The sequence below is a fragment of the Sphaerisporangium aureirubrum genome, assembly GCF_042658925.1.
Taxonomy (GTDB): Bacteria; Actinomycetota; Actinomycetes; order Streptosporangiales; family Streptosporangiaceae; genus Sphaerisporangium; species Sphaerisporangium aureirubrum.
Genome location: NZ_JBHSRF010000032.1, coordinates 1 through 57671, shown reverse-complemented (window position 1 = coordinate 57671; position 57671 = coordinate 1). Strand labels below are relative to the sequence as shown.

At 68.0% G+C, this 57671-nt stretch carries 46 protein-coding genes and 1 tRNA gene (1 of these 47 running past the window's edge); 34 read left to right on the top strand and 13 right to left on the bottom strand.

Translation table 11 applies throughout. The annotated features are described in order from the left end of the window. The 8 genes from drmD to ACFP1K_RS21395 all read left to right on the top strand — a co-directional run. Nucleotides 1-925 carry the 3' portion of a DISARM system SNF2-like helicase DrmD gene (gene drmD, locus ACFP1K_RS21430; protein ID WP_380756045.1) on the top strand. It extends 2216 nt beyond the left edge of the window, so 925 of the gene's 3141 nt are visible here — the last part of the coding sequence; the start codon falls outside the window, past its left edge; the stop codon is at nt 923-925. Next, nucleotides 922-5055, top strand: a complete 4134-nt coding sequence (locus ACFP1K_RS21425) for an Eco57I restriction-modification methylase domain-containing protein (RefSeq protein WP_380756043.1) — start codon at nt 922-924, stop codon at nt 5053-5055. The genes drmD and ACFP1K_RS21425 overlap by 4 nt, the downstream gene beginning before the upstream one ends. 94 nt (nt 5056-5149) lie before the next feature. Then, complete coding sequence (gene drmA, locus ACFP1K_RS21420; protein WP_380756041.1) at nt 5150-9265, top strand: DISARM system helicase DrmA; 4116 nt, start codon at nt 5150-5152, stop codon at nt 9263-9265. Then, a complete protein-coding gene (gene drmB, locus ACFP1K_RS21415) occupies nt 9265-11166 on the top strand; it encodes a DrmB family protein (protein WP_380756039.1) in 1902 nt (633 codons plus the stop codon). The genes drmA and drmB overlap by 1 nt, the downstream gene beginning before the upstream one ends. Nucleotides 11167-11194: 28 nt before the next feature. Further along, the gene (gene drmC, locus ACFP1K_RS21410) at nt 11195-11953 is read left to right on the top strand and encodes a DISARM system phospholipase D-like protein DrmC (protein ID WP_380756036.1); all 759 of its coding nucleotides are present in this window, start codon (nt 11195-11197) and stop codon (nt 11951-11953) included. A gap of 317 nt (nt 11954-12270) precedes the next feature. After that, complete coding sequence (locus ACFP1K_RS21405; protein ID WP_380756034.1) at nt 12271-13761, top strand: serine/threonine-protein kinase; 1491 nt, start codon at nt 12271-12273, stop codon at nt 13759-13761. 90 nt (nt 13762-13851) lie between these two features. Next, entirely contained in the window at nt 13852-15945 is a 2094-nt protein-coding gene (locus ACFP1K_RS21400) for a UvrD-helicase domain-containing protein (protein ID WP_380756032.1), read from the top strand. A gap of 71 nt (nt 15946-16016) precedes the next feature. After that, nucleotides 16017-18284: a GmrSD restriction endonuclease domain-containing protein gene (locus tag ACFP1K_RS21395; RefSeq protein ID WP_380756030.1), complete on the top strand. Its 2268-nt coding sequence runs from the start codon at nt 16017-16019 to the stop codon at nt 18282-18284. 41 nt (nt 18285-18325) lie between these two features. Here ACFP1K_RS21395 and ACFP1K_RS21390 read toward each other — a convergent pair whose 3' ends face one another. Continuing rightward, nucleotides 18326-20086 (bottom strand): serine/threonine-protein kinase, encoded by a 1761-nt coding sequence (locus tag ACFP1K_RS21390; protein ID WP_380756028.1) that lies wholly within the window; start codon nt 20084-20086, stop codon nt 18326-18328. 91 nt (nt 20087-20177) lie between these two features. Between ACFP1K_RS21390 and ACFP1K_RS21385 the strand changes: the two genes are divergently transcribed. Then, the gene (locus ACFP1K_RS21385; RefSeq protein ID WP_380756026.1) at nt 20178-20483 is read left to right on the top strand and encodes an NAD-binding protein; all 306 of its coding nucleotides are present in this window, start codon (nt 20178-20180) and stop codon (nt 20481-20483) included. Between the two features lie 40 nt (nt 20484-20523). Here the strand turns inward: ACFP1K_RS21385 and ACFP1K_RS21380 are convergent, their stop codons facing one another. Then, a complete protein-coding gene (locus tag ACFP1K_RS21380; protein WP_380756024.1) occupies nt 20524-21741 on the bottom strand; it encodes an exonuclease domain-containing protein in 1218 nt (405 codons plus the stop codon). Nucleotides 21742-21942: 201 nt separating this feature from the next. Then, complete coding sequence (locus ACFP1K_RS21375) at nt 21943-22563, bottom strand: TetR family transcriptional regulator (protein WP_380756022.1); 621 nt, start codon at nt 22561-22563, stop codon at nt 21943-21945. 204 nt (nt 22564-22767) lie between these two features. On the opposite strand from ACFP1K_RS21375, the gene ACFP1K_RS21370 reads away from it, so the two are divergent. The 5 genes from ACFP1K_RS21370 to ACFP1K_RS21350 are packed head-to-tail and all read left to right on the top strand — an operon-like array spanning nt 22768 to nt 28249. Then, complete coding sequence (locus tag ACFP1K_RS21370) at nt 22768-24105, top strand: MFS transporter (protein ID WP_380756020.1); 1338 nt, start codon at nt 22768-22770, stop codon at nt 24103-24105. Nucleotides 24106-24141: 36 nt separating this feature from the next. Beyond that, entirely contained in the window at nt 24142-25005 is an 864-nt protein-coding gene (locus ACFP1K_RS21365) for an SGNH/GDSL hydrolase family protein (RefSeq protein ID WP_380756018.1), read from the top strand. Next, on the top strand, nt 24977-26212 hold the full coding sequence (locus ACFP1K_RS21360) for a serine hydrolase domain-containing protein (protein ID WP_380756016.1): 1236 nt from the start codon (nt 24977-24979) through the stop codon (nt 26210-26212). The genes ACFP1K_RS21365 and ACFP1K_RS21360 overlap by 29 nt, the downstream gene beginning before the upstream one ends. A gap of 56 nt (nt 26213-26268) precedes the next feature. Continuing rightward, nucleotides 26269-27507 (top strand): aminoglycoside phosphotransferase family protein, encoded by a 1239-nt coding sequence (locus ACFP1K_RS21355; protein WP_380756014.1) that lies wholly within the window; start codon nt 26269-26271, stop codon nt 27505-27507. Between the two features lie 31 nt (nt 27508-27538). Next, on the top strand, nt 27539-28249 hold the full coding sequence (locus ACFP1K_RS21350) for an N-acyl homoserine lactonase family protein (RefSeq protein WP_380756011.1): 711 nt from the start codon (nt 27539-27541) through the stop codon (nt 28247-28249). Between the two features lie 83 nt (nt 28250-28332). On the opposite strand, the gene ACFP1K_RS21345 is transcribed toward ACFP1K_RS21350, so the two are convergent. Next, entirely contained in the window at nt 28333-30174 is a 1842-nt protein-coding gene (locus tag ACFP1K_RS21345) for a flavin-containing monooxygenase (protein WP_380756009.1), read from the bottom strand. A 638-nt stretch (nt 30175-30812) separates the two neighbouring features. Here ACFP1K_RS21345 and ACFP1K_RS21340 point away from each other — a divergent pair. Next, nucleotides 30813-32504: a cellulose binding domain-containing protein gene (locus ACFP1K_RS21340; protein WP_380756006.1), complete on the top strand. Its 1692-nt coding sequence runs from the start codon at nt 30813-30815 to the stop codon at nt 32502-32504. 52 nt (nt 32505-32556) lie between these two features. On the opposite strand, the gene ACFP1K_RS21335 is transcribed toward ACFP1K_RS21340, so the two are convergent. Continuing rightward, nucleotides 32557-33606 carry a family 1 glycosylhydrolase gene (locus tag ACFP1K_RS21335; protein WP_380756004.1) on the bottom strand — a complete coding sequence of 350 codons (1050 nt, stop codon included), beginning with the start codon at nt 33604-33606 and terminating at the stop codon, nt 32557-32559. Between ACFP1K_RS21335 and ACFP1K_RS21330 the strand changes: the two genes are divergently transcribed. Continuing rightward, a complete protein-coding gene (locus tag ACFP1K_RS21330) occupies nt 33566-33694 on the top strand; it encodes a response regulator transcription factor (protein WP_380756090.1) in 129 nt (42 codons plus the stop codon). The two genes, ACFP1K_RS21335 and ACFP1K_RS21330, sit on opposite strands and share 41 nt — an antisense overlap. Before the next feature lie 63 nt (nt 33695-33757). Here the strand turns inward: ACFP1K_RS21330 and ACFP1K_RS21325 are convergent, their stop codons facing one another. After that, a complete protein-coding gene (locus ACFP1K_RS21325; protein WP_380756002.1) occupies nt 33758-34657 on the bottom strand; it encodes a hypothetical protein in 900 nt (299 codons plus the stop codon). A gap of 377 nt (nt 34658-35034) precedes the next feature. Further along, a complete protein-coding gene (locus tag ACFP1K_RS21320; protein ID WP_380756000.1) occupies nt 35035-36102 on the bottom strand; it encodes a hypothetical protein in 1068 nt (355 codons plus the stop codon). A gap of 500 nt (nt 36103-36602) precedes the next feature. Between ACFP1K_RS21320 and ACFP1K_RS21315 the strand changes: the two genes are divergently transcribed. After that, nucleotides 36603-37508 carry a DUF4142 domain-containing protein gene (locus tag ACFP1K_RS21315; protein WP_380755998.1) on the top strand — a complete coding sequence of 302 codons (906 nt, stop codon included), beginning with the start codon at nt 36603-36605 and terminating at the stop codon, nt 37506-37508. 539 nt (nt 37509-38047) lie between these two features. Here the strand turns inward: ACFP1K_RS21315 and ACFP1K_RS21310 are convergent. From ACFP1K_RS21310 to ACFP1K_RS21290, 5 genes are all read right to left on the bottom strand, one after another. After that, nucleotides 38048-38443 (bottom strand): hypothetical protein, encoded by a 396-nt coding sequence (locus ACFP1K_RS21310; RefSeq protein WP_380755996.1) that lies wholly within the window; start codon nt 38441-38443, stop codon nt 38048-38050. A gap of 1167 nt (nt 38444-39610) precedes the next feature. Beyond that, the gene (locus tag ACFP1K_RS21305; protein WP_380755993.1) at nt 39611-40081 is read right to left on the bottom strand and encodes a PPC domain-containing DNA-binding protein; all 471 of its coding nucleotides are present in this window, start codon (nt 40079-40081) and stop codon (nt 39611-39613) included. A gap of 40 nt (nt 40082-40121) precedes the next feature. Next, on the bottom strand, nt 40122-41138 hold the full coding sequence (locus ACFP1K_RS21300; protein ID WP_380755991.1) for an asparaginase: 1017 nt from the start codon (nt 41136-41138) through the stop codon (nt 40122-40124). Nucleotides 41139-41180: 42 nt separating this feature from the next. After that, nucleotides 41181-42848 carry a hypothetical protein gene (locus ACFP1K_RS21295; protein ID WP_380755989.1) on the bottom strand — a complete coding sequence of 556 codons (1668 nt, stop codon included), beginning with the start codon at nt 42846-42848 and terminating at the stop codon, nt 41181-41183. A 187-nt stretch (nt 42849-43035) separates the two neighbouring features. Beyond that, nucleotides 43036-43359 (bottom strand): GntR family transcriptional regulator, encoded by a 324-nt coding sequence (locus ACFP1K_RS21290; RefSeq protein ID WP_380756088.1) that lies wholly within the window; start codon nt 43357-43359, stop codon nt 43036-43038. 216 nt (nt 43360-43575) lie between these two features. On the opposite strand from ACFP1K_RS21290, the gene ACFP1K_RS21285 reads away from it, so the two are divergent. From ACFP1K_RS21285 to ACFP1K_RS21205, 17 genes are all read left to right on the top strand, one after another. Further along, entirely contained in the window at nt 43576-43743 is a 168-nt protein-coding gene (locus ACFP1K_RS21285) for a hypothetical protein (protein WP_380755987.1), read from the top strand. Between the two features lie 98 nt (nt 43744-43841). Then, nucleotides 43842-44381 carry a WhiB family transcriptional regulator gene (locus ACFP1K_RS21280; RefSeq protein WP_380755985.1) on the top strand — a complete coding sequence of 180 codons (540 nt, stop codon included), beginning with the start codon at nt 43842-43844 and terminating at the stop codon, nt 44379-44381. Next, nucleotides 44381-45268 (top strand): DUF4097 family beta strand repeat-containing protein, encoded by an 888-nt coding sequence (locus ACFP1K_RS21275; protein WP_380755983.1) that lies wholly within the window; start codon nt 44381-44383, stop codon nt 45266-45268. The genes ACFP1K_RS21280 and ACFP1K_RS21275 overlap by 1 nt, the downstream gene beginning before the upstream one ends. Further along, the gene (locus ACFP1K_RS21270) at nt 45171-45566 is read left to right on the top strand and encodes a RapZ C-terminal domain-containing protein (RefSeq protein WP_380755981.1); all 396 of its coding nucleotides are present in this window, start codon (nt 45171-45173) and stop codon (nt 45564-45566) included. The genes ACFP1K_RS21275 and ACFP1K_RS21270 overlap by 98 nt, the downstream gene beginning before the upstream one ends. Further along, entirely contained in the window at nt 45563-45943 is a 381-nt protein-coding gene (locus ACFP1K_RS21265) for an RRQRL motif-containing zinc-binding protein (protein ID WP_380755979.1), read from the top strand. The genes ACFP1K_RS21270 and ACFP1K_RS21265 overlap by 4 nt, the downstream gene beginning before the upstream one ends. Further along, complete coding sequence (locus tag ACFP1K_RS21260) at nt 45940-47019, top strand: DUF2637 domain-containing protein (protein WP_380755977.1); 1080 nt, start codon at nt 45940-45942, stop codon at nt 47017-47019. The genes ACFP1K_RS21265 and ACFP1K_RS21260 overlap by 4 nt, the downstream gene beginning before the upstream one ends. A gap of 149 nt (nt 47020-47168) precedes the next feature. Beyond that, nucleotides 47169-49454, top strand: coding sequence for a cell division protein FtsK (locus ACFP1K_RS21255; protein WP_380755975.1), 2286 nt, complete (start codon nt 47169-47171; stop codon nt 49452-49454). A gap of 139 nt (nt 49455-49593) precedes the next feature. Then, entirely contained in the window at nt 49594-49821 is a 228-nt protein-coding gene (locus tag ACFP1K_RS21250; protein ID WP_380755973.1) for a hypothetical protein, read from the top strand. Nucleotides 49822-49847: 26 nt separating this feature from the next. Beyond that, a complete protein-coding gene (locus ACFP1K_RS21245; protein ID WP_380755971.1) occupies nt 49848-50147 on the top strand; it encodes a hypothetical protein in 300 nt (99 codons plus the stop codon). Nucleotides 50148-50179: 32 nt separating this feature from the next. Then, nucleotides 50180-50416 (top strand): hypothetical protein, encoded by a 237-nt coding sequence (locus ACFP1K_RS21240; protein ID WP_380755969.1) that lies wholly within the window; start codon nt 50180-50182, stop codon nt 50414-50416. Nucleotides 50417-50442: 26 nt separating this feature from the next. Further along, nucleotides 50443-50943, top strand: coding sequence for a single-stranded DNA-binding protein (locus tag ACFP1K_RS21235; RefSeq protein WP_380755967.1), 501 nt, complete (start codon nt 50443-50445; stop codon nt 50941-50943). Between the two features lie 87 nt (nt 50944-51030). Further along, nucleotides 51031-51297 (top strand): hypothetical protein, encoded by a 267-nt coding sequence (locus tag ACFP1K_RS21230; RefSeq protein WP_380755965.1) that lies wholly within the window; start codon nt 51031-51033, stop codon nt 51295-51297. Beyond that, entirely contained in the window at nt 51294-53186 is a 1893-nt protein-coding gene (locus ACFP1K_RS21225; protein WP_380755963.1) for a DNA polymerase, read from the top strand. Before ACFP1K_RS21230 ends, ACFP1K_RS21225 begins: the two co-directional genes overlap by 4 nt. Nucleotides 53187-53300: 114 nt before the next feature. Continuing rightward, nucleotides 53301-54272 (top strand): bifunctional DNA primase/polymerase, encoded by a 972-nt coding sequence (locus ACFP1K_RS21220; RefSeq protein WP_380755961.1) that lies wholly within the window; start codon nt 53301-53303, stop codon nt 54270-54272. Continuing rightward, entirely contained in the window at nt 54269-55750 is a 1482-nt protein-coding gene (locus ACFP1K_RS21215) for a YfjI family protein (protein ID WP_380755959.1), read from the top strand. Before ACFP1K_RS21220 ends, ACFP1K_RS21215 begins: the two co-directional genes overlap by 4 nt. A gap of 29 nt (nt 55751-55779) precedes the next feature. Further along, a complete protein-coding gene (locus tag ACFP1K_RS21210) occupies nt 55780-55974 on the top strand; it encodes a helix-turn-helix transcriptional regulator (protein ID WP_380755957.1) in 195 nt (64 codons plus the stop codon). Further along, complete coding sequence (locus tag ACFP1K_RS21205) at nt 55974-57389, top strand: tyrosine-type recombinase/integrase (RefSeq protein WP_380755955.1); 1416 nt, start codon at nt 55974-55976, stop codon at nt 57387-57389. Before ACFP1K_RS21210 ends, ACFP1K_RS21205 begins: the two co-directional genes overlap by 1 nt. Nucleotides 57390-57529: 140 nt before the next feature. Here the strand turns inward: ACFP1K_RS21205 and ACFP1K_RS21200 are convergent. Then, nucleotides 57530-57606: transfer RNA gene (locus tag ACFP1K_RS21200), tRNA-Ile, on the bottom strand. Nucleotides 57607-57671 lie beyond the last annotated feature (65 nt).

The following is a 57671-nucleotide window of genomic DNA, read 5'->3' as shown; positions in this document are numbered from 1 at the left end:
GCCGCACCTGGACGAGAAGCACCTCACCGAAGGGCTCTTGGACGTCCCGCCGCTGACCGGCTCGTGGGCACGTGCCAGCGCTGGCTTACTGGCCAAGGCCACGAAGAAGGACGAAACGCCCCGCCAGCGGCCGATCACTTTCGACTCGGCCGCGACCTTCGATCCCGAAGGCCGGGTCCGGGACGACGTGGTGCTCGCTCACCTGGGCCATCCCCTCGTGGCCATGTCCACCCGGCTGCTGCGTGCCGCCGTCTCCAGCAGCGAGATCGGGCTGCACCGGGTCACCGCCGTCGTCAGCGACGACCCCGCGCTGGAGACCACGCTGGTCGGTGCGTACTCCCGCTTCCTTCTGGTCGGCGCGGACGGCGTCCGGCTGCACGAGGAGGTGCTGCACGCGGGCGGCTGGGTTCCCGAGACCGGACGCTACCGCCGCCTGGAGAACCTGAGCACGCTCGGCGGCATACTCGGCCGCGCGCTCTCCGAAGGCACGCCGGCGTCCGCTCCGGTACGCGGCCGGCTCGCGGAGGCGTGGGAGCGGATCCGCGGCCCCCTGCTCCAGTCCATCGACTGGCGGGCCGAGCAGCTGCGTGACCAGCTCGACCGCAAGCTCGCCCAGCGCATGGAGTCCGAGCAGACCCGTCTCGTCGACAACCTCGACCGGTTCGCGGCCACGCTGCGCGCCAAGCTCGCCGAGGGCGACCACGAGGAGGACGCCCTGTTCAGCCGGAGCGAGATCGCCAAGAGCAAAGAAGAGCTGGAGCAGTACCGCAAGGACCGCAAATCCTGGGAGGAACGTGTGTCCCACCTCGCCGAGGAGCGTGACCGTGAGCTCGCGGTCATCGCGGCCCGTTACCGAGACCCCCAACCGCACCGGTTCCCGGTCGCCGTGGTCTTCGTCGTGCCGAGGCGGGAGGCGACCCGATGAGATACCACGTCCGCGAGTTCAGCCACACGGACTGGCTCAGCCTGGTCGAGGTGTCCGGCCCGTTCCTCAGCCTTCCCGTGCTGCGCACCGCCTGGCCGACGCTCGACGCGATCGGCAAGAAGGAACTCGAAGGGCTCCGGCTCGCGCACGCCGCCTGGCAGAAGGGCGGCAGCCGACGCGACTGGGTCGAGTACGTGCTGCGCGACTTGCTCCGCTGGGGGGACGCCGTCCACATGGGAGGGCTCAACCACGGTCTCGGCCACCTGGCGATGGACGTGCTCGAGCACGACACGACCGTCACCCCTTCCTTCGCCCTCGCCGTTCCCGGCGAGGAGGCGAAACCGGACAGCGTCCGGGTACTCGGCATGATCACATCTGGCCACCCGGCCGCCCGCATGAAGTCGTCCGCCTGGGCCGCGACCCCGGTCGACCGTGTCGCGCAGCTCTGCCGCCATCACGGCGTCGAGCTCGGCCTGGTCACCGACGGCCGCTGGTGGGCACTGGTCTGGGCGCCGCGCGGAGGGGTCACCACCACGGCGGTGTTCGACGCGATCCCATGGCCGGAGTCCGCCGAACGTGAGGTGCTGCGAGCCTTCGTCTCCCTGCTCACCATCGGCCGGTTCTTCGAGGTCCCGGACCGCGAGCGGTTACCCGCGCTGCTCAACGCCAGCCTGGACAGCCAGGAAGACATCACCGAGGCCCTAGGCGTACAGGTGCGGCAGGCCGTCGAACTGCTCGTCGCCGCCATCGGCCGGGCCGGCGTCTCGAACGACATCAGCGCGCACGAGGTCTACCGCGGCGCCGTCACCGTCATGATGCGGATCGTCTTCCTGCTCTTCGCCGAGGAGCGCCGGCTGCTCCCCTCGGACAACGAGATCTACGCCGCCGCGTACTCGGCCGGAAGGCTCTGCTCCGAGCTGGAGCAGAGAGCGACGGAGGGCAGCGAGGACGAACTGGAGAACACCCAGGCGTCCTGGCACCGGCTGCTCGCCCTGTTCCGCGCCGTGCACAGCGGCGTGGACCACCCCCGGCTCACCATGCACCCCCACGACGGCTCCATGTTCGACCCCGACGCGGACGCCTGGATGCCGCTGACCATCGACGACCGCACGGTGCTGCACATGCTGCGCGCCGTGCAGTACGTCGAGGTGGGCAGCGGCAAGAACCGCGAGCGCCGCAAGCTGACCTTCCGCTCCCTGGACGTCGAACAGATCGGCTACGTCTACGAGGGCCTGCTCTCCTACGAGGGCTTCCGCGCCGCCGACACGGTCGTTGGCCTGGTCGGCAAGGCCGGCAAGGAGGACGAGGTCGAGCTCACCGACCTGGAGAAGCTCGCGAGGGGGGTCGCGGCCGAGGTCTCCCAGCGGATCTACACGGCACCGATGCCGGGCCACGACCCGATCGTGGAGACACTGGCCGAGGAGCTTGCGGAGCGGTACAAGGACTCCGGCATCGGCTCGTCTGCCGCGCTACGGAAGCGACTGGCCTCGCTGGACGACGCGGCTACTCTGGAGGCCACGCGCAAGCTGCTCGCGGTGACCGGCGGCGATGCCGAGCTGGCCCGGCGGTTGCTTCCCTTCTTCAGCATCATCCGGGAGGATCTGCGCGGCCTGCCGGTGGTCATCCTGTCCGGCGCGTTATACGTCACCGAGTCGGCGCTGCGCAAGAACACCGGGACGCACTACACGCCACGCTTTCTCGCGGAGCAGGTGGTCGAGGGCGCCCTGGAGCCGCTGGTCTTCTCTCCCGGCCCGCTCCAGACGGCCGACAAGACAGAGTGGAAGCTGCGTAGCGCCGAAGACATCCTCAAGCTGAAGATCGCCGACATCGCGATGGGCTCGGCCGCCTTCCTCGTCGCCGCCGCTCGTTACCTAGGGGACAAGCTCGTCGAAGCCTGGTCCGAGCAAGGCGAAGAGAAGGCACTGGTGTACCTCGATGCAGCAGGAGAGCGTACGGCTGACGCCGACGCCGACCCCCTGGTCATCGAGGCCCGCCGCCAGATCATCGAGCACTGCCTGTACGGCGTCGACATCAATCCCATGGCCGTCGAAATGGCCAAGCTTTCCCTCTGGCTCGTCTCCATGGATACCGCCCGCCCCTTCACCTTCGTAGACGACAGACTAATTGCTGGCGATGCGCTTCTGGGGATTACTTCTCTGGAACAACTTGAGGTTATGCACATGGACCCGTGCAAGGGCCAGGAAATCCATGAGAAGCGAGCGCTACGGAATTTCGCCTTAGGTGCTCGTGATATAGCCCATCGGGTCGCGGCCGAAAGGCGGATGTTGACTAATATTCCGCTGGGCGATCAACCACTTAAAGCGCTAGCTCATAAGCGCAGCCTGCTGGCTGAGGCGGAGCTCATGACGTCTCAGAGCCGCCTGTTTGCGGACCTCGCGATCGGTGCGGCGCTAGCCCTCGGGGGCCGGGGTGATGCTGGTCTGCGGGATGGTTCGATCAGGGCGGCTGACTTCGTCCGCCGCATTACTGAAGGTTCCGCCACGGCTGAGGTGGAAGCTAGGGAACAGCGAAAAATTTGGTTGGAAACCGATCAGGCAAATGGTAGTTTCGGTCGTCAGCCAATTCATTGGCCATTATTATTTCCTGAGGTCTTCGATGATGATGAGAGCCTGCGACCGTACGGTCCAGGATTTGACGCTGTCATAGGCAATCCCCCCTTCTTGGGTGGGCCTAAGATTGCGCCGATCCATGGCAACTCTTACCGCAAGTATCTAACGAATGTCATAGCTGACCGAGGCAATGGTCGCGCAGACCTTGTTGCCTACTTCGTGCTCAGAGCGCACGCTATTCTAAATAGAAATGGCCAGGGGGGGTTAATTGCTACTGACACCTTGGCGCAAGGCGATGTCATGGAGACGGGACTTCGTCAATTGGTGTCTCGTGGAGTCGAACTTCGAGGCGCGATCAAGAGTGAGAAATGGCCCACGCGGAGCGCAGCACTCCGCTACTGTGCCATCTGGACCACGCTCGCTAAAATTCACGATTCTGTGCTGCGAATGCTAGACGGTGTGGCTGTTGCAAGGATCTCCCCATCTCTCGAGAGCGCATCTAGCGTGCAAGATGCGCGGAACAAGCTGTACAGCAGCATGGGCCTAGCATTTGTTGGTCATGACATTAAGGGTTCCGGGTTTATTTTGACCCGTGAAGAGGTTGTGAATCTATTGGCGGCAGACGGCCGCAACGAGCAGGTTATCTTCCCATACATACGAGGTAACGAGCTTAACCAGTCATCGCCAGTTGCTGCCAGCAGCTACATCATCAACTTCAGGGACTGGGGTTTGGAGCAAGCTCGGACTTATACCCTGTGCTTTGAGCGCATAATTGAAAAGGTAAGGCCTGAGAGGGAGTTGAAGAACAGGGAGGCCCACCGCAAGTATTGGTGGCGTTACGCCGACTACCGTAGGGGCCTGGAAAAAGCGATCCAAGGTCTTGAGCGAGTGATCGCCATGACACTCCATAGTAAGCATCTAATGCCTACATTCGCTCCTGCCGGAGTCGTCTACTCGCATGGGTGTGCTGTGTTTGCCTCGCAAGACCCTGCGATGCTTGCCATCCTCAGCGGAAGCCATCACCATGTGTGGGCTACTACCGGCGGCGCATCTTCTCTGTCAACGACTCCGAGATATGCACCTTCAGACAAGTTCGAGACATTTCCGTTTCCTAGATTCACCGAAGAGATGCGAGGGTGTGGAGATCTCCTCGATACCTGTAGACGTGAAATAATGTCGCACGAGAGCGGAGGGAGAGGGATTGGATTGACTGACACCTATAATCTTTTCCATGATCCCGCTTGCGGGGATGACGGCATCGCTAAGCTTCGCGCTATTCACCGGGCAATCGATGAGGCGGTCTGCCGGGCTTACGGCTGGGACGACCTGATCGCCCAGCTCGACCATGGGCATCACGATCTCGGGCGGGAGACGCGCTATACCGTCGGCGCCTACGCCCGTCATGAGCTGGTGGATCGGCTGCTGGAGTTGAACCATGAGCGATACGCGGAAGAGATCGCCCAGGGGCTGCACGGTAAGGGGGCCAAGAAGAGGGCGCCTAAGGCCGCGAAGAAGCAGCCGATGGCGGATGGCTCCATACAGGAGACGTTGCTGGAGTGAGCGGGTAGGTACGCAAGGCACGCAGGTGGTTCACGGCCGTGGTCGGGGGGCTCGGCGGTTCTCCACGATTGGTGAGATCAGAGAGGAAACCCCCGTGTACGACCGGCAGGAACCGCTCTTCGCGGCACAAGCCGAGCAGGCCGACCTTTTCGTCGGCCACACCGACGGCGACGGCGCGAAAACCGGCGCCAAGCCCGAGGGCACGAACCCCACTGCCGGTGATCCCTCGCCCTTAGGCTCCTCGGCCGCTGAGCTCGCGGACCCGGGCCCCGTGACCGGTGAGTCCATAATTCTAGGCCCCGGTGCCGTTGAATCCGCGTCCCCGGATCCCACCGCTCCGGAGCCTGGCTTACCCGGCGTCGACCCGCCGCTGCGGCGCGGGCTGGACGTGCCGCAGGTGTTTGAGCCGGTCACGTCGTTCGAGGTGCGGAACGCCTTCCAGGAGCTGGCCTGCCGTGACCTGCTCGGGCCGTGGGACGGCGACGAGGAGCGGCTTCCGGCGAGATCCCCGGGCCCGCGTGAGCGCTACCTGGTCGGCATGCTCGGCCCGAAGCCGTCCGCACGGTCGATCGAGGACGCCGCCGACGAGGTGCCGGACATCGAGATCGGCGCCGAGGGCGGCGGGGAGGACGGCGAACTGCCCGACAAGCTGACCCCGCAGAACCTCGGCCGCATCTGGGCGTCGTCGATGGGCATGATGTTCGCGGTGCCCGGTGACGTGGACGCCCTGAAGGTCACCGCGTCCTGGGGCCGGTACACCAAGTCCGAGGTCCAGGCGGAGGACGGGAAGGGCGGGACGAGGCCGGCGCAGGCGTGGTGCCGCGAGCCGGTGAGCCATCCCAGGGAGATCAGGCTGGACGGAGCGGAGTCGCAGCGTGTCCCGCTTACGATGGAACGTGCCGAGGACCCCGGGGTGCTGCTGGCAGTCGGTGTGCGTGTCCAGAAGGACGGTCGCCGCGTCGTCGAGATGACCTTGATCAACCAGCAGATCGCGCCGGTGAGCGCTCCCGACAGCGCCTGGCTGTTCCAGAGCGAGCTGAAGGTCGCCGCACCCCCCTCCCACAGGGAAGCCGCGCCCTGCGTATTCCTGCCCATCGACGACCCGCTTGACGGCGACGCGGCCCTGGAAGAGGACCTGGAGGACACGCATCTGCGTCTGCTTTACCGCGACGAGCGCCGGTACGCGGCCGGCCGCAATGTCGCCGTCCACCCCAATGTGCCCGATGGGCAGCGCCGCGCCTCCGAGTTGTGCACCACCTGGCTGCCGGTTCACGACGTCCCCGCAACGGTCGCTCCCGTGGGCGAAGGCACCCCGCTCGCGGGAGTGGAGTTGTCGATGGACGCCCTGGCCACCGACCCGCCCGACGAACTGGCGGCCGGGCTGATGCCGCTGGCGACGGGGTACGCCGCCTGGCTGGACGTTCAGGAGAGGCGTATCCCCGGCTTGCCGGAGCCGCTGCGCGAGGCCGCCACGCTGGCGGTCTTCAAGGCCCGCCAGGCCGCCCGTCGCATCGAGACCGGAATCGCGTTGCTCAGCGGCCGGCCGGGCTTCACCACTGGGCTGCATCAGCAGGCGCTCGCCGCGTTCCGGTTCTCCAACGAGGCCATGGCGTCGCAGCGCCGCCGCACAGCCGTGGCGAAGCTGCGTGACGAGCTGGGGCTGACCTACGAGGAAGCCATGGCGGAGATCGGCGAGCAGGGGGCCAAGGCGGCGTCGTGGCGGCCGTTCCAGCTCGCGTTCGTGCTGCTGAACCTGCCCTCGCTGACCGACCCGGCTCACCCGGAGCGCGCGGCCGACCATACGGCGACCGTCGACCTGCTCTTCTTCCCGACCGGCGGCGGCAAGACCGAGGCGTACCTCGGCCTCACCGCCTATACCTTCGCGATCCGGCGGCTGCAACGGCTCGCCGGCACCGGCGCGGACGCGCGCGACGGCATGTCAGGCGTCGCCGTGCTCATGCGTTACACGCTCCGGCTGCTGACCGCCCAGCAGTTCCAGCGGGCCGCCGCTCTGGTGTGCGCGGCCGAGGTGTTGCGCCGCCGGAACCCCGCCACCTGGGGCGAGGAGCCGTTCCGCATCGGGCTGTGGGTGGGCAACGCGGTCTCGCCCAACTGGTTCGACGAGGCCGAGAAGCAGATCCACGAGGCCAGGGATGCGCCGGACGGCCGCCGGGCCAACGTGCTGCAGACGCTCACCTGCCCCTGGTGCGGTGAGAAGCTCGTCGCCGGCCGGAACCTCGCGATCGACCAGGAGCGCCGCCGCGTGCTGCTCTACTGCGGGCGCGGCCGTGAGGGGGACGGCGACCTGTGCCCGTTCTCCAGGCTCGGCGAGGACCGGATGCTGACGTCCCGGCTCGACGACCCAGGAGAGATCGAGAGCCGCAGGGAAGGGCTGCCGATCCTGACCGTGGACGAGGAGATCTACCGGCTGGTGCCGAGCCTCGTCATCGCCACCGTGGACAAGCTGGCGCAACTGCCATGGCGCGGCTTCGCCGGGCACCTGTTCGGGCGGGTGAGCCAGCGCTGTCCCCGGCATGGCTACCGGCACGACGACCTGGACGACCGCGTCGGCTGCGGCGAGAGACATCACGCCAAGGGAAAGCTGCCCAAGGCGGCGAGTCGCCCGGTCGTACGATTACGTCCGCCGGACCTGATCATCCAGGACGAGCTGCATCTGATCTCCGGGGCGCTCGGCACCACGGTCGGCCTGTTCGAGGCCGCCATCGACGAGCTGTGCACCTGGCAGGTTGGCGGGCGGCCCACCGGACCCAAGATCGTCGCGTCCACCGCGACCACCAAGCGGGCCGAGCGCCAGGTGCTCGGCGTCTTCGGCCGAGGGCTCGCGGTGTTCCCACCGCAGGTCATAGACGTGTCCGACACCTTCTTCTCCCGGCAGGTTCCGGTGACGCCCACGACCCCCGGGCGGCGCTACCTCGGTGTCTGCGCGCACGGCGTGCGCCTGAAGTCCGCGGAGATCCGGCTCGCCGAGATCCTGTTCATCGCCGGGCAGACGATGTTCGACCGGCACGGCGAGACCGCCGATCCGTACATGACCGTGGTCGGCTACTTCAACGCCACGCGCGAGCTGGCCGGCATGCGCCGCTACCTCGACGACGACGTGACGACCCGCATCAGGACGCACGGAAGGCGCAAAGGACTGTCCGACCGGCTGCTCAGCAGGGTCGACCTGCTCAACATCGTCGAGCTGACCTCGCGCATCTCGTCCGGCGACATCAGCGACGTGCTCAAGCGGCTGGAGATCGGCTTCGACTCCGAACTCGACACCACCCGGCGGCGGACGGAGATCCGCGAGGAGGTAGCCGCCGTCATGAAGGACGAGAAGGGGAAGCGCAGGCAGGCGCACGCGCTCGCCGACCGCCACCGGGCCCGCCGCAGCGACCGCACGGCCGACCGGCAGCCCGTGGACGTGGTGCTGGCGACATCGATGTTGCAGGTCGGCGTGGACGTCTCCCGGTTCGGCCTCATGGTGGTGACCGGCCAGCCGAAGAACACCGCGGAGTACATCCAGGCCTCCTCGCGCGTCGGCCGGGACGCCGAGCGGCCCGGCCTGGTCATCACGCTGTACAACTGGTCGCGCCCCCGTGATCTGGCGCATTTCGAGGATTTCGAGCACTACCACGCCACCTTCTACCGCCAGGTGGAGGCCCTGTCCGTCACGCCGTACACCAGGCGGGCACTGGACCGGGGCACGACCGCGATGCTCGTGGCGGCGGTCCGGCACATCGACGAGTCGTACTCGCGCAACCGGGACGCCGAGGACGTGCCGTTGGACGGCGAGCGCGTAAGGCATGTCATCACCCGGATGCTGCACCGGGCGGAGGCGGTCGGCGGACCACGTGGCCGCGAGTACCTGGACGCCCGGATCAAGTCGGTCACCGACCTGTGGGCGCAGCGTAAGGAGGGGCCGGCGCGGCTCGGCTACGAGCGCAGGACCACCAAGCAGGAGACCGTCGCGCGGCTGATCGAGCGGTCGGGCAACGGACCCTGGGGCCTGATGACGGTCGGCAACTCCATGCGGGAGACCGAGAACGACATCAATCTGCTGCTGCCGTCCGGTGGCGCGATCTTCGAATCGCCGGTCGGCGCGACGGCGTGGGTGTTCGCCACCCCGAAGGCGGAGGACGACAGCGCCGACATACCGGTCGGCGATGAGCTGGGCGAGTCCACGATCGGGAGGCAGGGCAAGTGATGGCCGACTTCTCGCGGTACCGGCGACGGGTCGGATCGGTCCGTCCCAGCCACCTGATGTTCACCTCCGGCGTGGGCTCGCTGGTCGACCTGCCGAACTTCTCCGTCCTGGTCAAAGGGCTGGAGGACTGGAAATACGAATCCCTCAAGGACACCCCCGCCGTGATCGTCGAGCCCCGGCTGCTCGCGGCCGTGCAGGCGGTGCTCAGCAGGACCGTGAAAGAGCTCAAGGCAGCCCCGTGGCTCCCCGGTACGGACCAGGACCCCAATGGCGAGGCGGCGCGCACCGGCACTCCGGTGATGCCGTTCCCGAGCTGGATGCGGTGCACCGCGTGCAACCTGCTCGCCCGCATCGACTCACAGGTGTTCGGCTTCGAGAACGACAAGCCGAACAAGCCGCACGAGGCGCGGTTCTTCCACGAGTGCGGCAAGGGCCGCAAGAAGAACCTCGTGGTCGGCGCACGGTTCGTCGTCGCGTGCACGGCGGGACACCTGGACGACTTCCCCTACCTGGAGTTCGTGCACGAGGGCGGAAAGTGTCCGGCGGTGGAGAAGCCGAACCTGCTGATGGAGGACTACGGTGGCAATCTCGGCGCCAACGTGCGCATCGCCTGCCAGCGGTGCCCGGCCAACCGCAATATCCGTGAGGTGATGGGCAGGCGCGGCCAGGAGCACCTCCCACGCTGCCGTGGCCGCCACCCTCACCTCGGTGTTTTTGGCGGCTGCGCCAGGCAACTGCATGTGCTGGTCGTCGGCGCGTCCAATCAGTGGTTCGCGCAGACCCTGTCCGCGCTGGCGGTCCCCCAGGCCGGGGCGGGTGAGCTCGACGCCAAGGTAGAGCGGTTCTGGGAGAACCTGCAACACATCGCCGGGCAGCAGATGATGCCGTTCATGCGGTCGGTGGCCCCGCTGAAGCAGGAATTCGAGCAGTGGGACGACGACGAGCTCTGGGACGCGATCGAACGCCACCGCGCGGCGCCAGAGCCGGCCGCCGGGAAGGAGCCCGAGGGCTACCCCGACCTGCGCACCCCCGAATGGCGGGTGTTCTCCGGCATCGCGCTGCCCGAGCCGGGCGATGAGTTCGCCGCCTACCGCCACCCCGACGGCGTGCCGAACCTTCTCAAAGGGTTCTATTCGGACGTGGTCCAGGTGGAGCGGGTGCGCGAGGTACGCGCGATGATCGGCTTCACCCGCCTGGACGCCCCCGACCCCGACGACCCGAACCTCGTCACCAGGGCGCCTCTCTCCCGTTCGAAGCCCACGTGGGTGCCTGCCAGCGAGGTGCGGGGAGAGGGCATCTTTCTGCGGCTGCCCGAGGAACTCCTGGTGGACTGGGAGGAGCGGGTCGCTGGCTCGCGTGCCATCCGGCTGCACTACGAGGCGTACGGCCGCTTCAGGGAGTACCGGTACTCGGCGCGCACCGGACAGCCGTTCAACGAGGAGACCCGGTACCAGGGGTGGCCCGGTGCGCGCTTCTACGTCCTGCACACGCTGTCGCACCTGATGATCCGCACGATCGCGCTGGAGTGCGGGTACAACTCCGCCAGCCTCGCCGAACGCGTCTACGCCGGCGACGAGGACGACCCCCGCGGCGGCATCCTTATCTACACGGCGGTGCCCGACGCCGAGGGCACACTCGGCGGACTGGTCTCGCTGGCCGAACCTGACGAGCTGGTACGGCTGACCCGCCGCGCCCTCGCCGAGGCCCGGCACTGCTCCTCCGACCCGCTGTGCGCCGAGCGGCTGCCGTGCGATCCCGAGGACTTCCTGCACGGTGCCGCCTGCCACGCCTGCCTCTTCGTGTCGGAGACCACGTGCGAGCGCGGCAACCGCTTCCTCGACCGGCGCTTTGTCGTCCCGATCGACACGCCCGGCCTGGCGATGTTCGCGGACCTGCCGTGACGGCACGCCCGCCGTGGGGGCCGGTTCGGTGAGCGGGGACTTCGCGGCGGCCGTGGACGAGGCCCTGGTGCGGCTCGGGGCGCTCTACACGGGAACGCTCGGCCTGGCGGTGGGCCAGGCGCTTCCCCCTGAGGCCGTAGTACACGCCGTCCCGCTTCCGGAGTGGCCGGAGATCACGCGGCGGGTGCTGGACGCCATGGACGCGGCGGCGCTCACCGCCGCCGAGGCGGGTGCGTACATCAGAGGCGCCGCGGCGGGATGGGCGTCACGTGAGGCGGGTTTTCAGGTCGAGTCCGTGTGGAGCGGACCCGGCACCCACGAGGTGCCGGTCCGCGCCACAGGACGGGTGCTGGTCGAACTCGTCGCCGAAGCAACCCGTGAGCTGCTGCTCATGACGTACTCGGCCAAGCCCTACGAGCCGCTGCTGAAGGCGCTCACCGCCGCGGTAGCCCGCGGGGTGTCGGTCATGGTGGTGGTCGAGACCCTGCAAGGGGCGGGGAGCGCCCTCGCTGGGTCGGAACCGGCCCTGGCGTTCGCGTCGGTCCCCGGAGCAGAGGTCTGGCACTGGCCACCGGGCAAGCGGCCCGAGCAGGGAGCCAAGATGCACGCCAAGCTGGCGGTGGCCGACCGGCGGGTCCTGCTGGTGTCCAGCGCCAACCTGACACAGTCCGGGGTCGGAAAGAACATCGAGGCCGGCCTGCTCGTCCGGGGCGGGACGGCTCCCGCGCGTGCCGCCGAGCACGTGGCGGAGCTTCGCGCCAAAGGGGTACTGGAACGGCTGCAATGATGAAACCAGTACGAACCTACGCGCAAAAAGTGCATTGGCCTCAAATGATGCTAAAAGTAAGCCCGCGCCAGATTTATGCTCTGGAACGCGCCCGCCAATGTGATCGCGACGAGGGGGTGGGACCGTGGCGGGGGAAACAGCGGAATGATACGTACGCGTTACCGGTGGGCGCGTGGCGGACGACGCCTGCGACCTCTGGCATTGATCGTGTAGTTTCTTGCGTTATGGCCTTACAAGAAAGGCGGGCCGGTATGGATCGCCGGACGATTATCGGTGATCGATACGAGCTGGATCCGCTGTCCCGTCGGTCCGGAGGGATGGGGGAGGTCTGGTTCGGCTATGACAAACGCCTCGACCGGCCGGTGGCGGTCAAGTTCATCCGGATCGACAGGCTGCCCGACGGCAAGCCGGACAAGGAGCTCACGCAGCGGTTCGTCCGGGAGTCGCGGATCACCGCGCGGCTGGAGCACCCCGGCGTCCCCGCGGTCTACGATTGCGGATCTCGCGGCGAGAACCTCTACCTGGTCATGCAGCACATCGACGGCTGCTCTCTGTCGGACCTGCTCGACGAGATACGCGAAGCCGGTGAGATCCCCGTCGAATGGGCGGCCGCCGTCGCCGCGCAGGTGTGCTCCGTCCTGTCCGCCGCCCATGCCCGGTCGCTGGTGCACCGGGACCTCAAACCGGGCAACATCATGCTCTGCCCCGACGGCACCGTCAAAGTGCTCGATTTCGGCGTGGCCGCGGCACTGTCGTCCAGCGAGACCAAGCTGACCCGGACCGGCGTGGTCCTCGGTACTCCTGATTACATGGCCCCAGAACAGGCTGCCGCAGACATCGTCGGGCCGAAGACCGACCTGTACTCGCTCGGCGTGGTGCTGGACGAGATGCTCGCCAAGAACAACCAGTTCAAGGGCGACACACCGCTCGCTTCGATGCGCAACCACACCGACCGGTCGCCGCAGTCCTTGCGCGCCCGCAGGGACGGTGTTCCAGAGGAGCTGGAACAGCTCGTCCTCCGGCTGCTCGCCAAGAACCCCGATGACCGGCCCGCCTCCGCCGACGAGGTATACGCGGAGTTGCTCACCTTCTGCGAGGAACTGCCGCCGTTCCCGGGATACGTCGATCTCACCACGCCCTACCCATTGCGCATGTACGCCACTGTGGTCGGACGCGTCGGCCCACCTTCGCGGGCACAGGCGAAGCAACGGAACGAGCCGGTACGGCCTCTGACGCCGGCCGTGCCGATTGACGTCCATGAGATCGCGATGACCCGGAAGCGGGCGGAGGCGCTCAAAGCCGAGTCCCGGTTCGGCCAGGCGGCCGAGGTGCTGGCCGGGCTCATGGAGACCGTCGTCGGCGCGCTCGGTTCGCGACACCCAGACGTGATCGAGATACGCATCGAGCTCGCCGACGTGCTGTTCCTTGGCGGCGACTACCGCCGTGCCGCCCCCGCCTTCGCCGAACTCGCCTCGGACCTCGCCGAGAGCGGAGGTCCGGCGGACGACCTCGTGCTCCGTTGCCGGCTGATGGAGGCGAACTGTCACGCCGTCGTGGGCGAGACCAGCCTGGCGCTGGCACAACTCGGGCAGCTGCTCGACGACGAGAAGAGCTACGGCGTGGACGAGGACCGCGTCCTGGAACTGCGCCGGCAGATCGGCCTGCTCGAACTGGGCTCCGGCAACCGCTTCCAGGCGCGACGCACTCTCGGTGATCTGCTGCCCGACCTCGAACGCCGGTACGGCCCGCGCCATCCCAATCTGCGCAAGGTCCGGGATGTGCTGCACGGCATCGGTGACGAGAGCTGACAACGATTCCCGGGCGAATGCTAACGCCCATGGGCGGGTAGCCGATGGACCCTTTAGCGTGTATGGCAAGGATTTTCACCAAGGAGTGGCGTGGCGAAGCTCGGGATCTACAAGGAGTTCCTCCGGGATTTCAGCAAGCTGGAACGGTCCGTTCAGGACCGTGTCGAGGACGTCTTCGCGAAGTTCGAGCAGGCCACACACGCCGGACTGCACCTGGAGAAGTTGCGCAACGCCCTTGACGAACGCTTTCGCACCATTCGCATCGACCTCTTCTGGCGCGGCGTCATCCTCGCTCCGGAAAGCGGGGACACCTTTACGTTACTGAAGGTACTCCCGCATGACGAGGCCATCGCCTGGGCCGAGCGTCGGCGAGCCTCGGTCAACGCGGCGACCGGACGCATCGAGATACGCGACGTGGCGGCGATCGACGCCACGCTGCCCGACCTCGTCCGTCACTCCGCCACGACATCGGAACTACTGTTCAAGCACGTCGCCGATGTCGATCTGGCGCGGCTCGGCGTCGACGAACAGACGTTGGCCTTCGCGCGGGCGCTCACCCATGTCAGCCAGTTGGAGGCCTCGGAGGCGTTCCTTCCGCAGAACCAGTGGCATGTTCTGTACGGCCTTGCGGCCGGTCTCAGTCCCGAGCAGGTGTGGGCCGAACTAGGCGCCGCGCCGACGCCGAAGCCCTACGACACCGAAGACCTCGCCGCGGCTGTGAAGCGCACCCCCGAGCGGGTGGTGCTGGTCGACGGGCCGCGGGAACTCATGGAGGTGTTCCGTCACCCCTTCGCGCTGTGGCGCGTCTACCTGCACCCCGCGCAGTACGAGATCGCAAACGGTACTTTTGGTGGTCCGGCGCGCGTCACTGGAGGGCCGGGTACCGGCAAGACGGTCGTGGCTCTGCACCGAGCTCACCACCTGGCACGGCTCGGCTCGGGTCCCGTCCTGGTGACCACGTTCACCTCGACGTTGTCGGCGTCCCTGGAGGCCGGGATGCGGCTGCTGGCCGACTCCGCGGCGGTCCGTGACCGCGTCGAGGTGCGTCACGTCGACCAGCTCTCCTACCAGATCTTCGCCGAGCGGCATGGGCGGCCTGCGATCCTGCGGGACAAGGAGGAGAGGGAGATCTGGCGCCGGATCGTCAAGAGGCTCGACGTGTCCTTCACCGAGACGTTCCTGGCCGAGGAATGGCGACATGTGGTGCTTGCCCAGCGGGTTACGAACGCCGCCGAGTACCTGGCCGCCAAACGTGAAGGTCGGGGGCGTCGGCTCGGCACCCGGCAAAGGGCCGAGCTCTGGCAGGCGATCTGGGAGTTCGAAGAGGAACTGAAGCGTCGGCGCGTCTGGACACACGAGACGATCTGCATCGAGGCCACCAGGCTGCTCGACGAGCGTGCCGACAAGCCGTACCGGCACATCGTCGTCGACGAAGCGCAGGACCTGCACCCGGTGCAGTGGCGGTTCCTGCGCGCAGCGGCAAACGAAGGGCCGGACGATCTGTTCCTCGCCGGAGACACACACCAGCGCATCTACAGCAATCGCGTCTCGCTGCGGGACGTCGGCATCAGGGTTACGGGACGATCGTCACGCCTCACCGTCAACTACCGGACAACGGCCGAGATCCTCGGCTGGAGCCTTGGCATGCTCCGCGGCGAGGCCGTCGACGACATGGACGGCGGCCTCGATTCGGTGGCCGGTTACCGGTCGCAGGTGCATGGCTATCCGCCTGAGCTGCGCGGATTCCGCACGCAGAAGGAAGAACTGGACGCGCTCCAGCGGAAGGTCCGTGAATGGCGTGATATGGGGGTCGAGCCAGAGGAGATCGGCATCGCGGCGAGATCCAACATGTTGGCGGATTCCGCCGTCGCCGTCCTCGTCGAGGCGGGTATGCCCGCCCATTCTCTCGCCAAGGCGCCGGGCGCCGACGGGATGGTGCGCGCCGGGTCCATGCACCGGATGAAAGGGCTGGAGTTCCGGTGCGTCGCGGTCGTCGGGGTGGGGGAGCACGCGATGCCCTCGTCGAGCGCTGTCACCCCTCTTGAGGAGGACGCGGTGACCTATGTTCAGGATCTGCAGCGTGAACGTTGCCTTCTGTTCGTCGCGTGCACCAGGGCCCGGGAACGGCTTTATGTCTCTTGGCATGGCAACCCCAGTCCCTTTCTGGACGGTTTCACCTCGTGACTTCTGGTCATCGTTCGTTTGTAAGCGTGTGGCAACCCCTAATCGACACACCGTCAACCTGAAGGCAGGTCATGGCCAAGCTCTCGGTACTTCTCCACCAGATCGACAATGGCACTGTGCTGCTTCCGGAGTTTCAGCGCGGCTACGTATGGAACCGTGACCAGGTGCGTGGGCTGATGCGCTCGCTCTACCGTGGATACCCCGTAGGCGGCTTACTGTTGTGGGAGACCGAGCCGGACCAGACCGCCGTGCGGGGCGGAGCGACGGACGGCGGAGTGCGCTCGCTGCTGCTCGACGGCCAGCAGCGCATCACCTCCCTCTATGGCGTCATCCGAGGCCACGCGCCGGCGTTCTTCGAGGGTGATGCCGCCGCGTTCACCGGTCTGCGGTTCAACGTGGAGGACGAGAGCTTCGAGTTCTACGCGCCGGCGAAGATGCGCGACGATCCCCGGTGGGTGGATGTCACCCGCCTGTTCACCCATGGGCTGGACCCGTTCATCAAGGACTTCGGTGCCATGCCGGAGAAGTTCGCGATCTACCTCGGGCGACTCAACCAGTTGCGGCAGCTCCTGGAGCGGGAATTCCATGAGGAGAGGATCACTGGACCGGACAAGGACGTCGAGGTCGTCGTCGACATCTTCAACCGGGTCAACTCCGGTGGTACCGCCCTGTCCAAGGGTGATCTGGCGCTCGCGAAGATCTGTGCCCATTGGCCGGCGGCTCGGCAGGTCATGCGTGACCACCTTGAGGGCTGGCAGGACAAGGGCTTCGACTTCTCGCTGGACTGGCTGCTGCGCAACACCACCGCTGTGGCGACAGGGCGTGCAGTCTTCACCGCCCTCGACACCATCCCCGCCGACGAATTCGAAGTGGCCCTCGCCAAGTCGGTGGGATACGTCGGGAACTTCCTGGAAGCGGCGTCCGGCCGCCTCGGGCTCGACCACGACCAGGTGCTGATGGGCCGCTACGCGATACCCGTCATCTCCCGTCTGCTGCACCTCAGCCCCGGTGGCCGCTTCGCCGATGCCGCCCACCGGGACAAGGTGCTGTTCTGGTACGTCCACTCCGCCCTGTGGGGCCGTTTCGCCGGGTCGACCGAGACGGTGCTCGCCAAGGACTACGAGGCGGTCAAGGATTCGGGCGTCGATGGGCTCATCGCGTCTCTGGAACGCTGGCGCGGTGGCAACCTTGAGATTCAGGCTCATGACTTCGAGGGGTCCACGAAGGGGTCGCGCTTCTACCCGCTTCTCTACCTGCTCACCAGGGCCAAGGGAGCGCGGGACTTCGGCAGCGGCCTGCCGCTGCGGGCGGAGATGCTGGGCAGACTGAACTCGCTTCAGGTTCATCACATCTTCCCCAAGGCCGTGCTGCATAAGGCCGGGTACGACCGGAGCGAGGTCAACGCCATCGCTAACTTCTGCTTCCTCACCCAGGACACCAACCTCGTCATCGGCAAGCGCACTCCCGAGGAGTACTTCGTCGAGGTCGAGGGGAAGCACCCTGACGTGTTGGCCTCACAGTGGATTCCAGACGATCCCGACCTGTGGCGAGTCGAAAGGTACCCTGATTTCCTCTCTGCCCGGCGGGAGCTACTGGCCCAGGCCGTGCAGTCTTTCCTCACCGAACTGCGCAACGGTGCCATGGCCCAGGCCGAGGAGCTCGCCCCGGTCAGCGTCGTCGCCGATGAGCGCGACGACGTGCGCGTGGCGCAGGTCAAGGCCATGGCCGAAGAGTTGGTACGGCTGGGATACGCCGAACCGGCCCTCGACAGCGAGATCGCCGATCCCGCGACCGGTCGCGCCCTGGCCGTCGCCGAGGCTTTCTGGCCCGATGGGCTGCAACCGGGGCAGGGCAGGCCGGTGATCCTTGAACTCGACCCGGAGGCCGCCGACCTGCCGCGGCTGGAGGAGCTGGGGTACGAGGTGTTCACCTCGGTCGACGCGCTGCTCGGCTACGCCACTCGCCGCAACGAGTCGGCCGCGGGCGTCGAAGCGGTGGTCGAGCAGGCAGAGGTGGCTCCCGACGTGCGCCGGTCGGCGGGAGGGGCCGACGCCGAGTTCGACAAGGCCATGCGCTCGATCTACGACCGCGCACGCCGCGAGGCGAACCACCATGCCGGGTACTTCCTGAGCATGCTGGCCGAACATGGCAGCCTGGCGACGGCCCGTAAGCTCCTGCACGCTCCCGCCGTGAGCGACGGGTTCGCCGCGCTGTGGGAACGAGGCCGCCTCGACCTCACTGTGGAAGCACTGGTCATCCAGACGCGTTTCGCCGATCTGTTCACTCCAGCGGAGATCGACATCGCCCAGCACCGTCTCGCCCAGTTCGGCCACCAGTGACCGTGACCTCTTCAGGGCGAGATTCGTGATGGATGAGCCACCTACTGTGTGATCGCGAGCATGAGTTGGGCGGCTGTCGGACGGGTGCGCGAGTCCTTGCTGAAGGAGGCTGCCACCGCATGCCGAAGTGGCTGGGGCAGGACGGATACGTCGGGATGTCGGCTCAGGATCTGGTGGGAGACGGCGTATATGGTGGGGCCGTCGAATGCCGGACGCCCGGTCGCAGCGAAATATATCGTGGACGCCCAGCTGAAGATGTCGGAGGGATGGCCGACCGGGTGCCCGGAGACCTGCTCTGGGGACATGTACGCGGGGGTGCCCTTGACGCCTCCGATCGTTGTAGTGACGTTGTCGAGTGCTTTGGCGATGCCGAAGTCGATCACGCGAGGGCCGTCAGGCGCGAGAAGGACGTTGGCCGGCTTGAAATCCCGGTGGACGATGTTCGTGCTGTGGATTCCTCTGAGAGCGGCAGCGGTGGAAATGGCCAGGCGAGTGATGCCATCTCCGTCCATCCTCCGCCCGGAGCGGATGTAGGTCTCCAGCGAAGGTCCGTCGATGTATTCACTCACTATGTACGCCACATCACCTACGATCCCCTTATCGATGATCGGCACGGTGGCGAAAGGTGGGACCCGCTGTGCTGCGGTGACCTCTCGCAGGAACCCTTCGCGTTCGGCGGTTCCAGTTCCCATCCGGGTGTGCAGCACCTTGACCGCGACGCGTCTGCCGGACGGCGTGAGGCCGAGATAGACGACTCCCTGCCCGCCGCCACCAATCCGGTCGATCAATTTGTACGGCCCGAGGACACGGATCGGCTGGGTCGGCGTGGGCGCGTTGCTCATTTCAGGGTTCGCGCGCCCGGAGCGAATGGGAAAGCGCCGCCGGAAGACCGCCTGCCTCAGGACGAAGGCATGGAATGTGCCACCCCACCACGGCCCCAGCGACCAGGTCCAAAAATAAACCTGTGCCCGCCAGTCCGTATTTGGTAGTCGGTCGAGCGGTGCATTGACGACGACGAAGACCGCGAGCAGGATCAGGTAGCCGACGGCGGCCAACCCTAGGTTCCGGCTTCGGAGTCTTATCGCGGCGGAACCTATCACCACGCACGTGGCGAACCCGAGCGTGAGCAGAGGTACCAGCGCCCAGATGTAGCTCAGGGGGACAGCGAGCCCGGTGGGCCCAGCCACGTTCGGACGCTGCTCGCCAGGCGAGTGGACAGGTTCCGAACCACCCCACGGATCCCATGACCAACTCCCGGACGCCGATGCAGGGCGGGAGTTTTGGGAAAGGAGGATGAACTTCGGCGGGAAGACATGTTTCCTCACGATGAGTGCATGCAGGGTGCCTCCCAACATGGGCCCGAGAATCCAGGCCCATAGGGCTGCCTGATTCTGCCAGTCGTCCGGCCCGAAGTCGCGTATTCCGGCGGTCGACACGAACGCGGCAAGCACGGCCAGGTAGCAGCCGGCGGCTATGGCCATCACCCGGCTTCTGGTCCGGTAGGCAGCAAAACCGAAGACGACCGAATTCAGCAAGCCGAATGATATGAGAGGAACGACTGCCCAGACGAAACTGAGCGCGTCTATGAGCGGGTGGCGGGCATGCGTCGGCCCTGCGGAGTTGCGCAGCTGATCGCCTTCAGTGGCCACAACGAGAATCCTAGGGAATGTGGGTTGGTAGCCGCACGTATGTATGAAAGTCCTCTTCGAGCCACCCCACCGCCACCAGGGAGAGGAGTTGGCGTTGACGACGGCGTCGACCTGCTGCTCGGTGATGTCTCCTTGGACCAGCGTGACTCTCATGTGTCCTGTCACCTCCCGACCCTAGGACGTGGAACCCTTGCCGAGGAGATGCCGGTTGGCTCTACGCTGCGGCTGACGGCGAACAGTCCCGGTGAGCGACGAGCAGGATCGGCCGGATCGCATCCTCTCGGAGACCTTGGACTCGGGATTCGCCCTGCGCCTGATGCTCAAGAACATGTGCATCGCGGTCGAACTCGCCGAAGCCACCGGCGCCCCTCCAAGACTGGGCCGCGCGGCCACCGACCTGTGCTCCGACGCCGCCGCCCACCTCCTCCCACCGCCGACCAACGCGATCGTGAAGCGACTACGTCAGCTGCCGGAGGAGCGTCAGCCCTTTAGTCGTACCAGGAGAACGACGACGGTGCTGCCGTCCCCACCAGCCCGCCCAGGAGGCTGATGCCCTTGGCGACCACCGAGCGGCGGCGCAAGTCGAGTGCTCAGCCGAGAATCCGGGCGAAGCCCTCAGGGGTGACGATGGGAATGCCGTACGCGCGCGCCTTGCGGGCCTTTCCCGACAAGGTGTCGGGGTCGGCCGCGACCACCAGGCGGACCTTCTTGGTCACACCGCCGTGCGGCAGACAGCCCGCGTCGCGGGCGCGCAGCTCCCAGGCATCCCTTCCGCCCTCCATCTCCCCGGTGAAGACGACGAGATCACCCGGCCGCAACGTGAACCGATCGAGAGCGGCCGGAGCACACGTGGCGGCCTCGTTCAGCGCGTCCCGCACCGCCGCTGCGGGCAGCCGCAACAGTCCGGCGACGAGCCCCAGCTCGTCACGCTCGGCATCCGTGACCACGCCATCGGCCAGCGCCGCCCGCGCCAGCGCGGCGAGATACCGCCCGTGCAGCCGATCCAGATCCGTCCGGCACAGCCCCAGCGCGGTCGCCAGCTCGACCAGAGCATCGGCCTCCGCAGCCGAGATGTGATGATCCAGGAGTACTTGGTCGAGCAGGGCGAGATAGCGATCGGCCTGAACGGGCTCCGCCGTCTGCGGCATCCGGTCGAGAACCCGTGCGAGGAAATGATCCTGCCGTTCGGCCGCCACCCCTCTGCGCACCCCCGCGGCATCGGCCACTTCGGCCGCAGGCCAGTCGGCGGCGACTGCGGCACGCAGCGCGACCGGCCAAGGGGACGTCGGCCGTGTCACTTCGAGATAGCGACATAACAGCCCCGCCGCGGCCCGCGCGTCGATGAGCGCGTCGTGGTGGCCGTCGAGAGGAACGTCCGCCACGGCGCAACAGCCTGCGAGATTGCGCGGCGCGTCCGGCAGGAACCGCCGCGCCTCCGCCATCGTGCACACCCCGATGCCCGCCAGAGACGGAACCGCCACACCGGTACGGTCGAACTCGGCCTGCAGGAACCCTGCGTCGAACCCGAGATTGTGCGCCGCCGGCACCCGCCCCCGTAGCAGGGCGAGCACCGTCCCGGCGATGTCCTTGAACTTGGGCGCGTGCCGTACGTCGGAAGCGCTGATCCCGTGGATGTGCTGCGGCCCGAGGTCACGCTCTGGATTGACCAGAGTGCCCCATTCCCCGGTCACCCGCCCCTCCAGATCGACGTGGACGACCCCGATCTCGACGACCCGATCACGCCACGAGGGCCGCAACCCTGTCGTCTCGACGTCGATCACCGCGTACCCGGCCGGGCTGTCCACCATCCGTCTGTCCTCCTAAGCGCATGACCCCCTCGGAAAAATGTCACGCGAGACCAGAACACACGGACGAAAGCCCCGAAGTGTGATGCTCCCGTAACAGAGCGTCCGCTTCGCGTCCGAGCCTGGTCTGGTGACCGTCAAAGGAGGCATCCCACCCTGCGGCGGGGCGGGGGCCACGCGCTCAAGATCCTGGACGGCCTGGGGTCACGCGGCGAGGCCGCCCATGATGAGGTCCACGATCCGGCGGGCGAGGTCGTGGACCTCGGCGGCGGGCTGGCCCTCGATTCTGCGGTACCAGATGTCGACGGCGTTGAGGTTGGTGAGCAGGGTTCTGGTGGCCAGGGCGGCGTCGACGCCGCGGAGGGAGCCGTCGGCGATGCCTTCCTCGACGACGCGGCGGAACATCTCCTCGTAGCCGCTCCGGAGCCGGTTCAGGGCGAGCAGGGTGTCACGCTGGCGGGCCTTGAGCGCGATCGACACCTCGCCCCGCACCGCCTGGTGGATGACGTTGTGGTAGGCGAGGTCCTCCATCAGGTTGAGCTCGTGCGCGATCGACATCGCCACGAGCCGGTCGCGGGCGGTTCCCTGCCCGTGGGCGTGGGGCTCGACCCGTTCGCGGACACGGCGCATGCCCTCCTCGTACACGCCGAGGAAGATGTCGAACTTCGACCGGAAGTGGTAGTAGACGAGGCCCTTGGTGGCCCCCAGCTCGTGGGCGATGTCGTCGATCGTGGCGTTGGCGAACCCGCTGCGTGTGAACGCCTCGGCCGCGGCGTCGAGGATCCTTTCCCGCGCGTCGGGCACCGATCCTGGGCTCGCGGTCACACCGGTTCCTCCTTGCTGGAGCGGGTCGTCCTCACCGTCGCCCATTGTGACGGTTGACACTTCAAGATGTCTGACTTTAACGTGATACTCAGTAGTATCCCACGTTAAAGCGCCTATGCGTGAGCCCGCCACCCCCCGGCCTGACAACCGGAGATCGCACCGAGACACCGCACAGAACGGCTGCATCCGGAAGGGCGTCCCCCCATGACGACGAAAGAGCTACTACACGAACTCGCCACCAAGAAGGCCATGACCCGGTTGTTGCCGGTGCTCGGCATCACCTACTTCATGTCCTATATCGACCGGGCCAACGTCGCTCTCGCGAAGACGGCGCTGGAAGCCGATATCGGGATCAGCGCGGCAGCCTACGGGCTCGGCGCGGGCCTGTTCTTCGTGAGCTACGCCCTGCTGGAGGTGCCGAGCAACCTGATCGTCTACCGCATCGGTGCCCGGGTGTGGATCGCTCGTATCGCGGTGACATGGGGCGCGGTGTCGGCCGCCATGATGTTCGTGCAGAACGAGCTGTCCTTCTACATCCTGCGCGTGCTGCTCGGCGCCGCGGAGGCGGGCCTGTTCCCGGCCATGATGTACATGGTCACCCTGTGGTTCGCGCAGAGACATCGCGTGACGATCGTGGGCCTGATCTACACGGCGCCCGCTGTCGCGATCTTCATCGGATCGCCCATGGGTGGCGCGCTGATGAAGCTGGACGGCGTGGCCGGCCTGCACGGCTGGCAATGGATGTTCCTGGTCGAAGGGCTCGTCACGGTACTCGTCGGCGTGGTGGTCTGGTTCACCCTGCCCGGCCGGCCCGCCGACGCGAAATGGCTCACCGAGGAGGAGGCCGCCGCGCTCACCGAGCGGGCCGAGGCGCAGGGCACCCCGTCGCCGACCCGGGTACGCGGGCACCTGCGCCTCGCGTTCGGCCGCCAGTTCGTGCTCATTCTCGCCGCGATCTACTTCGTCAACCAGGCGATCGGCTCCGGCGTGGGCTTCAACTTCCCGGCGCTGGTGCAGTCGCTCGGCATCGACGACCCCTTCCTCATCGGGCTGGTGGCGGGCAGCGGCGGTGTCGCGGCCCTGGCGGGCGTGCTGTTCTTCCCGTGGCTCCGGCGCCGCTACGGCCATGAGGTGCCGCTGATCGGCGTGTGCGCCGCCGGAACCCTGATCCTCATGCTCTGCTTCCTCGTCTCCACGAACCCGGTGCTGAGCATCAGCCTGATCTTCCTGTCCAGCTTCTTCGGCATCGGCACACTGCCGTTGTTCTGGTCGGTCGCCATGTCCCGCATGTCGGGCCTGATGGCCGCGGCGGGCCTCGCCTTCATCAACATGCTCGGCATCACCGGCGGATTCGTCGGCCCGTACGTCTACGGCCTCATCGAAGAGGCCACCGGCAGCCTGCTGTCGCCGTACTACGTCATCGTCGTGGCCGCCGCCGTCAGCCTTGCCATGGTTCCCCTGCTCGCGCTGTCGATCCGCCGGGAGAAGGTGCGGGATACCGTCGCGACGCCGGAGGAGCAGGCCAGGCCGGCCCCCGCGTAGACGGCGGCACGGGACATCGACCACCAGGGAGGACCGATGCCACTTCGCTGGTCAGGCGCCGTGCTGGCGGCGTTGCTCGCCATCGTGACCACCGGCACGCCGGCGGCCGCGGACAGGCCGCTCAGGTACGTGGCGCTGGGGGACTCGTCGGCCGCCGGGCCGCTGATCCCGAACCAGATCGACGCCACGTGCCTGCGCTCCGACCGGGGCTGGCCACAGGTGCTCGCCCCGCGCCTCGGTGCCGTGCTCACCAACGTGACCTGCTCGGGCGCGAGGACGCCCGACCTCGCCGGCCGCCAGTTCGGCACGGTGGCGCCGCAGTTCGACGCGCTGCGCCGCGACACCGACCTGGTGACACTCGCGATCGGGGCGAACGACATCAACATGGGCGCGGCCTTCGTGACCTGCGCCCAGCCGGGCCCCGTTCCCACCGGGCCGACCTGTCAGGAGCGCTACACGGTCGACGGCGTCGACCAGTTCGCCGCCCGCATCGACGAGACGGCACCGAAGGTGGCCGCCGCCCTGGAGGAGATCCACCGCAGGTCGCCGCGGGCCCACGTCGTCGTGGTGGGCTACCTGACGTACTGGCGCCCCGGCGGCTGCTACCCCGGTGACCCCTACACCCCCGCGGACGCGGACTACCTGCAGGCGACGGCAGACCGCGTGATGGCGATGCTGGCCCGGCAGGCGAGGGCCCACGACGCCGTCTACGCGGACATCCGCACACCCAGCGCCCGCCACGGCCTGTGCGAGCCCCCCGCCCGGCGCTGGCTGGAAGGCGCCGTCCCCGCCGCTCCCGCGTACCCGTACCACCCGAACGCCACCGGCATGGCCCACGCGGCCGCGATCGTCTCGAAGGCGGTGAAAGACTGTGACCGGCACCGATGCCCTCGGCTTTGACCGCCGGCGGCTCGCCCGGATCGACCGCCACCTCGCCCGCTACGTCGACGACGGCAGGCTCGCCGGCTGGCAACTGGCGATCACCCGTCACGGGACCCCCGCCCACCTGGCCGCCTACGGTCACCGCGACCGCGAGGCCGGGCTCCCCGCCGACGGCGACACGTTGTGGCGTGTCTTCTCCATGACCAAACCGATCGCCTCGGTGGCCGCGATGACGCTGTGGGAGGAGGGGGCGTTCGAGCTCACCGACCCGGTCAGCCGCTGGATTCCCTCCTTCGCGGACGTCCGGGTGTACGACAGGGGCTCCGTCAACGACGTCGTGACGGTTCCCGCGACCGAGCCGATCCGGGTGTGGCACCTGCTCTCGCACAGCTCCGGGCTGACCACCGGATTCATGAACACCACGGTGGTGGACGCCCTGTACCGCCGTGCGGGCCACGCGATCGGGTACCCCGACGGCGCCACCCTGGCGTCCGTGTGCGATGACTTCGCCGCTTTGCCCCTTCTGTTCCAGCCGGGAACCGCATGGGCTTACGGCGTCTCCACCGACGTACTCGGACGGTTGATCGAGATCTGGAGCGGCGAGACCCTGGACACCGCGATCGCCGAGCGCGTGACCGGCCCGCTGGGCATGAACGACACGGTCTGGTACGCCGACGAGAAACGCGTGGACCGGCTGGCCGCCCTGTACGGCCCCGACTCCCTGACAGGCCGGGCCGTCCCGCTCACCGAGCTCGGCGCCCGCGTCCGCACCCCGCCGCCGGTGATGTCGGCCGGCGGGGGGATGCTCTCCACCCTCTCCGACTACGTACGGTTCACCCGGATGCTCGCGGGCGGCGGCGAGCTCGACGGTGTGCGCGTACTCTCCCCCCGGACCCTGCGGCTGATGACCGCCAACCACCTGAGCGCCGACCTGGGAGCCCTGTCGACCGGCGGATTCACTCAGACGAACTTCGACGGCATAGGCTTCGGCCTCGGATTCGCCGTCGTGATGGATCCCGCGAAGTCGCACAGCGTGGCGTCCCCCGGCGAGTACTACTGGGGAGGCGCAGCCGGGACGCTGTTCTGGATCGACCCCGCGGAAGCCCTGACCGTCGTCTTCATGACGCAGCTGCTCCCCGTACGCCATGCACAGCTGGTGCCCTCAGGGGCGTATCCGATCCGGGCACAGCTCCGCCAGCTCGTCTACAGCTCCCTCGTGGCCTGATCGGGGCCCTTGAAAATCGATCGCGGAACCGGCGGGGGGCCCGCACACTGAGCGATGTGGAGAGAACCGTCACCGCCCTGGTCACCTGCGGCGAGCAGGACGTCGGCACCGTCGGGCCGTTCCCGGTGGCGGTCCCCTGGTGGGCGGAGGCCGGGCCGGTCGCCGAGCGTCTCGAAGCCGAGCTGGGCGGGCCCGTCGTCGTCCTGCGCCTGGTGAGCGTCGAGGGCGGCGAGTCCCCGCGCGGCGGCCACGTGACCTACCACGCCGAGCTCCTCGGCGACCCCCGCCGAGCCGGGCGGCGTACCCTGAACCAGTTCTCTCCCGCCGTCTCGGCCGCCCTGCGAGCCGCCCAGGACCGGCGCTCCGCGTGGGCCACGCCGCACGGCGTACGGGACGCGCTGGCCTGGGCCGACGAAGCGCTCCGCGCCGCCGGGCGGCCCGCTCTCGGCCGGTTCCGGCAGGTGAAGACATGGAACCTCGCCGGCCTGTTCCGCATCCCCGCGCGGGGCGGCCCGGTCTGGCTGAAGACCACCCCGCCCTTCGCCACCGACGAAGCCGCCACGATGACGGCATTGGCCGCGACCGACCCCACCCTCGTCCCCTCCGTCCTCGCCGCCGACCCGGCCGCGCACCGGATGCTGCTCGACCACGCCCCCGGCGAGGACTGCTGGGATGCCCCCCCGGACGTGGTCCGGGAAACCATCACCCGCTTCGTCGCCGCCCAGGCGACTACCCCCCACCCCCCGAGCGTTCCCCACCACCCCCTGAAAACCCTCCCCGACCGCCTCGCCCCGGTGATCGCCCGGTCAGCCCTGACCCCGCACGAGCAGGACCAGGCCCACCGGCTGCTCGACGTCCTCCCCGGCCTGCTGGACGAACTGGCCGCCTGCGGCCTCCCCGAGACCGTGGTCCACGGCGACTTCCACAGCGGCAACTGGCGCTCGACCGGCGAGAACACCGTCGTCCTGGACTTCGCCGACGCGCACATAGGCCACCCCGCCCTGGACGGCCACCGCGTCGGCAAGGCCATGTCCCCCACCGGCCGCCGGACAGCGACCAAAGCCTGGATCGACGCCTGGCACGACCACGCCCCCGGCTCGGATCCATCCCGCGCGCTCGAACTGGCCGACCTGTACCAGAACCTGTTCTACGCGGTCCGCTACCAGGAGTTCCTGGACGGCATCGAGCCCAGCGAACACGTCTACCACGCAGGCGACCCGGCGGCCGAACTCCGGGAAGCCCTTCGCACCGCACCTCGGCAGGTACCGCGGTTCGGCTCTGGGCGGACCGGCTGAACGGCGCGGCGCGGGCTGTCATGATGGCCGGGTGAGCGGGAACATGGCGGTGCGCCGGCTCGACCTCGGGTACTTCATCCGGCCCGCGTCCGAGGCGGGCGGGCCGGAGCCCCGGGTGGAGCCCGTGCTCGCCTATCTGGTGCGGCACGACGACGGCCTGATCCTGTTCGACACCGGCATCGGGGCCGCGGACGCCGGGACCGAGGCGCACTACCGTCCCCGGCGCCGTCCGCTGCGGGACGCCCTGGCGGGGGCCGGCGTGACCGTCGGCGACATCTCCCTCGTCGTGAACTGCCACCTGCACTTCGACCACTGTGGCGGCAACCCTCTGCTGGGCGGGAAGCCCATCCTGGTGCAGAGTACGGAACTGGCCACGGCCCGCGGCGGCGGCTACACCGTCGACGAGCTGGTCGACTTCCCGGGCGCGACCTACGAGGAACTCGACGGAGAGACCGAGGTCCGGCCAGGAGTCTGGATCATCCCGACCCCCGGGCACACCGACGGCCATCAGTCACTGGTCCTGCGACGCCCCGACGGCAGCGTGATCCTCGCCGGTCAGGCCCACGACTTCGCGTCCCATTTCGCGTCCGACCACCTGGCCCGCCAGGCCGCCCTCCACGGCGCGGGACACCCCGTCCCGTCGTACCGGCCCTGGCTGGAGCGACTCGCCGCCTTCGACCCGCGACGCGTTCTCTTCGCTCACGACTGCTCGATCTGGGAACCGTCCCACATCGACTTCTAGACGTGTCGTGGTGCTGGGCGGGATCAGCCGATCTCGCCCAGCACTCCTGCACCCGGTTTCGCCGGATTTCCAGGTGGACGCTCTCAGGCGAGCGGCTTCGCGGGGCGGGCACGCACGACGTAGTTCTCGTGGTCGAATCGGCGGGTTCGCCGGCGGAAGGCGCGGGTGAGGCCGGGCCACAGGGTGGTGTTGCGGCCACGGGCGTCGAGGTACCAGCTTCTGCAGCCGGACGCCCACACGGTGCCGGCGAGCCTTCGCTGGACGTCGGACACGAATGACGCCTGGACCTCGGCGCGTACCTCCACGGCGGCGGCATCGGCTTTGTCCATGAAACGTATGGCGTCGATCGCGTAGTCGACCTGGGCCTCCGCCGTCAGCAGCGACGAGTTCTGCCCGGAGACGGTGTTCGGGCCCAGAAGCATGAAGAGGTTGGGATAGCCCTCTATGGCCGTGCCCAGGTAGGCCTTCGCGCCTTCCCGCCAGGTCTCGGCGAGCGGCCGGCCGTGCCTTCCGCGAAGGCGGCGGGCGATGGGCATGTTGGCCGCCTCGAATCCGGTGCCGAAGATGATCGTGTCGACCATGCGCTCGGTCCGGTCGGCGCTGACGATCGAGTTCCGGCGCACCTCGCGTATCTCGCTCGTCACCAGTTCGGCGTTCGCCTGAGTGATCGCGGGGAAGTAACTGCTCGACAGGATGATCCGTTTGCAGCCGAGCCTGTAGTCGGGGGTCAGCGCCGCGCGTAGCTCGGGATCGCCGACCTGCCGGTACAGGTGACGCCGCGCCAGCCATTCCACCGGCTTCAGCATGCGCTGATCGAACGTCAGGCCGAGGATGAGCGACTCCCGCCACAGGTAGACCCCGGTCCGGGCCAGCCGCTGCACGCTCGGGAGCGTGCGGAACAGCCCTTTCTCCAGCACCGTCTTGCTGCGATCCCAGCGTGGGATCACCCACGGCGGGGTGCGCTGGAAGACGTAGAGACCGGCGACCTTCGGCTGGATCGCCGGAATGAACTGAGCCGCCGAGGCGCCGGTGCCGATCACCGCCACGTGCTTGCCGTGTATGTCGTAGGAGGGATCCCAGGTCGCCGAGTGAAAGATGGCTCCGGCGAACCGCTCCAGTCCGGGGATCGACGGCGTGGCGGGCTCGCTGAGCGGTCCGGTCGCGACCACCAGGATGTCCGCCGTCAGACATCCGTTCGATGTGGTGACGCGCCAGCGAGTGGAATCGTCGTGCCATTCGGAGGACAGCATCTCGTGACCGGGACGAAGGTGCCGGTCCAGCCCGAACTCCGCCGCGCACCGCCGCAGGTATCCCTGGATCTCCGGCTGCGAGGGGAACGTACGGGTCCAGGCCGGTTCCGGGGCGAACGAGTACGAGTACAGATTGGAGGGCACGTCACTGGCGGCGCCGGGATAGACGCTGTCGCGCCAGGTCCCGCCGATGTCGTGGGCGCGCTCCAGCACCACGAAATCGTCGATGCCGAGTTGCTTGAGGCGGATGGCCATTCCCAGCCCGGCGAACCCCGCACCGACGACCACGACGCGGACATGCGGCCGCGGTGACGGAATCGCCGCGGTCGCCGGCGCCTCCGTGGCGTCCACCGGCTCGAACGGCTTCTTCGGAAGGCCGGAAAAGGCTCGCGCATTCTTGCGTGGAACGTTGAACCGGGTGAGCCTATTGTCTGGGTGGTCCAGGCCGAAACAGCCTAGAACACAGATTCCCGCCCAGCCCAATTCGCCGCTCGCGGCCAGGATAATCGCGCTGGAGCCGATGTCGACGAGGACGAACTTCCTGAGCCGCCCCGACGGTTCCCCTGGTAGGAGGGCACCGAGCCACCGCGACGGCCACTGTGCCGCGAGAATGACGGCCGCTCGAAACCGTTGCCTGATGGACAGTTGTCTTATGGACAGTTCCCTGATGGACACGCGCGAGCCTCCAACTGAGTTCTCGTGAACGGGTGATGTGCGAAGCCAACTCACCCGCGCGGCGCGTCCTTAACGTCATGTCACGCTATTAAGCCGATAAGGGAAGACGGCGAGGCTCTCGGTATGTAAGCGAATCGTTCGAGAACGCGTCATCGGAAGGACTTGATACACCTGGATGACGCGTCATAATCGCGCGACCGATATAGATGCGGCCTAGAATCGCGTGATATCCTGAGAGATCCGCCATGAGGCCATGGCGTGAATACCCGGGGAGCCGGTGGCATCGATGACCGGCGCCCCGCCGCGTGAGCCTTCTGAGCGTTGCCGCAGATCCGCGGCCGGTCTTCGATGGCTGAACCGATGCGAGAGCGCGGACTCGTGAGCTGAAATTTTCAACTCCGGCGAGCCATTCGTACAGTTCGCCTGCTCACGGTCCCGCCTCGTCTTGACCCCCTGCCGGGGCGGAACCAAACTCCGCTGGAGTGTCACCTCCCGCGCGACCGCCTGAGCGGGTCCGCATCCCCGTCGCACCCGCGTGCCGGTCCATACGGGGCGATGTCAACGCCGACGAACACAGGAGTCGATCAAGAGCCGAGATTGTTAGCGCTAACATAACCAAGGTTCATAGAGGAAGAGAAATGACGCAAGATCAGAACGAGCCCCTGAGCGGCGAGCGACGAGTGCTGAGCCGGAGAAACGTCCTGACGACGCTGGGAGCCCTGCCGGTGCTCGCGGCCGCGACGGCGGTCGTCGGGGCCCAGGAGGCCGCGGCGGCGACGGCGGTCATCGATCCGTCGACGCAGCGGCAGACGATCCGGGGCTTCGGCGGCATGGCCCACGCCGGCTGGATCGGCGACCTGACGTCCGCCCAGCGGGACACGGCGTTCGGCACCGGTGAGGGCCGGCTCGGGTTCTCCGTGCTGAGGATCCCCGTCTACGAGAACCAGGCGGACTGGAGCCGTGATCTGGCGACGGCCAAGCGCGCGGTAGAACTCGGGGCGACCGTCATCGCGTCGCCGTGGAATCCTCCCTCCAGCATGACCGAGACCTTCGTCCGCGGCAGCCAGACCAACGCGAGACGCCTCAGGGCCAGTTCGTACGGCGCATACGCCCAGCACCTGGACGCCTTCAACACTCACATGCGGAACAACGGGGTGAACCTGTACGGCATATCGGTGCAGAACGAGCCCGATTACGCGTCGGAGTGGACGTGGTGGACTCCCGCCGAAATGGTCAAGTTCCTGCGGGAGAACGCCGGCTCGATCGGCACCAGGGTCATCGCGCCCGAGTCCTTCCAGTACCTGAAGAACATGTCGGACCCGATCCTCAACGACTCCGCGGCGCTCGCCAACGTGGACATCATCGGGGCTCACCTCTACGGCACGTCCTACGCGAACTTCCCCTATCCCCTCTTCCAGCAGCGGGGCGCGGGCAAAGAACTCTGGATGACCGAGGTCTACTACCCCAACAGCACCGATTCGGCGGACCTGTGGCCCCAGGCGCTCGACGTGGGGGAGCACATCCACCGCGCCATGGTGGACGCCGAGTTCCAGGCGTACATCTGGTGGTACATCCGGCGCAGCTACGGCCCCATGCGGGAGGACGGCCAGCTCAGCAAGCGCGGCGCCACCATGGCGCAGTTCGCCAGATTCGTCCGCCCCGGTTATGTGCGGATCGGCGCGACGGCGAACCCGGCGACGAACGTCTACGTCTCGGCGTACCGGAGCGGCAACACGATCGTGATCGTCGCCATCAACAAGGGGACCGCCGCGGTGAGCCAGCAGTTCACCGTGGCGAACAGCGCCATATCCAGTGCCTCGTCCTGGCTGACCGACGCCAGCAGGAACGTCGCGCCCCAGGGAGCGACCAGCGTGTCGAACGGCTCCATCACCGCCACGCTCCCCGCCCGGAGCATGACGACCTTCGTGACCAGCGTGGGCGGCGGAACCCCCTCACCCACCCCCACCGTCACCCCGACCGTCACTCCCACCCCCACCCCCAGCGGCGGGACGGGTTCGAGCCGGGTCGCCTACACGATGAACCCCTGGAACAGCGGCTTCACCGCCAGCATCAGCATCACCAACACCGGCACCTCGACCATCAACGGCTGGACCCTCGCCTTCACCCTCCCCTCCGGCCAGTCCATCACCTCAGGCTGGAACGCCACCTACTCACCCTCCAGCGGCCAGGTCAGCGCCCGCAACGTCAGCTTCAACGGCACCCTGGCCCCCGGCGCCACCGTCGAAATCGGCTTCCAGGCCACCCACACCGGCAACACCGCCGAACCCACCGCCTTCACCCTCAACGGCGTCCCCAGCACCGTGGTCTGACCGGCAAGCCAACACCCCCGGCCGCCTTCGAGCCGCGACGCGTTCTCTCCTCTCAAGCCGCGGGTACGGAGTCCATCTCGGAGACGGCGCCGTGCGCGACGACGAGGTCGCGGTACCAGAGCGCGCTGAGCGTGGGGACGCGTTCCCGTGTGCGGTGGTCGACGCGCTCCTCGTCCCGCAGGGGCGCGGCCTCGTCCGGATGGTCCGCGTCGCTCTCGGTCACGTACAGCGGCAGTCGCGTGTACTCGGTCGCGACGCGCGTCAGCACCTCGTGCAGCGGGTCGGACGGCGCCGGCCGGCCGGCCGTCCTCGCGGGGTGCTGACCTGCCTCGAACGGCGCGGCCGGATCGTGATAGGCGATCATCCGCTCGCTCCGACGGATCCCGGCGAAGTCGGTCGGAGCGCTGATGATCTCCAGGTCGACGGTACGCACCAGCGCCCACAGGCCCAAGGGCTCCACGCAGTCCAGCACCTCGGAGCCGTGGCGGCCGTGGTAGATCGGGTCGAGGAAGAGCCGGTTGACGATGGCGTCCAGCCGGCCCGCCGCCGCCCGGTCGGCGGCGGAGTCGCAGGCGGCGACGATGTCGGTGACCCGATTGGTGATGCCCACCCGGGCCCTCGGGGCGGCCTCACGGATGGCGATCGTGGCCAGGCCGTGCGCCAGGCACAGGTGGTGCGCGGTGGCGACGGCGGCGTTCAGGTCCGTGCGGCGCGGGGCGTGCGTGCCGTGCCCGTGCGCGAGAAAGGCCGGGCACCACGGCTCGCTCAGGGTGATCCAGTGGGTCGCGAGGTCGCCCAGCGCGCCGACCGTACGGCGGGCGTAGCCGGCGAACAGGGCGGCGGTCCCACGCTCGGCCCAGCCGCCATCGGCCTCCAGCGCGGCCGGCAGGTCCCGGTGGTGGAGGCTGACGAACGGCTCGACGCCACGGGCACGCAGCCCGCCCAGCAGGTCCCGGTAGAAGCGCACCGACTCCGGGTCCAGCTCACCGCGCCCGCTCGGCTGCAACCGTGACCAGGACACCTGCCCACCGAGCGGCTGAACCTGCTGAACGAACAAGGAGATCGGCGAGTGGCTGTTCCTGTCGCACCGCACGGTCAGCACCCACCTGTACCGGATCTTCCCCAAACTGGGCGTCTCCACCCGGGCCCAGCTCCACGCCTTCGCCGCCGACGACCCGGAGCCGGGATGACGCGTCGTCGGCGGCGGTCGCCAGGATGGGATCAGCCCAGCTTGATGGTGCCGCTGAAGGCGGTCACGATGTTGCCGTATCTCTCCGCGTAGTACATGCAGGAGCCGTTCGCGCAGGTGTGGCCGATGTACACACCGACGACGTGCGCTCTGCCGTTGCTGATGTTGACGAAGTACAGATGGTGACGGAGCCGTAGTAGTACGGACCGGACGCGAGATGGTAACCCCGCGGGAAGCAGTGCCCCGCGGTGACCTGGTAGTCGTGGCCACTGGAGTCCACCATGGCGACACCGCTCGTGCATCCGATGCCGTTGCTCTCGATGGAGGCGCCTCCGTCGTGCGGGTTGCAGTCGTTGTACCGGCTACAGGAGTGGCGGCCCGCGCCGGCCTCGGGGTCGGCGTCGACGACGACCTTGCCGGCGAAGGTGCGCAGCTCGGCGGCCAGTTCGTCGGTGAGGTCGCCGCCGACGAGGGTCGCGTCCTGCCCGGCGTCGTACCAGAAACCGAACGAGTGGCCGGGGTGCCGGGCCGCGAACTCACGCAGCTTGGCCGCCGTCGCGTCGATGTCGGCCTTGGTCAGGGTGCTGCGCTTCACGGTCATCGGCACGTCCAGGTCCGATGCGTCCAGCTGTGCCAGGCTGCTCTTCGCCGAGGTCGCGGGGAAGGTGACCGTGTAGTGCCCAGCGTCGTCGACGGAGGCACCCAGCGCGCCGCGGGCCTGAGCCCAGGCCTCCACCTTGTCACCGGGGACGTTCTCGGCAGCCTTCTGGGCGATCGCCCGCTCCTGCGCCGCCGGATCGCCCTGCCCCCCGGCCGCCGGGTCCGCGCTCCGGCCAGGATCGGGAGGGGACGTCGCACCCGCACTCGCCGGAAACGCCGCGGCCGAGAGCACGAGAACCGCGACGACCAGTGGTCGCGTGACGAGGCGGCGTAAGCGTGCGGACCGGCTTTCCCTGACCGCCACGACTCCGCGTGTATGTACGAGCGCATGGTTGTGTCCACTGCCGTTTCTCCTTCACGTGCGACCATCGCGTTCCCCGCCCCTGTCCACCAGGGCTGCCACCTGCCAAGGTGTGCGATGACGCTCGTGGAGCCATGCGTCAGATGACTGCGCGCGTAACGGTAACGACTCAGACCCGCCCAGGAGCCGAACCGGAGGAGGCCGGATCACATCCCGCCCATAGCGTCGAACACGACGCGCCGTCCGCAGCCGGATCCACGTCACCCGACGGGGACGTGACCGGCCGCCGGGGTCGCGGTCGCGGGCGGGTCCTAAGGGCTTTCCGATCAGCCCTTTCCGGCGACCGCCGCGACCCGCGACCGTGCGGACCTACCCTTGTGTCAGGGGAGGTTGGCCCAGATCAGACCGTTGCGGCCAGAAGGTGCCGCGCCGACGGCCCAGATGGCACCGCCGCTCTCCAGCTGGACAGCGAGGCCACGGACGGACGCGTTCCGGTTCGGCGGGGCCGGAAAGGTGCCCGACTCGACGGTGTCGGTGCGGATGTGCAGATATCCGCTGCCTCCGCCCTTGGCGTTGTAGACGATCCAGGCGCCGCCTCTGCCGTCGGGTTCCGCCTGGGCGCGCGGCTGGATACCCAGTTCACCGCGGACCTCGAAGTTCCAGCTGGCGGGATAGCCGGCCAGCAGCAAGGTCTCACCGCAGAACTTCGCGCCGCCGCACGGCCAGGCGGCCCAGCCGACGGCCATCATCCGGCCGGTCTCACCGTCGACCGCGATATCCGTCAGCTCCGAGATCTGGCCCGGGTGCGCGGACGGGATCGCCGGAAGCGGGAACCTGTGCCAGGCCGTGCCGGACCAGCGGGCCAGCGCCGCCTTGCCTCGCGCCGAGCCCGCCGCCCACCGGCCGTCGAGCCCTTTGACCACGATCGGCGTGGGGACCTTGCGCCACGCCGATCCGGACAGGCGCCGCAGCGTGGACCGCGCCTTCCACCCGGCCTTACCGGCCGTCGGGAACGTGTTGGAGTTCTCGATGACCCACAGGTTGGCGCCGATGGAGTACGCCCGATCCACCCGGCCGTGGAGCCACCGCTTGACCTGCCAGCGCTTGCCGTCCCACCGGGCGTATCGCGACGCGCCGAACGCCCAGACCCTGGTGTCGGACGCCGACGCCAGCCGCTTCACCCGGAAGCCCGGCCCGGTGACCCGCTTGAAGGTGGACCGGCCGCCCTTCAACAGGAGCGACTCGGCGCCTGCCGATCCACGACCCGGGCGCCTCGTCCCGGCGACCCAGACCCCCCCGCCCGGCGTCACCGTCACCGCGTCGTAGGAGTCGCGGCGGTCGTCACGGACGACACTCCACTCACCGGCCGGCGCCACCGCCCCGGCGGCGGGCGCCACCGCGCCGGCGGCGGCCGGCCCCGCGATGACGGAAAAGGCGACGGCTGCCACGGTGCCGCGAATCAAAACTCCCATAAAGAGTGAGACGCGCCATTCACCGGAAAAGTTGACATGCCGGCGGCGCACGGGTCTATACGCGTAGGCGTGGCTCCTCGTGCGGGGCGGCCGACAGCCACGCACCACACGCGCCGCATACCCGGTCGGTGCTCATCGGCCACCACCCGGAACGGCGGAGACGGCGGGGGAGGAGGTGGGCTGGATGTCACGCCGCTCCACCTGCGCCGCCGCGCCGCCGCGTGTCTCGATTCCCACGCCGGCCGTCCAAGCCTGCCCCTGATCACCTGCGGCGGCGTCCTCGACGCGACAACATCATCGTGTACGCCGTCGCCGATGGGTCAGGGACCGCCCGGCGGTTCGGCACGCAGCTGACCAGAAATTCGTTCCAATACCGTCGAACTGGTCACGTGAGCTGCCCGTAGCTCCAGACGAGCGGCCGCCGCCGTAGTGGCGACGGGTCGCGATTTCCCCAGGCAAGAAGGGATCGGGCAGAGATGCGACGCGCACGTATCGCCTCGGTCGCCACCGTGGCTCTCAGCCTCATCGTGCTTCAGACCACCACGGCCTGCTCCGGCGACTCCGGCAAGCCGGACGCGGCCGCCGCCGAGCCGGTGCCGAGCGCCTTACCGGCGGAGGAACTGGTGCCACGGATCATCGCGTCGCTGCAGGCTTCCGACGCCGAGCCTGAGGCCTCCGACTCTCCGGCGCAGGTACCCGGGGACGTGGCGCCGCCGCAGGACGGCGCGCCCCCCGCGGACGGGGCCGCTCCGGCGGATCCGACGGCGTCCCAGGACGCGGCGGCACCGGCGACGATCTCGACGCCGTGGGGCCCGCTGAGTCCGGCGGACCGTGATCTGGTGGTCAAAGTACGTCTGGCCGGCCTCTGGGAGATCCCGACGGGTAGGCAGGCCGCGCGACGCGGCTTCCGGGCCGTCACCAGGAAGAACCTCGGGGAGATCGCCCGGCAGCACGAACTTCTGGACGCCGAGGTCCGGGAGGTGGCGGCGCGACTGCGCGTGCCGCTGCCCGATGAGCCCAACGAGGACCAGAAGGGATGGATGGCCGAGATCTCCGCCAAGAAGGGGCTCGCTTACGACGAGACGGCCGTCATGCGTCTGCGTATGGCGCACGGGAAGATCTTTCCCGCCATCGGCGCGGTCCGGGCCTCCACCCGCAACACGCTGATCCGCGGCTTCGCCGAGAGCGCGGCGAAGTTCGTGAACACTCACATGGGCCTGCTGGAGGGCACGGGCTTGGCCGGCGACCACGCCCTGCCCCCCGCCCCGACGGTGAGCGCGGTCCCTTCGACGGTTCCCTCGGGAGAACCCGTGCCGAGCGCCCCACCCGCGACCTCGCTGCTCGATGAGAAGGAAGGCCACCATTCCACCGACGGCCAGTGACCTCGACGCCATCGGGTACGCCACCTTCCCGGCGTCCGGTCGCTGCTGAGCCACGAAGCGACGGGCCGGGAGGTGGCCACCGGGGCGCGACCGGGTGACGCCCGGCCACCGGGCCACATCGTGGCGAAGGACATCCGGACAGAACAGAAGAGCCCCTGGCGGCATAAGCACTGGCCAGGGGCTCTTTCGAGTGGTCAAGGGTGGTAGGGCGGGTGGGACTTGAACCCACGACCTACGGATTATGAGTCAAGGCTGCAACAACAGAGAACTATGCCGCTGACATGCGCAAACTCCTGGCCGCGCCTTTGGCGAAGACTGATTTGGGCACCCATTCGGCACGATCAAGTTTCAGGGCTTCTCTGGAGCCCCGTTACCTGGGTCCCATCCTATTTGGAACAGCCCACGCCACCACCACTGGGACGGCCGCGTCCGGGAGCTGGTGGAGTTGCCGCCCTGCCCGGCCGAAGACCACCCCGAGCCAGCATCTCCGCTAGGACCGGACGACCCGGCGCCGTGCATGCTGTTCGAGCCTGACGAACCTAATTCACCCCGAGGACGAGGTCGCTCTGGTCGTTGGAGCAGGTCAGCTCGTAGAAGCCTGCCGTATCCGCTTCAGCGGTCAGGACGGTTTCCCATTTCACACCGTCGATCACCTCGTGCCCCGCTTCGTTGTAAATATTGAGGCTGACGCGGCCGCCGGGCATGTCGCAGTCCGGGATCCCTCCGGTCCCCCGCCTCCAGACGACGACCGGGTCCAATGGGGCGACGTAGATCCTTATGGTGTCGCCGGGCCGGAAGGTGGCGGCCAGCGTCATCTCCGGCGCCGGAGGTGCTGGCTCCATGCGCGCCTTCTCCGATGCCATTTGGGCGATGCAGGAGCCGATGATGGGAACGATGGCGAAAAGGAGGATGAACAGGAAGCCGCAGCCGCCCAACCCAGTGTCCGCATCCTTGAACGCGGAAACCTCGGACCACCCAACCGGGAGGCCCTGTGGGGTTATATCTCGTGGATCAGGAGGCATACCGTCAGGATCAGGAGGGGGCGGTACGGGCGGCAATGACCGGGAGGGTGAGGTTTCAGAGTTGTTGTCGCGCGCAACACAGCAGGCTGCGGGCTCGCCGAGCATCGCCTCTCTTAGCGGACGGCTCCACGTGGCCTGCCGCGCTCCTCACGGGGCTCGCCGCTGGCGGGGCCACCCAAGCCTCCGATGCTGACGGGAGCGAGGTAGAAGCCCAAATCGTCAGAGCCTTTAGCCAGTTGGAAGCCCCAGGAAGCCAACACACGTAAGCCACGCCGACGAAAACCACAAGGCTTGAACGTCGGAAGCGAGGTCGCTTCCGAGCAGGGCGAACGTAGTAAGGGTTCGCGTCGATCTCGGCAAGTTTGGCCTTATGCCAAGCACGGAGCTGTTCGAGCCAGGGAAGCCGCACAGACTTACGTTAGATGCGACTCTCGGCTTCGTCACGTGGCTCAGGAGGGGTAGCGGTGACAGCGTTGACAAGGTCGGTAGGAGAGGCGGTATCCGCAGATCAGGGTGCGACCGAGGGCGTCACCGGCCAGCGTGACAGGAAATGACAGCGGTGACAGCTTGGCGGTGCCTCGGCAAGCTGTCACCGCCTGTCACGGCCTGTCAACCTGTGTCGGTGTGCTGGGTAACGGCAACTGACCTGCATGAACTCGCTGCCTGTCAACGCTGTCACGGTTGTCAATGGGATGCGGCGCGGAGAGGGGCAAGATGGGGGCGCGGAGGTCGAGAGTCGGTGTCGGACATGGGAGGGGCGCCGGATCGTGGTTGCGCGAACTGGTAGGCGCACTTCTGTCCGAAGAGACTGGCCTCCCAATTGGTCAGCTAATGTGGCCGGCAGCTAATCCAGATTCACCAGAACGCAACCTCATGTTCCGGTTCGTGCTCATGGCGATCAACCTCTCGCGAGATACGGCTACGGCGGACTCTGAAATTTTCCGACGCCTTGCCACGGCTCGAAATGGTCTGGCTCACGGATCCACTGCTACGGCAGAGGAATTCCCGGATCGTGAATGCATCGCATTGCTCGATAGATACATGAGTCTCGCGATAAGGAAAAGGAATATTTAATGGGCGTCAGGCTGTCGGCTTGCCGAAGGTCAGCAACGGCACATCGTAGAGTTCGGGCATTCTGGGGCGTGTCATGACTGGTGACAGTACCTCGACCACGAGCATCTCGGTTAGGAATTGCACCTTCGCGGACAGCAAGTGACTCGTGTGGCCAATGGCTGACCGCTCCTTGAGCCCGAGCGTGGTATGGATGTGTGGCAGGATCCCGCCTGTCTCCGTGTCTGCCGCTATGGTTCCGCATCCGAATGCTTCGGCATTCGTCAGGTGGACCTTCGACCACACAGGAGCGTCAGGGTTTGCCAGCTTCTCGCAGGTTCCTACGATCTCGGCCTCGGCAAATCCCGCAAGAAACATCGGGATGTAACCTTGTCGGACCCCGTTCTCTCGGCAGAAGTCGGCGAGAGCGCTCATGTAGTCGTCGCCATGGTCGAAGGTCACGCCGAAGGTGCGTCCAACGGTGAGTTCATGGGCTCGCATGCTCGGTTGCTCGATTCGTACGCAGGAGTTCGGGGGCGGCCTAGGGGAGACGTACGGGGCTTTTGCTGCGGCCACTGGCGAGTGCGAAAGTCTCTGTGATCTGGGTTCTAGTCTCGCTCGATGCGAGCATCAGGTGCAGCAGTACCCGCGCCTTGAGAGCATCCAGGTAACCGGAACTGATCAAGCCGCGCGCCAACAGGTCGCGCTCTGAGCCGTTGAACCCGTACGTGCTCTCGTGGACAGGGCCTGCGCCAATGCGGGAGGCCAGTACGACAGGGATCCTCTCCGCGAGTTCGGAGAGTGCCGGGACCATGTCCGCCGGCACGTGCCCGACCCCCATCGCGGCCACCACCAACCCGTCAGCGCGGTCACCGATTGCGAGAGCGGTTCCACCGTCGTCGCCCAGCGCCACGGTGTGGAGACCAACCCGGACAGCGCTGCGAGGGTCAGGTGTGACAACCGGTCCGCGGTCAAATCGCAGGGGAACGCTGATCCGACCTTCAATCACATGTCCCACCGGCCCATAGTTCGGCGAGACGAACGCCGCTGGACTGCTGGTGTGCGTCTTGCGTACCCATCGAGCCGCATGAACCTGATCATTGAAGACGACCAGGCACCCCAGTCCACGAGCCTCGCCGCTGGCTGCCGTACGGATGGCCGCGAGAAGATTGGCAGGGCCGTCGGCTCCCGCCATCGCCGGGTTTCGCATGGCTCCTGTTACCACCACCGGTGGCTGTCCGCCGTACATGAGGTCAAGCGCATACGCGGTCTCCTCGATGGTGTCGGTGCCTTGAGTTACCACTACGCCATCTATCCCGCGATCAACCGCGTGTCGAATGGCGCTGGCCAACTCCACCAGATCGGTGAACGACAGAGACGCCCCTGGGAGCTGCCGAAAGTCGTGCATCTCCAACTCCACATGGAGAGCCTCCAGCCCGGGAACCGCCGCCAAAAGGTCTCCTGCCGTCAACGCCGGAGTCACTCCTCCGCCAGCGCTCGGAGCCATGGCGATGGTGCCTCCAAGCGAGAAGACGGCAACGCGAGTAGAGACAGTCATACGAGATGCCTTTCCGAAAGTTCACTGGTCAACGAGCGGCAGTCACGCTGCCGCACGCTCCAGGTCATTGATGTACGTGCAAGCCACATCGATGCCAGCCACCGAGATCAATCGGCTACGAGGACGCAGCAAGCTCGCGCTCCCAACCTGTGCCAGCGCCTGGCAGCGAGTCTGGAGCCATGCCCAGTCAAGTGCGAGGTAGTCGGCCAGCGACCGCATACGCCTTGCTGGATCACGGCTCTCGATCACAGAGTAGGCCCCGACCTCGCCGGATGCCTCACGAAACTCTCGCAGTACGGACGGGCGATTGGTGGTATCCACGTGCCACATGCCAGCGCCACGGACCCAGTTAGCAATGATCGCTTGCTGACCGCCTAGAACGAATCCTTCGACGCCGGAGTAGGAAGGGTCGTCACAGACCTTCACGTGGATGCCAGTGGCTTCCATCAGCGCGATGGAGAGGAAGAGGAGGATGCGCTCGTAGTGCGGAGAGCCGTCGACAGCCTGCCGCGGGATACAGAACATGCGCACCGAGGCTTGTTCGCCTGTGCGGGACCGCACCGCTCGCAGATAGGCGTACTTGTGGTCGAACAGCAACCACGCGCACGCTTCTTCCCCCCGCTGCTCGCGCGTCCAGAAGACAGGCAAGTCAGGCAAGCCGTCCAGATTGCGCAGGATGTGACGGGCACAGAACTCTGATCCCAGCCACATATGAGACACGCTCCCCAGTTCGGGGGCAGCTTCTCGACTGACGGCAGAGGCCGAGAGCTTCTCGTAGGCCGACAGTTCCTCGCGTGAGAGGGCGAGATCCTGATCATCCGCCTGCAAACCGCCGTCAAGGCTGGCACATGCCCACAACAGGCCAAGGGAGAAGTCGTCCAGCTCGTAGGCGGTGGGGATGGCGATAGAACCGGAGTCTGGCGAGTTCGACAGCCGTCGTCGCGCCTCTCGCGCGTCCAGGGCGAAGAACCGCGGCGCGCCATTGGAGAGATCAGCTCCGACCAGCAAGGCGCGCCCGCTCGTGCGCGAGAACTGCGTCCATCTAGGGAGGTTCGTCAGCGACGCGAGGGCTCGCCCGTTCGACACCGATGCGTCATGAAACTGCATCTGAAGGGATGAGCCCTCCAGCACCCGCCCGGCGGGGAAGAGAGCAGTGAGATCCACTCCGTAGTCAGGGCTCGGCCGCGAGAGCTTGAGTTCGGGCCAGCGTTCCCGCATGAGACTAGTGAAGCCATAGGGGTCAGCCACTTCGCCGAGCGCCGGCGTGCCTCCCGCTAGAGGGCCGACTTGCGCGAGAAGCGCGGCAGTACTTCCCACAAGGAATGTCCTGCGACCTAGCCTCGCCCACATCTGCCCCTCCTCCACGTAGAAGGACAGTCTTTCGAGGGCCAGCGCATCAGGCGATGGCACTTCAATGGCATTTGGCTGACGGAATCCGAGCGTGTCGAACGCGCGTCCAGTCAGCGCCTCTAGCGCCCTCTGGTACGCGGGGCGTGGTCGGCCTACCTCGCCATCCTCCCAACGGGCGATCAACCGGGCGTCACAGGCAAGGCCGTGCTCCCCGATGAGGTCCGCGGCAGCTACCAGCGCCCGAGCGAACTCCTCTCGGGTCTCATGCCGCTCTTCCTCGCGAACCCGCCTTAGCACGAGGTTAGGCGTCTTCACCCTGCCACCGGCCACCGTCACGCCTCCCGCCGGCGCATCGGACATCGTTCGAAGTACGGCAACCGTAACCGTTCGGCTCTGTCGTCGCCAGACGGTTTGCCATTTGTGTGCCAGCCCAGACGCCATCGAGATGCCTATGCGCCTGGCCGTCTCCTTGTATCAGCGCGGCAATCGCCTGCTGGCAGCAGAAGGAGGGGGTGGGCAAATGGGTATCGGGATGACGTCGAAGGCGTCAATCTCTCGTGACTTGCGACGGCAGGCGATCGACAATTGCATTGAGGGCCTGCTCAGTCTTTGCCAGGACCAGTTTGGTCTGCCTGACCTGCTCACGGACCTGTTCGAGTTCGGCACGCAGGTGTGGGAGTTCTTCGATGAGAGGGGCGTCCGACAGGCGATCTCGGACGTACGCGCCACTGCCTACTCGTATCTCTACAAGTCCCATCGACTGAAGCAGGCGCACAGCCGCCTGCGCGGTGTTATGCGCCACGCCGTAGTCCGACGCGAGTTCGCGAATCGACCTAAGCTTCGCCCCTGGTGGATAAGTTTCGCCCTGCACAATTTGCTCTTTAAGGTCTTCTGCAATCCTTCGGCTCGCGTGCTGGCCGCCGCGTATCAGCTCTCCGTCTGCCACGGATCCAGCATATCGACCAACTGTCTTACGGCACACGGGTTGACTATGACGCTTGCATCGGCCTACTGTCTCAGTACAGCAGGGTTACTTAAGACGGTCGTGGCAGTCCTCACCTTCACAGCCCCCGCGAGAGGAGCAACCATGCGTTCCTTTGGATCCCGTCGAGTACTGCCGACCGTGCTGCTGATCTTCGCGGTCTTCTACCTGGTCCGCGACCCGCATGGCGCTGCCATGGCCGCCAAGGCGGCCATGAACGCAATCACGACTATGGCTGACGCCTTCAACGAGTTCTTCAACAGCCTGAACTGAGCAGTCACACGCTGGGGCGGTTCACCCCGCCAAGAGTCGAACCGCCCCAGCTCTCCCCACACAACCCATCCACTGAGCCATCGAGGAGTACCGCCATCATGGCAAATCTCGCTCGCTTAGACACTGCACACCCGACCGTCATTGACCGCTCGCCCCTGTCGCTGCGGCACATGGTCCGCGTTGAGCTGGTCACCGTCGACTTTCGCCGGCAGACCCCCATCAGCGGTAACCCGGTATGGGCGGTCGTTGAGCGGTACGAGGGTCGTCTGGTCAAGATCTGTGGCACCGCCGACGACCTCACCGAGTTGGTCACACTGGCGCGCGCCGCCGCTTGGAACTATGGCGCAACCTTCACCCCCGTGCACCCCTCGGCCCTGGCCGGACTCGGCGCGCCGGGCACGCTCACCGAGAACGCCGAGTGTGTCTATGACCCCGAGTTGCACGTCGGCCCCGCGGGCGGCGAGTCCGCCGAGGACAAGGCCGCGCGGGAAGCCGTCGCCCGTGATGTCTGCGCTTCGTGCCCGGCGCGGCTGGTCTGCGGCATCTATGCCCTGAAGGCTCGCCCCACCTCGGGCGTGTGGGCTGGCATGACCGTCGCCGAGATCAACACCGCGGCTGAGCTGCGCGAGGTGGCGTGATGAGCCACACCAGCACGCGGGCCCTGTCCGCCCCCATGCCCGGCCCCGTGGTGCTCGATCTGACCATGTCGCACGGTCAGATCACCGTGCAGGTCACCGACGCCGACAGCGCCGCGATCACTCTGACCGGCCCCGCCGAGGCCCTTGACGACGCCACGCTGTCCGCCGAGGCCCGTGTGGTGGCGGTCAACGTGCCCACCCCCGACCAGCCCGGCATGACCATCGTCACAGGCAACGGTGGCCGTACGGTCATCGCCGGCAACATCAACAGTGGCGTCATCGTGACCGGCGGCACCATGCACATCTCCGGCAGCGTGATCAGCGGGCGAGCCGTGTCCGGGATGAACGTGACGCCCGGCGTTCGCGCTGAGGTACGTCTCCCTCGCGGTTCGGCCCTGCGAGTCCGGAGCAAGTCCGCCGCGGTGAGCGTCCGTGGTGAGCTGGAGTGGGTTGACCACGCCTCGGTGTCCGGTGACCTGGACATGGACGGCTGCGGCAAGCTGACCGCTCGCACCACCTCCGGCGACATCCGCGCCGACTACCCCGATCACGCGACCGTGCAGACCGTTTCGGGGGACATCCGCCTCGGGCGCACCGAGACCGTCACCGCCTCGACCACCTCCGGTGACATCCACATCGAGGACTTCGGCGGAACGGGACAGCTCACGACCGTCTCGGGCGACATCACCGCCTACGCCACCGACGCCGGCCACCTGACCGCCTCGGCGACCTCCGGAGACATCACCGTCAAGGCCCCCGCCGAGTTGGCCACCTCCGGCGCGCTCACCGTTGACGCCCGCTCCATCAGCGGAGACGTGCGCACCCCACGCCCGGCGCCGGCCACTGTCCGCCCGCGTCGTCCCCGCCGCCCCTACAGCGACCGGTGAAGGGAGAGGGAACCGTGATCATCACCCTCCCTCAGACGCGCCCGTTGCCGAGCACGTCATGACCACCCCGGGCGCCGCCGAGAGCGTTCGCGGGCTGGCCATGCTGGTGCTCAGCCTCCTGCCCGACCTGCCCGAGGGGCAGACGGTGCGCGTTGCCATCGGTTGTGTGGGCGGTCGTCACCGCTCGGTGGCGCTGGCCGTCGCCCTGGCCGTCCGGCTGCACAGCGTCGGCTTCGGCGCCGAAGTGGAGCACCGCGACATCACCAAGCCCGTGCTGTCGAAGGGACACCACCGATGAGCCGCATCCGCGCCGCCTTCTGGGACCCCGCCGGCACCCGGTACGGCATTCCCACCTACCCGTGGCGGATGGCCCCGCCGCACCTGCTCACCCGCCGGCAGCTCACCGCCGAAGGGCTTCGCCCCGGCGGGCAGGGCGTACAGGCTCAAGTGCTGTGGCGTTCGCGCCGGCACGGCGCCCCTGGCGTTCGCGCCGCCTACCTCTACGACATCCGTTTCGCTCTGCCCAAGCGCACCGCCACCACTCGGCAGCGCGCCGCGCTGGACAAGGCGAACGCCGCACGCCGTACCTGCCCGCTCTGCCACATCGACGCCGGTTACGTGCTGCCGCGCCACCTCGGCGTGTGCCTGAACTGTGCCGAGGAGCGTGCCGCATGACCACCACCGACACCGTCAACAGCCCCCGCCCGTTGAGCGAGGGCGAGCACACCGCCGTCGCGGTGACCGCCGCGGTTACCGGCGTGCTCGGCCTGCTGGGGTTCGTCAACAGCTTCGAGCGTGTCGCCAAGGTGGCCGCCCCCTCGTTCGGCTGGTTCGCCTGGACCGTCCCCCTCGGCATCGACCTGGGTATCGCGGTGTTCTCCGCGCTGGACATCGTGCTCGCCCGCCTGGGGATGCGGCTGCGCTGGCTGCGGTTCATCCCCTGGGCACTGACCGCGGCAACGGTCTACCTCAACATCGCCGCCTACCTGGCCGCACCCCGGATCGACTGGTTCGCCGTGGTGGCTCACGCGGTGCTGCCGCTGCTGTGGGTCGTGGCCGTGGAAGTCGGCGCGCACGTCATCCGCAAGCGCGCCGACCTGGTCAAGCCCGACCGGATGGACGGCATCCGCCGCTCTCGCTGGCTGCTGGCCCCGCTCCCCACGTTCACCCTGTGGCGCCGCATGGTGCTGTGGGAGATCCGCAGCTACCCCGACGCCCTAACCCGCGAGCGTGACCGCATCCTGGCCAAGACCGACCTGCAAGACCACTACGGGCGCCTGTGGCGGTTCAAGGCCACCCGCCGCGAACGCGCGCTCTACCGCCTCGGCGAACTCGCCTCCGCCGGCGCGCCGGCCCCGCTTCAGATCACCGCCGAACAGGTCACACCTCCGCCCGCCACCCTGGCGCCGACCGCACCGGCCCGTCCGGCACTGACCGCCGCACCGCGCAAACGGACCGCCGCCGCCGAGGCAGGCGGCAAGCGCAAGACCACCGCCCGGACGACCAAGCGCACCGCACCGCCGGACGTGGACGAACTGATGCCGCTGGGGTGGAAGGTCTCCGCCGACCTGGACGCCCAAGGGCTCGCCCTCACCCGTGACCGGCTGCTGTCCGCCATCCGCCAGACCGGACAGTCCATCTCCTCCGACCGCGCCTCGGCGCTGCTGGTTCGGCTCAAGACCGAAGCACCGACCGACCCCGCCGAGACCGGTCAGACCGTACCCGCCGCCCTCACCGAGGACGACCACTAACCCACTCCCACCCCTCGCGGACGGTCCGCACGCCGGACCGCGGACCGTCCGCGCCCTGAAACAGCCGTGAACCACCGGACGGACCGCCACGCCGACCGCCGGACCGTCCGCCCCTTCCGCCCGCTTCGATCGGACAAGGACACACCGCCATGAGCAACCCGCTCGACCCTCGCGACGACCACGCCCCCGACCGGACCACAGACGAGATACAGACCGCGGACGACGCCGGCGGCAAGGACGCCGAGGTCGTCCACCTCGACACCGTCCGCGCCGGACGCCACCCCTACCCGCCTGCCGCCGACACCACCGCGCACACTGGACCGGCCACCGCACCGCGCGCGGACGGACCGCTGTTGGAAGGCGACGTCGTCCGGGTTGACCAGCCCGGCGGGGAGCGCCGTGACTGGCTGACCGACTTGGAGGAGAAGGCCCGGACCCGCCGGCCGATCGTCCCGCTGTGGCTGCGTTCGCGGACTGAGGCCGTCCACATCCTTCGCTGGGTCGGTGTGCATTACGCGCACGTCGCCGGTTACCAGGTGACCCGGACCCCGTTGTACGCCGGGCGGATGGCCGTCCGCTCCCCCCGCGGGTTCGCCCGTCTGGTGGGCGGAATGGTCAGGTGGACCTTCGATTTGGAGGGCGAGCCGGTACGGGTAGCTGCGGTCCAGAAGGCCGACCCGGAGAACTACCTCAAGCTGTCCCGTCAGCGGGACGCCCGTGTCCGGCTGCGTGTCCCGGCCGCCCTCGGCGTGCTGGTGACGCTGCTGATCGTGGGCATCGTGGTCGCCGCGGCGCCCACCACCGCGCAATGGGGCGCGCTGGCCGTCGCCCTGGCCGTTCTCGGCGTGGTCGGCAGGCCCGCCGACCGGCCGCTGATCGACCGCGCGGTCATCCCATCCTCGGTGGAGAAACTCACCAGCGACATCGTGATCCGTGCCATCACGGTCCTGGGTATCGCCGGCATCAATCAGGCCATGTCGAAGAACCCCAGGGACGCCATCCGGTTCGTCTCGCCGATCATGCGGGACGGCCCCGGCTGGCGTGCCGACATCGACCTGCCCTACGGCGTGACGGTGGGCGACATCCTCGACAAGCGGGACCGGATGGCCTCGGCGCTGCGGCGCCCCCTCGGCTCGATCTGGCCCGAGGGCGACTCGACCATTCACGAGGGCCGGCTGATCCTGTGGGTCGGTGACAAGGACCTGTCCAAGACCGTGGTCAGGTCGCCGCTGGTCAAGGCCGGCTCGCACGATGTGTTCCGCGGCATCCCGTTCGGCGCCGACCCCCGAGGCCGCCCGATCACCGTGCCGATCATCGAGCAGAACATCCTGATCGGCTCCCAGCCCGGCCAGGGCAAGACCGCATCGGTGCGCGTGCTGGCCTCGGGGGCGGCACTGGACCCCTCGGTCGAGCTGTGGATTCACGAACTTAAGGGCACCGGCGACCTCGACGTCCACGAGCAGAACGCCCACCGGTTCGTCTCCGGCATCGATGACCCCTCCATCGCCTACGCCGCCGACTCCCTCGCTCTGCTGCGCAAGGAGGTCATGCGCCGCGCCGCCGCGATCAAGACGCTGCCGCCGGACCTGTGCCCGGACAAGAAGGTGACCCGGCAGATCGCCGACAAGCGCGCCCTTGGCCTGCATCCGCTGGTGGCCATCTTCGACGAGTGTCAGAACCTGTTCGCCCATGAGGAGTACGGCGCCAAGGCCGGCGAGGATGCCGAGTTCATCATCAAACTCGGCCGCGCCCTCGGCGTGGTGCTGATCCTGGCCACCCAGCGCCCCGACAAGCGGAGCCTGCCCACCGGCATCAGCGCGAACGTGACCATCCGGTTCTGTCTGCGCGTCGCCGGACAGCTCGAAAACGACATGATCCTTGGCACCTCGTCCTACCAGAACGGCATCCGGGCGACGTTGTTCGTGCCCGGCCCGCCGGACAAGGGCGGCGACGCCGGTACCGGCTACCTGGTCGGCGCCACCCCGATGCCCAAGGTCGTCAAGTCGGCCTATCTCAACACCCCCGCCACCCAGAAGATCGCCGACCGCGCCCACGCCCTACGTCAGGCCCGCGGCACGCTGTCCGGTCACGCCCTCGGCGAGACCCCCGCCCCCACCGCCCCGGCTCACGACCTGCTCGCCGACATCCTCGCCGTAGTCGCCGCATCCGAGGCCAAGGTGTGGAACGAGGTCGTCGTGGCCCGGCTCGCCGAGCTTCGGCCCGAGGCATACGGGCCGTGGATGGAGCTGGAGGCCGACGCCCGCGCCGCCCAGCTCACCACCGCGCTCAAGCCCTACGGCGTGCGCACTGGTCAGGTGTGGGGCACCCCCGAGGGCGGCGGCAAGGGCGCCAACCGGCGCGGCATCACCCGCGACGACATCACCGCAGCCATCACCGAACGTGACGGAAAGAAGAGGTCCGGCGGCGCCGCCTGACCCGCGAACCGGTGCTAGGTCTAGCACCTTCCCCCGCTAGACCTAGCACCCCCGCTAGCGCCCCATCCGCCGATCTACCAGCGAACTAGCGTCTAGCGCTCCACCTGCGAGAACCTCGCAAACCGCTCTGGAGGCCCCCGTGGGACCCCTCATCGCCCTGCTAGTCCTCTGCCTACCCGCCATCACGCTCGGTTACATCGGCTTCTGCTACGCCTCCCCGTGGGGCACCTGCCGGCGATGCGGCTCCGCGTCCGCGGCCAAGCGCCGCCGCACCTGCCGCGCCTGCGACGGCACCGGCATGCGCCCCCGCATCGGCTGGCGCCTGTACGTCTACGCCCGCCGCCTGCACCGCGACGGCACCCGCTGACCCTCTCACCGAAAGGACGCCCCGGCATGCGCAAGATTCACGCCCTCTACGACGTCACCCCCGGAAGCATCTGGGCCGACCAGAGCGCGATGGGCCGCACCGTTCTGGTCACCGCGATCGACGGACAGCACGCCATCTGCACCATCCTGACCAACTCCCACGACGTTCAGCGCGTGGTGGACGACCCCTCGCGCGGCAACCCGCGAGACATGCGCGGCACCACCTGCCGCATCCGCCTGGACCGGATGCGCCCCACCTGCGACGGCTACGCGTTCGTGACCGCCACCGGCGCCCACCTGGCCGCACTGCTCACCCCCACGCCCTGACACCCCCTGCCCTGATGGAAGGAAGGCCGCTCATGTCCGGCGAGACCACCATCACCATCGCCCTGTTCGCCCTGCCGCCGGGCGTCGCGCTTGCCGTCATCGGCTACCGCTACGCGCTGACCCGCAGCCCCGAGGTCCGCTGCCGCCCGTGCCGCGGCACCGGCTACCGCCTGAGCCGAGTGTTCGCCCACTCCGACGCCTGCTGCCCCACCTGCGCGGGCACCGGACGCCGGCCCCGCACCGGTGCCCGCCTGCTCAACGTCCGCTGACCCTGATCACCGAAAGGAACCCGCCCATGTCCGGCGAGACCACCATCACCGTCATCGGCAACCTCACCGCCGACCCCGAACTGCGCTACACCACAAGCGGCCTGGCCGTGGCGGGCTTCACCGTCGCCTCGACCCCGCGCACCTTCAACCGCCAGACCGGCGCGTGGGACGACGGCACCACCCTGTTCATGCGCTGCTCGGCATGGCGAGAGCTGGCCGACCACGTCGCCGAGTCCCTCACCCGCGGCACCCGCGTCATCGTCACCGGCCGGCTGTCCCAGCGCGACTACGAGACCCGCGAGGGCGACAAGCGCACCGTCATGGAGCTGACCGTGGACGAGATCGGCCCCTCCCTGCGCTTCGCCACCGCCAAGCCCGTCAAGACCACCCGCACCGGCAACGGCACCCGCGGCGGCAGCACGCCGGCGGCGAACGACGACCCGTGGACCCCGTCCACCCCCGCCCCCTCCCCGGCGGGAGCCGCACCCGGCGGCACCTGGCACGGCAACGACGAACCGCCCTTCTAACCCGCCCGCCCCGCCCCTGAACGCGCCTCGGGGTGGCACCTCACCGCTCCGCCACCCCGAGGCGCCCACGAAGGGAGACAGCCCGTCATGGCACACCCCTCCACCGCTGAACAGTCAGCCCTGTTCGTCGCCGACCTGGACACCGGCACCCCGATATCGGGCGTGACCTCCATCGGCGCCGACCCCGCCGCCAGTGACGCCGCCCTCGTCGGTGACGGCTACCTGTGGCTGGCCACGGCCCTGCCCCGCCCTCACCCTCCTGCCTGCCACAGGTGCCACCTGCCGGAAGTCCTCCCGGCCTCGGCGCCCGTGCTGTGGACCTGCCCACGCTGCCACCCGCAGGAGACCCGATGACCACCACCACCCGAACCGGCCTACCGGCCAGCTACATGCGCCGCCACGGCGAGCACACCATGACCGTTCACACCCCCGCCGGCTTCGACCCCCACGCGTTCGCCGCCTTCGCCGCGAGCGAGGAAGTTCTGGGGCTGGACGTGGAGACCAGCGCGATAGACGACAAGAGCGCCCGCCAGTTCGCCCCCGGCTTCACCGTGCGACTCGTCCAGTTCGCCGGCCCCGCCGAGGCATGGGTCCTGGACCCCACCGACCCGGCACAGCACGCCGCGATCTGCGCCACGCTCGCCGACCCCGCCCGGCGGTTCGTCACCCACACCAACTACGACCCGCTCGCCGTCTGGGCGGTGTTCGGCATCGCCATCGGACAGCGCGTCATCGACACCCACCTGATCTCCAAGCTGATCGACCCCGACGAACGCGCCGGCCACGGGCTCAAGGAACTGACCGCCCGCCACCTCGACAACGGCCTGCGCGACGCCGAGGCCGCGCTCCACGCCCGGATGCGCGCCACCGCCCCCACCGGGCACCGCGCCGGCAACGCCTGGCTCACCTGGGGCTGGAACCACCTCCCCACCGATGACGAGGCATACCTGGTCTACGCCGGACTCGACGCCATCTACGCCCGGAGGTTGCTCCCGGCGCTGCTGGCACACTGCCGCGCCTTCACCCACCTGGTGCGCATGGAACAGTGGCTCGCCGCCCGCGCCACCGCCATCACCATCCGCGGCCTGCAACTCGATCGCCCCTACACCACCCGCTTACTCGCCGAGATCCAGGGCGAGCACGCCGCCGCCAACGCCCGGATCACCGCCGCGCTCGGCTTCCCCGGCGCCTCGCCACGCTTCGCCGCCTGGCTGGACACCCAGCTCACCACCGCGCACATCACCGACCTGCCCCGAACGCCGACCGGCCGTCTCCAGATCACCGCCGACGCCCTCACCGCCCTGACCGAACACCACTCCGCGGCGCTGCCCGCCTCGGTGGCCGAACTAATCACCGCGCGGCTGGTCATGGCGGGCACCTCCAACCTGATCGCCAACCTCAAGTCCTTCCTTAAGGCCGCCGACCCCGCCGGACGCGTCCATCCGCAGATCAACACTCTGCGCGCCAAGACCGCCCGCATGTCCATCACCGGCCCCGCCCTGCAAACCCTCAAGAAACACGACCCGCGGCTACGACGCTGTTTTGCCGCCGACCCCGGACACGTGCTCATCTCCTGCGACTTCTCCCAAGTAGAGGTCCGCGTGGCCGCAGCCCTGTCCGACGACCCCACCTTGAAACAGGTCATCGCCTCAGGGACCGACATCCACGACGCCACCGCCGCCCTGATGTACGGTCCCGGCTTCACCTCCGCACAGCGCACCCTGTCCAAGCGATGCACCTTCGGCACCCTGTACGGCGGCGGCGCCGGCGCCCTCGCCGAACAGACCGGCGTCACCACCGACGTAGCACGGCAGGTCATCGCCCGATGGCGGACCACCTACCCCGCCGTCATCGCCTACACCGCCCAGCTCGCCACCGCCAAGACGGTGGTCACCCCCAGCGGACGCCACATTTCCGCCGACCCCGCCCGCGGCTACGCCAACGGCAACTACATGGTCCAATCCACCGCCCGTGACCTGCTGCTGGCCGCCGTCTACACCTTCGCCACCCGCCATCCACAGGCCAAGCTGTGGCTGTTCGTCCACGACGAGGTCATCATCCAAGCCCCCGCCGGCGACGCCGAACGCCTGCGCACCGCACTGCAAGAGGCCATGACCACGACGTTCCGCGGCGTGCCGATCCTGGCCGACGCCGAGATCCTCGGCACCCACTGGGGCCACCTCCCCGAAGCCACCACCGCCCCCACCGTGCACCTCGCCACAGCGGATCAGCGGGCCGCCTGACCTCGCCATCCCCCTCTTGGTGGCCTACCAGCCCACACGCCTAGGCCACCAAGAGGGGGACCGGCCCCCACGGCACACCCGTTCGCCCTGCGCGCCGTCTCACAGGAGGAATCGATGACCGCCGCCCACCTCGCCACACCGCGGGACGCGCGGGCCTACCTCGCCGCCTACGCGCTGGCCGCCGCCGCCCGCGGCTGGCACGTCTTCCCGATCACCCCACGCGGCAAGTACCCGCTCAAAAACACCCGCGCATGGGAGGCCACCGCCACCACCGACCCCGAGACCATCACCGCCACCTGGGCACGCGCCCCCTACAACATCGGCATCGCCACCGGCCCGTCCGCTCTCATCGTCATCGACCTCGACCAGCCCAAGCCCGACCAGACGCCGCCGCCTCGCTGGGACCTGCCCGGCATCACCAACGGCGCCGATGTCCTGGCAGCGCTCTGCCGGCAAGCCGGACAGTCGATGCCGCCCGACACCTTCACCGTCACCACTCGCCGCGGGGGAACCCATCTGTACTACGCCATCCCGCCCGGCCACCCCCTCGGCAACACCGCCGGTGACAAAGGCCGCGGCCTGGGCTGGCTCATCGACACCCGTGCATCCGGCGGCTACGTCGTCGGTCCCGGCAGCTACGTGGCTCTACCGGATGGCGCCGGCAGCTACACCGTCACCAACCCGGCCCCCGCCGCGCCTCTGCCCGGCTGGCTCGCCGACCGCCTCACCGCGCTACCCGAGCCCACGGCCCTCAGCACCGGTGATTTCCTCGCTACCCTGCCCGCCCACCGGCTCACCCGCTACGGCGAGGCTGCCTTACGTGGTGAGATCGACCGCGTCGCCACCGCCCGCCCCGGCACCCGCAATCCCGCGCTCAACCTCGCCGCCTGGAAACTCGGCAAGCTCATCGCCAGCGGCGCCCTGCCCCGCCACCTGGCCGAACAAGGACTCCAGGCCGCCGCCGAAACCGCCTATGCCGCCGGCGACCCCGACTCACCCAGCGAGATCCGCGCCGTCATCACTGCCGGTATCAACGCCGGAATCAACGCCCTGCCCGCGCACCCCTCTCACCTGAGGGCGCGATGAACGCCGACCCGCACACCTGGGAAACGCCGGTACCGATCGGCCAACGCGCCCAACTCCCGACCTTCCCCGCCCACGTCTTCCCCGGCTGGCTCGCCGACTTCGTGACCGCGCTGGCCGAGGAAACCCAAACCCCTCCCGACCTGGCCGGCTGCATCGCACTGGCCGCCATCTCCACCGCCGCCGGCGGACGCGCCATCGTGTGCGTGCGCGGCACCTGGACCGAACCGGTCAACATCTACACCGTCGCGGCCATGCCGCCCGGCTCCCGCAAAAGCCCGGTATTCCGCGCGATCGTCACCCCATTGCTCGGCGCCGAGGCGATCCTCCAAGAACGCATCAAGCCCCAGATCACCGAAGCCAAAATTGCACAGAAGGTCGCCCACGAGGCTGCCGAGAAAGCGGCCATCAAAGCCACCACCGCCCGCGGAGAGACCCTCCCAGACGCACTGGCCGCAGCACAAAGCGCCGCCCTGGCCGAGGAAGACATCACCGTCCCCGTACTCCCACGACTCGTCAGCGACGACGCCACCCCCGAAACCGCCACAACCCTTCTCGCCGAACAAGGCGGACGCCTCGCCGTGCTCAGCGCCGAGGGCGGCATCTTCGCCACCCTCGCCGGCCGCTACTCCGGCACCCCCAACCTGGACCTGTTCCTCAAAGGCCACGCCGGAGACCTGCTCATCGTGGACCGTCGCGACCGCCGCGAACGCATCGACAACCCCGCCCTCACCCTTGGACTCGCCGTCCAACCCGAGATCATCACCGAAATCGCCAAATCGCCCGGCTTCCGCGGCAAAGGACTACTCGGCCGAATCCTCTACAGCCTCCCCGCCTCCAACGTCGGATACCGAAACACCGAACCCGACCCCATCCCCGACATCGTGTCGGCCACCTACACCGCCAACCTGGAAAGCCTCGTGCTCAGCATGCACGGCTGGGAGGACCCCGCCCGGCTCATCCTCTCCCCAGAGGCCGCCGAACTGTTCGCCGCCCAACGCCGCCGCACCGAACCCCGGCTACGACCCAACACCGGCGACCTCAGTCACATCGCCGACTGGGCCGCCAAATTCGACGGCGCCGTAGCCCGCCTCTCCGGACTCCTGCACCTGGTCAGCCACATAGAAGACGGATGGCGCCGCCCCATCGCCGACACCACCATGGCCGCCGCCATAGAGCTGGGCGAATACTTCACCGGCCACGCCCTCGCTGCCTTCGACGCCATGGGCGCCGACCCCGATCAGGAAGCCGCCCGCGTCGTCCACGAATGGCTGACTCGCGCACGGCCCGAACGCTTCACCCGCCGTGACGCACATCGCGCGTTGCAACGCCGCTTTAAGAAGGCCGCCGACCTGGAACCCGCCTTCGAACTGCTGGAACACCTCGGTTGGATTCGCCGTGAGCCCGAACCGTTTGGAATCCGCGGTAATCCATCACCCCGCTACGCGGTTCACCCCGATCTCTGCCAACCCGCCGCCTGACCGCCGAGAGGCAAGGGAGACACCCGCCTATGACCACAGCCAAGCCGCGAGGAACGCTCACCCTCGCCGAATTCTGCGAAGAACTCCAGATCAGCCGACGCACCTTCTACGAATGGCGCGCCAAGGGGCGCGCCCCACGCTGCCTCAAGCTGCCCAACGGCGACCTCCGCATCCGCCGCACCGACTTCGAACAGTGGCTCACCGCCCTGGAGGACGCCGCCTGATGAAAGACATCACCTACGACGTTCGCGTTTACAAGACCGACGTCTACAAGGGCAAGAAATCCACAACCTATTACGTGCGGTGGAAAGTCGGAAACAAGACATGGAAGAAGCCATTTCGCAATGCGGCTCAGGCCGACACCTACCGGGGAGAAATTCAGGCCGCCGCGCGGAAGGGCGAGGCGTTCAGCCTGCTCACCGGAGAGCCGATCTCGTGGCACCGGGCGGAACGCCCTGACATGAGCTGGTATGGCTTCGCCTGCATGTTCGTGGACATGAAATGGAAAGACGCTTCAGCGAAGTACCGTCAAGACATCGCACGGGCGCTCACCGCCGCCACCCCCGCCATGTTCGCAAGCGAGCGAGACAAGCCTGATGACGTCCTCACCCGCACGGCCCTGCGCCGTTGGGGCTTCAACACCAAACAGCGGGACGAGGCACGCGGGAGCGTGGCTGACGCGCTTCGCTGGCTGTCAACGAACACCAAGCCCGTTGCTGCGCTGGCCGATGATCCCGCTCTCGTAAGAGCCCTGATCGACACAGCCACCTCCCGCCTGGACGGTAAGCGGGCGGCCACGAGTACCGTTCTCCGGCACAAAACGATCCTACAAAACGCCCTTGATTACGCCGTCGAGCTGAAACTACTTCCGGACAATTCGCTCAAGGGCATCAAATGGAAGACGCCAAAAACCAGCCACGAGGTGGATCGCCGGAGCGTCCTCAACCACGGCCAAGCCCGTGCCCTACTGGCTGCGGTAGAGGCTCAGAAACCGAGTGGCAAGCGCCTGGTGGCATTCTTCGCGCTGATATACTACGCGGGACTTCGCCCCGAGGAAGTCGTTAGCCTGCGGGACCACAACGTCACCCTTCCGCCCCTGGTCCTCAACGAGGAGACCGGCGAATGGGAGGAGCCGGAGGAGTGGGGAGAGCTGCACTTCGCCAAGGCGGCCCCGTTCGCCGGACGGGAGTGGACTGATGGCGGGACGCTCCGCGAGGAACGCTCGCTCAAGCACCGCGCGGATGGTCACGCCCGCCCCGTGCCCGTCCCGCCTGCACTGGTCCGGATTCTCCGTGCGCACCTGGCCGCGCCGTACGGCAAGGCCGCCGATGGCCGGTTGTTCTCCGGCGTGCGCGGGGGAGAGCTGCCCGGCATCACCTACCGGCGGGTTTGGGCCAAGGCCCGGCAGGCTGCCTTCACGCGGGAGGAGATCGCATCACCGCTGGCAAAGAGGGTTTACGATCTCCGCCACGCCTGTGTGTCCACGTGGCTCAACGCGGGAGTACCGCCTACACAGGTAGCTGAGTGGGCCGGCCACAGCGTGGACGTCCTGCTCAAGATCTACGCCAAGTGCATCGTCGGCCAAGACGAGGTCGCCAAGCGCCGGATCGCCGAGGCGCTTAAGGACGACCGGCAGTGATTCCGACTCTCGAAAACTTGGGCACGTATCCGGCACGATCAACCGCAGACGACCGCCGCTAGCCGCACACCACCGCACATAGCAAGAGGGCCCTCGACCGGCATACGCGCTGGTCAAGGGCTCTTTTTGATGGTCGGCGGTGGTAGGGCGGGTGGGACTTGAACCCACGACCTACGGATTATGAGTCCGCTGCTCTGACCGGCTGAGCTACCGCCCCGCAAGCTTGGAGTCTCTCACATCTTGGGGGGTGGGGGGCGGGGGAGTTGGTCACTTTGGGTGGGG

Coding starts and splice junctions, on each gene's coding strand:
- ACFP1K_RS21275 (WP_380755983.1), top strand. CDS start 44,381: ATGAGCCACACCAGCACGCGGGCCCTGTCCGCCCCCATGCCCGGCCCC.
- ACFP1K_RS21245 (WP_380755971.1), top strand. CDS start 49,848: ATGCGCAAGATTCACGCCCTCTACGACGTCACCCCCGGAAGCATCTGG.
- ACFP1K_RS21300 (WP_380755991.1), bottom strand. CDS start 41,138: ATGACTGTCTCTACTCGCGTTGCCGTCTTCTCGCTTGGAGGCACCATC.
- ACFP1K_RS21260 (WP_380755977.1), top strand. CDS start 45,940: ATGACCACCACCGACACCGTCAACAGCCCCCGCCCGTTGAGCGAGGGC.
- ACFP1K_RS21265 (WP_380755979.1), top strand. CDS start 45,563: ATGAGCCGCATCCGCGCCGCCTTCTGGGACCCCGCCGGCACCCGGTAC.
- ACFP1K_RS21280 (WP_380755985.1), top strand. CDS start 43,842: ATGGCAAATCTCGCTCGCTTAGACACTGCACACCCGACCGTCATTGAC.
- ACFP1K_RS21395 (WP_380756030.1), top strand. CDS start 16,017: ATGGCCAAGCTCTCGGTACTTCTCCACCAGATCGACAATGGCACTGTG.
- ACFP1K_RS21215 (WP_380755959.1), top strand. CDS start 54,269: ATGAACGCCGACCCGCACACCTGGGAAACGCCGGTACCGATCGGCCAA.
- ACFP1K_RS21220 (WP_380755961.1), top strand. CDS start 53,301: ATGACCGCCGCCCACCTCGCCACACCGCGGGACGCGCGGGCCTACCTC.
- ACFP1K_RS21295 (WP_380755989.1), bottom strand. CDS start 42,848: ATGTCCGATGCGCCGGCGGGAGGCGTGACGGTGGCCGGTGGCAGGGTG.
- ACFP1K_RS21285 (WP_380755987.1), top strand. CDS start 43,576: ATGCGTTCCTTTGGATCCCGTCGAGTACTGCCGACCGTGCTGCTGATC.
- ACFP1K_RS21235 (WP_380755967.1), top strand. CDS start 50,443: ATGTCCGGCGAGACCACCATCACCGTCATCGGCAACCTCACCGCCGAC.
- drmB (WP_380756039.1), top strand. CDS start 9,265: ATGGCCGACTTCTCGCGGTACCGGCGACGGGTCGGATCGGTCCGTCCC.
- ACFP1K_RS21380 (WP_380756024.1), bottom strand. CDS start 21,741: ATGGTGGACAGCCCGGCCGGGTACGCGGTGATCGACGTCGAGACGACA.
- ACFP1K_RS21340 (WP_380756006.1), top strand. CDS start 30,813: ATGACGCAAGATCAGAACGAGCCCCTGAGCGGCGAGCGACGAGTGCTG.
- ACFP1K_RS21225 (WP_380755963.1), top strand. CDS start 51,294: ATGACCACCACCACCCGAACCGGCCTACCGGCCAGCTACATGCGCCGC.
- ACFP1K_RS21210 (WP_380755957.1), top strand. CDS start 55,780: ATGACCACAGCCAAGCCGCGAGGAACGCTCACCCTCGCCGAATTCTGC.
- ACFP1K_RS21365 (WP_380756018.1), top strand. CDS start 24,142: ATGCCACTTCGCTGGTCAGGCGCCGTGCTGGCGGCGTTGCTCGCCATC.
- ACFP1K_RS21425 (WP_380756043.1), top strand. CDS start 922: ATGAGATACCACGTCCGCGAGTTCAGCCACACGGACTGGCTCAGCCTG.
- ACFP1K_RS21240 (WP_380755969.1), top strand. CDS start 50,180: ATGTCCGGCGAGACCACCATCACCATCGCCCTGTTCGCCCTGCCGCCG.
- ACFP1K_RS21305 (WP_380755993.1), bottom strand. CDS start 40,081: ATGCGAGCCCATGAACTCACCGTTGGACGCACCTTCGGCGTGACCTTC.
- ACFP1K_RS21405 (WP_380756034.1), top strand. CDS start 12,271: ATGGGGGAGGTCTGGTTCGGCTATGACAAACGCCTCGACCGGCCGGTG.
- ACFP1K_RS21315 (WP_380755998.1), top strand. CDS start 36,603: ATGCGACGCGCACGTATCGCCTCGGTCGCCACCGTGGCTCTCAGCCTC.
- ACFP1K_RS21255 (WP_380755975.1), top strand. CDS start 47,169: ATGAGCAACCCGCTCGACCCTCGCGACGACCACGCCCCCGACCGGACC.
- ACFP1K_RS21390 (WP_380756028.1), bottom strand. CDS start 20,086: ATGAGAGTCACGCTGGTCCAAGGAGACATCACCGAGCAGCAGGTCGAC.
- ACFP1K_RS21230 (WP_380755965.1), top strand. CDS start 51,031: ATGGCACACCCCTCCACCGCTGAACAGTCAGCCCTGTTCGTCGCCGAC.
- ACFP1K_RS21205 (WP_380755955.1), top strand. CDS start 55,974: ATGAAAGACATCACCTACGACGTTCGCGTTTACAAGACCGACGTCTAC.
- ACFP1K_RS21370 (WP_380756020.1), top strand. CDS start 22,768: ATGACGACGAAAGAGCTACTACACGAACTCGCCACCAAGAAGGCCATG.